This is a genomic window from Pseudoalteromonas sp. SG43-6, from assembly GCF_014164365.1.
GTDB lineage: Bacteria > Pseudomonadota > Gammaproteobacteria > Enterobacterales > Alteromonadaceae > Pseudoalteromonas > Pseudoalteromonas rhizosphaerae.
In genome coordinates this window covers 1-49,604 of the sequence record NZ_JACJEZ010000040.1, presented here as the reverse complement: position 1 = coordinate 49,604, position 49,604 = coordinate 1, and the positions used below count along the sequence as shown (strand labels likewise).

43 protein-coding genes and 1 pseudogene are annotated in these 49,604 nt (G+C 40.6%); 26 read left to right on the top strand and 18 right to left on the bottom strand.

From position 1 onward, the window contains the following. Positions 1-243: 243 nt before the first annotated feature. The 7 genes from H5201_RS16220 to yejK form a co-directional block, all read right to left on the bottom strand. Complete coding sequence (locus H5201_RS16220; protein ID WP_182718597.1) at positions 244-702, bottom strand: GFA family protein; 459 nt, start codon at positions 700-702, stop codon at positions 244-246. Next, on the bottom strand, positions 683-1,414 hold the full coding sequence (locus H5201_RS16215; RefSeq protein WP_182718596.1) for an alpha/beta fold hydrolase: 732 nt from the start codon (positions 1,412-1,414) through the stop codon (positions 683-685). Before H5201_RS16215 ends, H5201_RS16220 begins: the two co-directional genes overlap by 20 nt. A 118-nt stretch (positions 1,415-1,532) precedes the next feature. After that, positions 1,533-1,949 carry an SMI1/KNR4 family protein gene (locus tag H5201_RS16210; RefSeq protein ID WP_182718595.1) on the bottom strand — a complete coding sequence of 139 codons (417 nt, stop codon included), beginning with the start codon at positions 1,947-1,949 and terminating at the stop codon, positions 1,533-1,535. A gap of 97 nt (positions 1,950-2,046) precedes the next feature. After that, complete coding sequence (locus H5201_RS16205; protein ID WP_182785077.1) at positions 2,047-2,349, bottom strand: hypothetical protein; 303 nt, start codon at positions 2,347-2,349, stop codon at positions 2,047-2,049. 233 nt (positions 2,350-2,582) lie between these two features. Next, a complete protein-coding gene (locus H5201_RS16200; RefSeq protein WP_182740231.1) occupies positions 2,583-2,930 on the bottom strand; it encodes a hypothetical protein in 348 nt (115 codons plus the stop codon). A gap of 342 nt (positions 2,931-3,272) precedes the next feature. Next, on the bottom strand, positions 3,273-4,064 hold the full coding sequence (locus H5201_RS16195) for an alpha/beta fold hydrolase (RefSeq protein WP_182740232.1): 792 nt from the start codon (positions 4,062-4,064) through the stop codon (positions 3,273-3,275). Between the two features lie 298 nt (positions 4,065-4,362). Then, positions 4,363-5,376 carry a nucleoid-associated protein YejK gene (gene yejK / locus H5201_RS16190; RefSeq protein ID WP_149982371.1) on the bottom strand — a complete coding sequence of 338 codons (1,014 nt, stop codon included), beginning with the start codon at positions 5,374-5,376 and terminating at the stop codon, positions 4,363-4,365. Between the two features lie 62 nt (positions 5,377-5,438). Here yejK and H5201_RS16185 point away from each other — a divergent pair, with 62 nt between their 5' ends. From H5201_RS16185 to H5201_RS16155, 7 genes are all read left to right on the top strand, one after another. After that, positions 5,439-5,651, top strand: a complete 213-nt coding sequence (locus tag H5201_RS16185; protein WP_016707302.1) for a DUF1414 domain-containing protein — start codon at positions 5,439-5,441, stop codon at positions 5,649-5,651. 5 nt (positions 5,652-5,656) lie between these two features. After that, positions 5,657-7,153: a DUF3413 domain-containing protein gene (locus H5201_RS16180; protein WP_182718592.1), complete on the top strand. Its 1,497-nt coding sequence runs from the start codon at positions 5,657-5,659 to the stop codon at positions 7,151-7,153. A gap of 76 nt (positions 7,154-7,229) precedes the next feature. Then, positions 7,230-7,706 carry a DUF4124 domain-containing protein gene (locus H5201_RS16175; protein WP_182740233.1) on the top strand — a complete coding sequence of 159 codons (477 nt, stop codon included), beginning with the start codon at positions 7,230-7,232 and terminating at the stop codon, positions 7,704-7,706. Between the two features lie 82 nt (positions 7,707-7,788). Then, positions 7,789-9,507, top strand: a complete 1,719-nt coding sequence (aceK, locus tag H5201_RS16170; protein ID WP_145233564.1) for a bifunctional isocitrate dehydrogenase kinase/phosphatase — start codon at positions 7,789-7,791, stop codon at positions 9,505-9,507. A 15-nt stretch (positions 9,508-9,522) separates the two neighbouring features. Next, the gene (locus H5201_RS16165) at positions 9,523-10,461 is read left to right on the top strand and encodes a LysR family transcriptional regulator (RefSeq protein WP_182785076.1); all 939 of its coding nucleotides are present in this window, start codon (positions 9,523-9,525) and stop codon (positions 10,459-10,461) included. 167 nt (positions 10,462-10,628) lie between these two features. Continuing rightward, positions 10,629-11,072: a PA2169 family four-helix-bundle protein gene (locus H5201_RS16160; RefSeq protein WP_145233559.1), complete on the top strand. Its 444-nt coding sequence runs from the start codon at positions 10,629-10,631 to the stop codon at positions 11,070-11,072. A gap of 215 nt (positions 11,073-11,287) precedes the next feature. Continuing rightward, complete coding sequence (locus H5201_RS16155; RefSeq protein ID WP_145233557.1) at positions 11,288-11,683, top strand: biopolymer transporter ExbD; 396 nt, start codon at positions 11,288-11,290, stop codon at positions 11,681-11,683. A 57-nt stretch (positions 11,684-11,740) separates the two neighbouring features. Here H5201_RS16155 and H5201_RS16150 read toward each other — a convergent pair whose 3' ends face one another. The 3 genes from H5201_RS16150 to H5201_RS16140 are packed head-to-tail and all read right to left on the bottom strand — an operon-like array spanning position 11,741 to position 16,411. Further along, the gene (locus tag H5201_RS16150; protein WP_404699194.1) at positions 11,741-14,740 is read right to left on the bottom strand and encodes a TonB-dependent receptor plug domain-containing protein; all 3,000 of its coding nucleotides are present in this window, start codon (positions 14,738-14,740) and stop codon (positions 11,741-11,743) included. 40 nt (positions 14,741-14,780) lie between these two features. Next, a complete protein-coding gene (locus H5201_RS16145; protein WP_145233555.1) occupies positions 14,781-15,857 on the bottom strand; it encodes a FecR family protein in 1,077 nt (358 codons plus the stop codon). Further along, positions 15,854-16,411 carry an RNA polymerase sigma factor gene (locus H5201_RS16140; protein ID WP_145233553.1) on the bottom strand — a complete coding sequence of 186 codons (558 nt, stop codon included), beginning with the start codon at positions 16,409-16,411 and terminating at the stop codon, positions 15,854-15,856. Before H5201_RS16140 ends, H5201_RS16145 begins: the two co-directional genes overlap by 4 nt. 484 nt (positions 16,412-16,895) lie before the next feature. Here H5201_RS16140 and H5201_RS16135 point away from each other — a divergent pair, with 484 nt between their 5' ends. The 8 genes from H5201_RS16135 to H5201_RS16100 all read left to right on the top strand — a co-directional run bounded on the left by H5201_RS16135 (position 16,896) and on the right by H5201_RS16100 (position 28,693). Then, positions 16,896-18,092: an efflux RND transporter periplasmic adaptor subunit gene (locus tag H5201_RS16135; RefSeq protein ID WP_182718582.1), complete on the top strand. Its 1,197-nt coding sequence runs from the start codon at positions 16,896-16,898 to the stop codon at positions 18,090-18,092. 14 nt (positions 18,093-18,106) lie between these two features. After that, positions 18,107-21,280 carry an efflux RND transporter permease subunit gene (locus H5201_RS16130; protein WP_182740235.1) on the top strand — a complete coding sequence of 1,058 codons (3,174 nt, stop codon included), beginning with the start codon at positions 18,107-18,109 and terminating at the stop codon, positions 21,278-21,280. Between the two features lie 123 nt (positions 21,281-21,403). After that, positions 21,404-22,036, top strand: a complete 633-nt coding sequence (locus tag H5201_RS16125; protein WP_149982437.1) for a PilZ domain-containing protein — start codon at positions 21,404-21,406, stop codon at positions 22,034-22,036. Between the two features lie 87 nt (positions 22,037-22,123). Next, positions 22,124-23,179 carry an agmatine/peptidylarginine deiminase gene (locus tag H5201_RS16120; protein WP_182718580.1) on the top strand — a complete coding sequence of 352 codons (1,056 nt, stop codon included), beginning with the start codon at positions 22,124-22,126 and terminating at the stop codon, positions 23,177-23,179. After that, the gene (locus H5201_RS16115; RefSeq protein ID WP_145233544.1) at positions 23,176-24,069 is read left to right on the top strand and encodes a carbon-nitrogen hydrolase; all 894 of its coding nucleotides are present in this window, start codon (positions 23,176-23,178) and stop codon (positions 24,067-24,069) included. The genes H5201_RS16120 and H5201_RS16115 overlap by 4 nt, the downstream gene beginning before the upstream one ends. 44 nt (positions 24,070-24,113) lie before the next feature. After that, positions 24,114-27,587 (top strand): transcription-repair coupling factor, encoded by a 3,474-nt coding sequence (mfd, locus tag H5201_RS16110; RefSeq protein WP_182718579.1) that lies wholly within the window; start codon positions 24,114-24,116, stop codon positions 27,585-27,587. Beyond that, entirely contained in the window at positions 27,587-28,423 is an 837-nt protein-coding gene (locus tag H5201_RS16105; RefSeq protein ID WP_182767563.1) for a peptidoglycan binding protein CsiV, read from the top strand. The genes mfd and H5201_RS16105 overlap by 1 nt, the downstream gene beginning before the upstream one ends. Before the next feature lie 18 nt (positions 28,424-28,441). Further along, on the top strand, positions 28,442-28,693 hold the full coding sequence (locus tag H5201_RS16100) for a DUF3862 domain-containing protein (protein WP_149982381.1): 252 nt from the start codon (positions 28,442-28,444) through the stop codon (positions 28,691-28,693). Positions 28,694-28,742: 49 nt separating this feature from the next. Here H5201_RS16100 and H5201_RS16095 read toward each other — a convergent pair whose 3' ends face one another. The 4 genes from H5201_RS16095 to H5201_RS16080 form a co-directional block, all read right to left on the bottom strand. After that, complete coding sequence (locus H5201_RS16095; protein ID WP_182767564.1) at positions 28,743-29,291, bottom strand: HPP family protein; 549 nt, start codon at positions 29,289-29,291, stop codon at positions 28,743-28,745. 70 nt (positions 29,292-29,361) lie between these two features. Beyond that, entirely contained in the window at positions 29,362-30,717 is a 1,356-nt protein-coding gene (locus tag H5201_RS16090) for a hypothetical protein (protein ID WP_182740239.1), read from the bottom strand. Positions 30,718-30,833: 116 nt separating this feature from the next. Further along, positions 30,834-33,524, bottom strand: a complete 2,691-nt coding sequence (locus tag H5201_RS16085) for a TonB-dependent receptor (RefSeq protein WP_182718576.1) — start codon at positions 33,522-33,524, stop codon at positions 30,834-30,836. Between the two features lie 827 nt (positions 33,525-34,351). Continuing rightward, positions 34,352-34,774: a hypothetical protein gene (locus H5201_RS16080; protein ID WP_259398507.1), complete on the bottom strand. Its 423-nt coding sequence runs from the start codon at positions 34,772-34,774 to the stop codon at positions 34,352-34,354. A 339-nt stretch (positions 34,775-35,113) separates the two neighbouring features. Between H5201_RS16080 and ccoN the strand changes: the two genes are divergently transcribed. From ccoN to ttcA, 11 genes are all read left to right on the top strand, one after another. Beyond that, positions 35,114-36,547 carry a cytochrome-c oxidase, cbb3-type subunit I gene (ccoN, locus tag H5201_RS16075; RefSeq protein ID WP_149982386.1) on the top strand — a complete coding sequence of 478 codons (1,434 nt, stop codon included), beginning with the start codon at positions 35,114-35,116 and terminating at the stop codon, positions 36,545-36,547. 12 nt (positions 36,548-36,559) lie between these two features. Then, positions 36,560-37,234, top strand: coding sequence for a cytochrome-c oxidase, cbb3-type subunit II (gene ccoO, locus H5201_RS16070; RefSeq protein WP_149982438.1), 675 nt, complete (start codon positions 36,560-36,562; stop codon positions 37,232-37,234). Between the two features lie 6 nt (positions 37,235-37,240). Then, positions 37,241-37,426, top strand: a complete 186-nt coding sequence (locus H5201_RS16065; protein ID WP_064667100.1) for a cbb3-type cytochrome c oxidase subunit 3 — start codon at positions 37,241-37,243, stop codon at positions 37,424-37,426. Then, on the top strand, positions 37,423-38,388 hold the full coding sequence (gene ccoP / locus H5201_RS16060) for a cytochrome-c oxidase, cbb3-type subunit III (protein WP_182718575.1): 966 nt from the start codon (positions 37,423-37,425) through the stop codon (positions 38,386-38,388). The genes H5201_RS16065 and ccoP overlap by 4 nt, the downstream gene beginning before the upstream one ends. Positions 38,389-38,536: 148 nt before the next feature. Next, entirely contained in the window at positions 38,537-39,028 is a 492-nt protein-coding gene (locus H5201_RS16055; protein WP_182785075.1) for a FixH family protein, read from the top strand. A gap of 10 nt (positions 39,029-39,038) precedes the next feature. Continuing rightward, a complete protein-coding gene (locus H5201_RS16050; RefSeq protein ID WP_182718573.1) occupies positions 39,039-41,414 on the top strand; it encodes a heavy metal translocating P-type ATPase in 2,376 nt (791 codons plus the stop codon). Then, positions 41,411-41,578 carry a cbb3-type cytochrome oxidase assembly protein CcoS gene (gene ccoS, locus H5201_RS16045; RefSeq protein WP_145233504.1) on the top strand — a complete coding sequence of 56 codons (168 nt, stop codon included), beginning with the start codon at positions 41,411-41,413 and terminating at the stop codon, positions 41,576-41,578. The genes H5201_RS16050 and ccoS overlap by 4 nt, the downstream gene beginning before the upstream one ends. Continuing rightward, positions 41,571-42,242, top strand: a complete 672-nt coding sequence (locus H5201_RS16040; protein WP_182731415.1) for a sulfite exporter TauE/SafE family protein — start codon at positions 41,571-41,573, stop codon at positions 42,240-42,242. The genes ccoS and H5201_RS16040 overlap by 8 nt, the downstream gene beginning before the upstream one ends. A 41-nt stretch (positions 42,243-42,283) precedes the next feature. After that, positions 42,284-43,018 carry an FNR family transcription factor gene (locus H5201_RS16035; RefSeq protein WP_145233499.1) on the top strand — a complete coding sequence of 245 codons (735 nt, stop codon included), beginning with the start codon at positions 42,284-42,286 and terminating at the stop codon, positions 43,016-43,018. Between the two features lie 92 nt (positions 43,019-43,110). Continuing rightward, positions 43,111-44,037: a universal stress protein UspE gene (uspE, locus tag H5201_RS16030; RefSeq protein ID WP_145233497.1), complete on the top strand. Its 927-nt coding sequence runs from the start codon at positions 43,111-43,113 to the stop codon at positions 44,035-44,037. A 74-nt stretch (positions 44,038-44,111) separates the two neighbouring features. Continuing rightward, a complete protein-coding gene (gene ttcA / locus H5201_RS16025; RefSeq protein ID WP_145233494.1) occupies positions 44,112-45,017 on the top strand; it encodes a tRNA 2-thiocytidine(32) synthetase TtcA in 906 nt (301 codons plus the stop codon). A gap of 68 nt (positions 45,018-45,085) precedes the next feature. Here ttcA and secF read toward each other — a convergent pair whose 3' ends face one another. From secF to H5201_RS16005, 4 genes and pseudogenes are all read right to left on the bottom strand, one after another. Continuing rightward, entirely contained in the window at positions 45,086-46,012 is a 927-nt protein-coding gene (gene secF, locus H5201_RS16020; RefSeq protein ID WP_149982401.1) for a protein translocase subunit SecF, read from the bottom strand. Next, on the bottom strand, positions 46,009-47,862 hold the full coding sequence (secD, locus tag H5201_RS16015; RefSeq protein WP_182740243.1) for a protein translocase subunit SecD: 1,854 nt from the start codon (positions 47,860-47,862) through the stop codon (positions 46,009-46,011). Before secD ends, secF begins: the two co-directional genes overlap by 4 nt. 107 nt (positions 47,863-47,969) lie before the next feature. Then, on the bottom strand, positions 47,970-48,467 hold the full coding sequence (locus H5201_RS16010) for a hypothetical protein (protein WP_182718568.1): 498 nt from the start codon (positions 48,465-48,467) through the stop codon (positions 47,970-47,972). Positions 48,468-48,594: 127 nt separating this feature from the next. Then, a pseudogene (locus H5201_RS16005) lies at positions 48,595-49,485 on the bottom strand (NAD(P)-dependent alcohol dehydrogenase); the annotation flags it as partial. Between the last annotated feature and the right edge of the window lie 119 nt (positions 49,486-49,604).

Genomic DNA, 49,604 nt, shown 5'->3' with positions numbered 1-49,604 from the left:
ATGAAGAAATAGTCGAACAGGTTTCGCAAGCGTGGAATAAATTCATTTCTGTTCCTGATACGGTTAAAAGCATATGCTCTAGAGACTGGATAAAATTGACTTAATCTTTATGCAGATTGGTATTACTAGGTTCTAGCTAAAGCAGACTAGCCTAAGCAGAGATACTAGATAAATAGTGATGGAAAAACAAACATCACATTGCACTTGTTATTTATAAAAAGCGCATGAAGGGTAATGCTATATTTATCCTTGTTTTAGCATATACTCATGCAGCAATTCAGGAAACTTTTCCTGCGGTGGAAACTTACAAAAACTGTGCTTTGCCCCCGTACTAGCCCACTCAAGTTTTTCATCCGTGTAAGTTTCAATGAATGGTTTGTAGGTGCGAGAGTCATCTAGCATTGTTGAGCGAACATTTACAAAATCATCCAAACCTTCTAGGTGGGTAAATAACCAGCTCATACAATGTCCACAAAAAAAGTGCTGCGTACTACTGTCATGCAGCCCGCCAATAACAGGCGCTCCAGATGTAATAGAAAAGGCAGCTCGCTGAAATAATGAGCTTAAGCTAAATGCGCTAGACGTCATTTTCTGACAGCCAGTGCAATGACAAGCCATAGTGATCATTGGCTTTGCGCTAACTTCAAACTTTACCTGTCCACAACGACAATGGCCTTTTGTTTTATGAGATGTACTGTCCATTATAATCTTCCTTTAAGTTCAATTTTATCAACGCCGATGCTACGTTGAATGTATCACAAATAACCTTAGCACATGCTACAGGGTTTGATTGCGCTATAAAATGTCCGCCTTCAATCTCAACTTGGCTGAAGCTGGAACACATTGACGCTAAGTACTTCACCGCACTCACGCTTACCAGTAAATCTCTACTAGGGCGAATATAAGTCACTGGGCAATCTAACTCGCACTGTTGTTTTGAAAGGCCAGCTATGTTGCCTAATCTTAATTTGAGTTTACGTTTATTCGCTGTTTGCAGCGAAGCAAATACGGGATAAACCAACGTTTGGCTACCCGTTAAACTAAAACCAAACAGATAAAGTAGCTTTTTACTTAAATAATTTGCTGACAGTAAGCTAACGGGTAAAAAGCCTGCCAACTTAGATAACAAAGAAGGCGCTGAGATAAAGCTGGCCAAAAATACGATGCCTTTCACACGACTGCCAAGTAGCTTATAAAGCTCATAAGCCACCGGCCCAGAATAAGACTCCGCGACAATATAAATATCAGTATCTTTAAAACGCTTTGCTATTTCTGCCGCTTGTTTAGCATAAGTTACGCCTTCAAGTGATTCATATGAGATCACTTCAGTATTTATATTTTCAGGCAAGTTTTTTGTCAATTTAGCAAACAGACGGCCAGTCCCGTCAAGGCCAGGAAGCAGTATAATTTTCATATTTAAATTCAGCACCCAACGTTAGCATTCAAATACTTGAACTTTGATTTTGGCCAAGTGCTTTTGTGCACAAAAATCATGAGCAAAAAATATGAAACGCTAAAACGGCAGCAGGCACTTACTCTAACTCTAACCAATTTTCTATCACCCAATCTTTGAAATCACCATTGTGTAGATTGTGTGTAAGATCATCATGATCGTAGTATCCAATATTATCTTTTTCATTTATGGTGAAATAATTTCCATTCTCTTCGCAGAAAACAATAAAATCCTTAGGAACTCCAGATTGACGACCATCTTTTGTCATTCTTCTTAGGCAACAATACGGTTGTAAATCTGGTAGTACTAAACCTGGCTCTCTTACACCGAAAGTAACGCAACTAGCTTCAAGCATGAACTTGCGATATTGAGCTGGGAATTTAAAAGATAAGTCTTTTTCAGCACAAGACACTTCGTCTTCCGTTGGTAATAGTAAAGGCTTTGGGACCGGTTCATTCTTTTCTTTTAATAGTGCTATGACTTCTTCAATTTGCATTGTATTTTCCTGACTTATAAATGCCTATCAAACGCGGTAGCTTTAAACAACAAAACAGCACAAAAGTGGTTACCGCGATGTCGATTTTATGTAATCTTTAGTTTGATAACACATTTCGCACTTGTTCTTCATTCTCAGCATATTCGTCTACAAGATAATTAATCAGCTCGTCGACACTGCGGCCAATTTCTCTAACTGCACTTGGGCTATCGATATAATATACGATGAAAACAGGCGTCGCTCCCTCAAAATAAAAACCTGTTATCATGTCGTCTGATTCCCACAGCGGAATTACGTCTAAACCAGGTGATGAAAACCCGTCTGGTTCAAGATAATACTTTGGTTTATTGCACCTAAACTCAAGGTCTTCGTGCACAAAATCGCCTAGAGTGAGCTTCATTAAGCCACTCGTCAAATTGAGCTTAGCAATTTTTAGCACTCTAGCGTGCTCAGTGATCCTCATAGCATCCTACTCTTTGGTATAACAACCTTAGAAGGATTATACAGGGCCTTCTTAGGTATTAAAGTTACAATAGTTCTTATTTGAAGTATCATCTGAATTTAACACGCGCATTTCAAAATCGTTCGCTAGCGAGTATGTTGCCAACACTTCTTTGACTTCTCTAGATTTAACTACAGCAGCACATGCAGAAAGAATTCGTCTGCTTTAGCAGATGGCTCGCTTGCAGACTCATAACTTTGTTGCATTTCAATTGCCAGTTCAGTAGCTTGAGGCCACTTGGAGAGGTACGTAGATGTGAAATCGTATAGTCTCCACTGTGCCATAAAGTCTACGTCTCGTGAAAACATTTCCATCTCTGGTTCATCGTTCGTTAAAAAGCTCAATTCAAAATAGCCATGCCATGCAAAACATCCAAAATCGAAAACTAACATTGTTTGATTGCACAGCCGATGTCTCCACATTTTTAGTTCGTTTACAAGTATAGTTTGTAGTCGTTGACGAAATTCTAAAACTTCCATTTTAATACCCTATTTTTATCTGATCAGAACCCATGGCAAATCAGTCAGGTAATATGCGCTCATTAAGTGAATTTACAATAAATAGAGCCTATTACTCCCAAACTCTACCAAACTATGGCAAGACACTTCTGCCATTTCAATTCGAAACCCCTGAACCTCAATTATCCCTTCATTTTTATCAAAACTAACCGAATACACCTGGCCAGTTTTAGGTAAAACGAATTTATAGGCGTTAATTTTTCAAAGCTTTGCGCCAAATATAACTATGACCATTACATTGTCTGAAGTAACTCAATACTCATAATTCATTATTTTAAATTAATGTTTACTCATGGATCAAAGTTAGTCTTTAATTCTGCCTAACAGTTCAATTACTTCTTGCACCACCCTATCTGGTTCATCATTTTGAGGATAATGATAGCTCTTATCAGTTAATACAGCTTTACCTTGTGGAAAAGACTCAGCCCAAGCTGAATGCAATTCGCCCCACATTTTTCGGCCTTCATCGGTAAAAAAGAGTAATGGCGGATTTTTATACTTTTTCACGGATGCAATAACGGTTACTGGAATATCTGGGATCTGTGGATAATCTGGCAATGGTCTTTTCGCCCAAAAGTCCAGATACTGGTTGGACATACCATTGGCCATATCGTCTAATTTCACTTGTGCTATTTCTTTCTCAGCTTTTGCAAGATCAATTTGGCGCATGATATCAACATCACGCTCCGAAGCAGGCTCAATCAGCATGAGGGCTGAAACCCACTCAGGGTAAGTTGCAGCGAATCGTCTTGCGGTATAAGCACCATATGAATGAGCAATATAGACGATTGGTTTTTCAACGTGTAACGCTTCAAGTAACATGAGAGCTTCGTTTGCATACTCTTCCGAGCTGTAATTTTTTCTCAATTGCGTAGAACCGCCGTTACCAACTCTTGAATAACGAATGATGCGGGCTTCCTTTGCAAACTTTTCAAAAACCGGCTCCCAATCAGACAACCCCGCAGAGCCACCAGCCTCTAAAAATACAGTATGCTTGCCACTCCCCGCGATTTCGTACTCAACATCATAGCCATTAACCTTAATAAAACTAGGCTTGGCAAACACACTTGCCGTGACAAAAAAATAGCAAAGCATCAATCCAAATTTGACTTTTCCTCCTTAACGACTAAACCTGTAGATAAACTCATTTTAAATTCACTTTTATTAATGAACCATAGCCAAGTTACTATTTTGGTTCAATTATTTTTTGTATTAAAAGCTAGAGTAATAATCTTATTCGCGGTGGTTTTTTCAGACAGCTTAATTAATTTAGTATCGACTGTAACTATGCTTCGGCACACAGCAAAAACAAGAAAGCGCGGTGTAAACACCACGCTTTCAACTAACTCAAATCTGCTTAAAACTTACCGCTTATGGCTTATGGCTTAAAGCGCTAGTCTTCACTTTCCATAAACCGTTGCAATTGGTCTTTAAGGTTCGGCGGTATACCTTTAATAACTAACGTATCAGTGGCCTCATTGTACATTACCCGTTCGCCTAAGTGTTTGCGCTCAAAACTGATGCTCACGCCGCCGCCAAGGCCAGAGAATTTAACCATACTGGTAACAGTTTTTTTATCGACCGGGAATGACTCTTCTAGGTCATAGCTTTGCTCTTTGCAAAAGCTTTCAAATGGGTTGTCGTCACCTTTGGTGAGCGTTGCTGATAACTCGCTGACGTTAGCATCTTCACCAGTAGTAACGCAGTCATTACAGTAATCAAATACTTGTTTACGCAGATCGTCTTTTTCAGATTTATCAAATTGTTGCTCTGATAAATAATCTTCAACTGCATTGAGCATTACTTGGCTTTGCTGTTTAGGATCTATGCCTTCTTCGCAACCTAAAAAGTCTAAGAAAAAGTCGGCGACTTTGCGCCCTGCTCGGCCTTTAATAAATGAGATATAACGATTGTCTTCTGCTTGGGTGTCCCACGCAGTTAAATCGATGCGTGCAGCTAGTTGCATGCGGGAAATATCTAAATGGCGTGACGAGGCTAAATCAAGCTCAGAGGTAATAGAGTAATGCTCTTTGATGTTGATCATTGCAATCAGCATATAATCGGTTGCTACGTATTGATAATGACAAAATACTAAATAGCCAGTTTCGTTAAACGCGTACTTATCAAGTTCCTCTTTAAGTACAGCTGAAGCTTGCTCTGTCATGTGCCAAAAGCCAAGCTCGCTATTGCGGTAACTTTGCATGGCTGATGCAACTACAGAGTTTTTATCACCACTAAAAGCACAGTACCCTTTACCTGGTTTGCCGTTGTATGCGTGATGAAGTTGCTCGATGAATACAGCGACTTTATCATTCACTGCCATTTCGTCATTGCGCAAATGAATTTGCGTATCGTCGTCTTTTTTGTCTACATAATGAACGACTAACTTTTTAACATCTATTGCCATCTTTGTTTTTCACGCCTCTGGTGTTAAAATGTGAGAATATAACTCTTTTATTGAACCAACTGATGCCAATCTTATCAAAATATTCTAATGATGAAGTAGAACAAATCGTCGATCAGCTCATTGATGTGTTAACTAAGCACAATGCGCCGGTTGATTTAAGTCTTATGTGTTTAGGAAATTCTATCACGCATATCTTAAAAGAGCATGTACCAACAGGGAAAAGACAAGCGGTTGCAGACAATTTTGCCAAAGCACTTGCGCAATCGGTTAAATAGACTTTATGAATTTATCGCAGCACAATCAGTTTTCGTCTAAAGCGAGTCAATTATTAAGTTGGGGGCATTTGTTTACTTTTGCCAATATCGGCTTAGTGTTGCTTATAAGTTTAAGTTACTTATTTGCTGACTCTCCTCCCACCAGCTTTATGGGTATGCTTTATATGCTAGTGACATGGCTTAGCCACACTAGTTTTATTACCTTTATTGCCTTTGTGCTGACGGTATTTCCGCTAAGTTTAATATTTCCTTACCCACGTCATATCCGCGGTATGGCAGCAATACTTGCCACCTGTGGTGCATCACTACTGACGCTTGATGCCTATGTGTATTTTAATTTAGGCTACCATTTAAGTAGCTCTGCATTACCTGAAATTATTACCTTATTATGGCATCGTTTAACCAGCTCTCCAGCGCTGACAACCCTGCTCGCTGGCGGAATTGTGATGCTTATTTTTGCATTTCAATTATTAGCAAGTAACTATACATGGCACCATTTAGCCCGCTTAAAACAATATAAATTTGCTCGTTACGCCAGCTCATTGTTATTAGTCTGTTTTGCGATGAGTCACAGTATTCATATTTGGGCTGATGCAAATTTGAAGTTTGATATTACTAAGCAAGATAATGTCTTACCCTTGTCCTACCCAACGACAGCAAAAAGTTTATTGGCAAAAAATGATTTACTTGATATTGAAAGTTACGAGCAAGCGCATAACGTAAAGGTTAATACACAAAATGTAGATTACACGGCTCCAACACCAATTGCTCGCTGTGAAGAATTTACTGCTGCGACAGTCGATATTTTAGTGTTTAGCTCTGCGCCTGCGTTAACTAATTTTGCTAAACAGCACAAAAATTTAAATAAAACCGAGCAGCTTTTACAACCCGTTCATCATCAAGATGTGCTATTTAGCTTGATTTACGGTTTACCTGCATACTACAAGCCAGCCTTAATGACAGAGCAAACATTGCCGGTGTGGCAAAGTAATCGTCGTAGTATTAGTGTCAGTGGCTTTAATGATTTTAACTATATCAATAGTACAACAGCGGGTGATGCAGCAATTCGTATCATTAACGCCGATGAAAACACTGCGCTTCGTGAGGGAGTCAATCAAGTATTTGCATTTAGTTTAGCCGATGTTGATCACGGTATTGTGAGTGCTTCATCTTTATACAGCACGGATAGAAAAGTAACCCGTACTGAAGGCTTGATCCAACCAAGCGATTTAATTGCCACAAGCGTTGGCCAATATTTAAATTGTGCTGATATCGCAAAGCAAAGCATGCTAGGCGTTAATTTGTATAACAAAAAAGGCGATATGGGCGTTAATTATTCGCAAGGCGTATTTATTGCCTATAAGAAAGACCGTATTACATTAATTGATTCTGATGGTAATTATAAAAATATCTCTGCTGCACAAGGCTTTTCAATAGAGCAAGGTTTAGATATTCCGTTTTTAGCACAAAGCATTAAAAAGCTAAAAACCTTTACCGAATAACTGCTACTGGCAATTTACCCAAGTTAGGTTATAGTTTTCATATATGATTATGCCCTAACTAGGGAAGGCTAGCGTAATGAAACTGTGTACTCTTTTCGTTATTTTTATTAGTTTGCTATTTGTTGCTGATCAGGCGGCTTCCGCAGATCAATATTACAAGTGCGTAACCGACAGAGGCACTACATTTAGCCAATTCCCCTGTGGCGGGCAGGCAACGCAACATAAAATAGCAGTGTCGCCCAACGTCACTCCGGCTACTGTAAATCATGTCAAAGCGCTTAACTCCCTTGAGCGTGAACAAATTATTCGTAATCTCAACGCTGAGATACGCAGTGTTAAATATAAACTCGCCATTTTGAGTCGTGACCGTGATCGCGCTGAATACGAGCAACTGCAAAGGCTAAATCGTTTAATGAGTGATGATGATAAAAAAAAGCTGAGTAAAGAGATAAAAAAGCAGCTAAAAGTGATCAATAAAACGTTTGCCAAAAACACCAAAACGACCACCAAACAGCTCTCCGCACTCGAAAAAAAACTGAAACGTTATGAATAAACTATTGGGTTTTACCAATATATAGCATACTCTTAACATGTGTAGAGCATATACTCTACAGGTCATTTTGGAGTACCCGTTCATGCAACCACAAAACATTGCCGAGCTAATTTTAAATGGCTTTAAAAAGCATTATAAATTATTTCAGCAGATCACCGCACAAGCACCTCTGGCATTTGCAAATAAAAACTGGACAAAAATGCACGACATTAGTCGCTTGCGGATCACTTATTACGATGATCGGGTTAACGAAACCACCCAGCAACTACAAAATCAGCAATTAGCCAATCAATTGGATGAATCACTCTGGCTGCAAACAAAACAAATCTACCAGCACTTTTTAACGTTTCATCCACAAGCAGAATTAGCCGAAACATTTTATAACTCTGTGTTTTGCCGCTTATTTCATCGACGTTATTTTAATAATGATTTTATTTTTGTAAAAGCCACCTTGGCAGATGCTCCTGCGCTTCCTGTAGAAGCAGAATACCGCAGCTACTTTCCTGTTGTAGACGGCTTAAAGCCCACTATCCGTAAAATAATTAATCAATTTGATTTTAAAGCCGATTTTGTTAATTTAGAGCGCGATATACGACTTTTAGTAAAAGCGTTTTATAAACAAGCACCCGACACCCATCACCGTGCGTGGCAAATGCGCTTTGACATATTACAAACGCCGTTTTATCGCAACAAAGCAGCCTATATTGTCGGCCGTGTAGTATCACAAAGTGGTGTGCAGCCATTTATTATTGCGGTGTTACATCATCAAGAGCAAGGTCTGTATCTCGATGCTTTACTGACTAACTCATCGCAAATGCGGGTTATTTTTGGCTTTGCTCGTGCTTATTTTATGGTTGAAACCCACGCTCCTTCCGCATTAGTTCGGTTTTTAAACCAACTAATGCCCAACAAAACCTTAGCAGAGCTTTACAATGCCATTGGCTTTCATAAACAAGGTAAAACCGAGTTCTATCGCGAGTTTTTAACCCATTTACAACGCTCCAGTGATGATTTTGTGATTGCCCCTGGCACACCGGGCATGGTGATGATGGTATTTACCCTACCTTCATTTGATTATGTATTTAAAATAATTAAAGACAAATTTGGTGAAAGTAAACCATTTGGCCGCGATACCGTTCTCAAACGCTACCAATTAGTTAAAAGCCATGATCGGGTTGGTCGTATGGCAGATACCATAGAGTATTCTAACGTCGTATTCCCTGTTGCGCGTTTTAACGCTACATTGCTTGCACAGCTTAAACAAACTATTGGTTCATCAATGATCATCGAAGGCGACTTACTGATCATCAAACATATGTATATTGAGCGACGCATGACGCCACTGAATTTATATTTAGAAAAAGCTAATACTGAAGATGCCGCTGTTGCCATTGCAGAATATGGCCAAGCACTCAAGGAAATGATCGCCGTTAATATTTTCCCAGGCGATATGTTGCTTAAAAACTTTGGTGTCAGTAAACACAAACGCATTATTTTTTATGATTATGATGAAGTGCAATATTTAACAGACATGAACTTTAGAGCACTGCCTAAAGCCAAAAGTTATGATGACTACTTAACCAATGAGCAAAGTTACTCTGTGGCACCACAAGATGTATTTCCAGAGCAGTTATGCACTTTTGTAATGCCGAACCCGCAATACAAAGCAGTTTTCAGCCAAACACATCCAGAACTATTAGACGTCGCATTTTGGCAGCAAGCGCAACGAAATATAAAAGCAGGGGTCGTTAGCCATATCTACCCTTATCCAGCAGCGCAGCGTTTTATCCATCAATGGTAGACGAAAGGACACACAATGAATATCAGTAAAATAGATTTAAACTTACTCGTTTATCTCGACACATTATTACGCGAATGTAATGTTACTCGCGCCGCAAACCAGCTTAGCATTACACAGCCGGCAATGAGTAATGGTTTAAAACGTTTACGTAACCTGTTTAACGATCCGATCTTAGTACGCACCAGTGATGGTATGGTGCCCACTGAACGAGCTATTGAATTGCAGCCGGTGATCCGTGGCATCTTAATGACATTAGAAGAAACGCTTGCACCAAACCGTGAATTTGAGGCCAGCCAAAGCAAACGGGTATTTAGGATTATGGCCAGTGACTATGCTGCCAGCACCTTAGCACCTAAGCTACTGAGTAAATTACACGATGAAGCGCCGGATACCACACTCGATATTCTCACTCCAAGTGATGTTACTTTTCATGATGTAGAAAACGGTAAAGTTGATATGGCAATAAATCGTTTCGAAAACCTACCGCAGTCGTTTCATCACAAACGTATTTGGAAAGATAGCTTTTGTTGTTTAGTAAAAGCTGACAACCCGATCATTGAAAATTTTAGCCTCGATAGTTATTTAAAAGCTCGGCATATTTGGGTAAGTAAAACAGGTTTTGGTGTCGGGGTTGGTATGGATCCTAAAGACGTACAAAAACTTGGCTGGGTTGATGAAGCGCTCGCCCACTTTGGTAAACACCGAAATATTGCCACATTCACCCGTAATTACCACGTTGCAATACATCTAGCGAAAGAGAAGAACCTAATTGCGACACTCCCTTCAAAAGCCGCTAATATTTATTTAGATGATCATGGTTTGCAAATTCTGGAGCCTCCCTTCCCTATACCACCATTTGAGTTAGATATGATTTGGAGCCCATTACTTCACAGAGATGCCAGTCATATTTGGTTACGCCAAAAAGTAGCCGAAGTTGCAGATGAATTAAAGTAACGCTCTTACAAAAGCCCTGTAAAATTTGCTTACTGGTATTTTCAAGTAAGCAAACATCAATTTAAAAGTATTAATAATCATGATGTTAAAATAATTTAAAAATGGAATGGCAATTGCTTTAAGTTACTTGAACTTTAATATTCATTTAACTTAAAGAGGTCAATATTATGAATGCCCAGCAAGGAAACGAAGTAAATCATATCACTGACATTATCCAAGTAATGAACAGCGGCATCGACTTTTATGAAAAGGCGCAGGAAAAAGTACAAGATCCAGCCATTGGTGCGCTATTTCAGCGTATGATAGACGCACGTAAAGTCAGCGTTGAAAACTTACAGCCTTACGCTATTAATCAGCAAGGTGAACGAGAAGATGGTTCGTCTTTTGCTGTTGAAGCTCGCCGAGCATATACCGCACTGATCACAAAATTTAGTGCCAACAACGACCAAATTTATGTCAAAGAGCTTGAAGAAGTGGAAGATAAAACACTTGAAGAAATTAAAGCTGCCATGAAAAAACCACAACCGCACGATTGTGAAGCCGCCCTCGCTAAAGTATTACTGACCATGCAAAGCTGTCATACGGAGATGAGCCGTATGCAGAAGCATTAACCACAATGCTTAAATGAAAGCCCAGCCACGCGCTGGGCTTTTTTATGCTCATAATTATAGTTAAATGATTTTTATAACAAAATAATGCAAATAATTAATAAAAATAGCATATTTATTTAACCACAGCATGATTTTAATCGTCTAGGCTTATTAATAGGTACCTACTATCCCGCTGTGGCGCCGCAGCATTTTATCAAAAATAACAAGGTTCCATTATGAGAAATAAACAACATGTAAACCCACAAAACGCTGACGTTGATATGACGCCGATGCTTGATATTGTATTTATACTTTTAATATTTTTTATTGTTACAACTTCATTTGTAAAACCTGTGGCAATAGAGCTGCAACGGCCTGTAGATAAACCCAGTATTGATAAACAAACTAAAAGTGCTCATTTTAGTATTGACCAAAGCAATGCGGTGTATTTTGCGGGGCGATTAATTGACTTAAACCAAGTTGCCACTAACCTTGCGATGTTTGCTGCGAAGTATAATATCGCCACAGTACAAATAGCCGCTGACGAAAACAGTACGCATCAAACTTTAATGACAGTAATGAATAATATCAAAGAGTATGATAACTACCCCATTGCACTCACATCACACTAAAAGCAAAAAAAGGGCCAGACGGCCCTTCAAAACTAAATAACGTAGGAGAAGTTATTTTTAGAATCGGTATTCAGCACCTACATAGTAGTAAGCACCGTTAAAACCAAATGGTGCTGAACGGCGTGAGTACTCAAATACACCGGTTGAACTGATAATAGTATTACCAGAAGCATCAACAATTGTGCCTGAGCGAGAATTACCTATGGTATTTTTATCAGGGTAAACGTCAAATAAATTGTTTGCACCAATATTTAGTGACAAGTTGTCTGTGACAAAATAATTTACTTTTATATCGGTAAGAATTTCAGCGCCGTAAGTCTGGCGACCGCCATCTTCAACCGTGTATTCGCCATAACGATTGAGCGATAAGTTTACCGTCCAATCTTCAAGGCGATATAATGCACTTAAGTTTACTCTGTCTTGTGGTTGCCATTCTTCGATGATTGAGGTTTCTTGCGAAGAAAATACATCTTCGACAGGGATCGTTTCCAAACCACTGCCCGCAGGAGTAAATAAATCAACCACATCGGTTTCAGTAAAGTTAGCCGCTAATGTAAAATCTAGGGTACCACCTAAGCCTTCCGTGTTCCATGTCGCAACAAAATCCACACCTTGCGTTTCGGTATCTGCACCATTTAAGAAAAACTGCCCTGCACCTGCGCCAGAACTAACCAATGCAGCATCTAGCGTTGATGACAACCCTTTACCTAAACGGTTACTGATCACAATACGGTCGTCAATATCAATTGAATAATAATCAACGGTAACATTAATATTATCCGTCACGTTATACACAATACCTAAGCTCATGTTTTGTGACTTTTCTTCTTTAAGTTTTGGAATACCAATACTCTGTGCAAGTGTGCTGTCGTTTCTAAAAGTACCAACTTCTTCTGCAATTAGATCGCCATTAGGACCAACTACAAACTGGGTACTGATATTATTGAAATACAATTGCTGCATTGATGGTGCTCTAAAACCAGTACTCACCGCACCGCGCAGTGAAACGTCATCAGTCACCGACCAGTTACCCGCTAACTTAAAGTTAACCGTATCACCAAAGCCTTTGTAGTTATCGTAACGCAGTGCGCCAGAGATAATTACATCATCAATAATGTAAGTTTCAGCATCAAGGTAAAACGAAATCACATCACGTGATTCATCCACAGAAGATTCCGGCGATGAACCACCAAAACCTTGAGTACCACCTGCTGCATTTTCGCTGCCAATACCACCGCTCATACCATCGTAAATATTAACACCATTATTAGTATCATAATCACGGTAAGCGTATTCACTGCCTTCTAAAATACGATATTCATCGGTGCGAAGCTCGGCACCCATTGCCAGTGAAAAATTATCATAGTCTTGTGTAAAATCAAGATTGATTGTTTGCAGTGATAACTCCATGCCATACGCATACGCTTGGCGAGGAATAGTGGCACGAATATCATCAGCACTTAAACCTTGATCATAACGTAATAAATTAGCGTATGAACCATTGATAGTGTCACTAGTGGTATAATCGATGCTGTTTTCACCATAGGTGTATGACAGGTCAAGACTAGAGCTATTATCAAACTCTTTTTTAAAGCCAAAGTTATACGATATATCATCAATGGTGGTGTTGATCATTGGCAAGAAGCCCATCGGGATCACCGCATCACCATCTTGTAAAACAGGGTTGCCATCAGCATTGGCATTATGACGGAAGAACGCGGCTGATTCGTTATCTCGGGTTGAATAAGTAATAAAGCCATAGAGCTCACCACCAGCAAGTTCATAACCGGTATTCACCGTTAAAGCAAATTGTTGCGAGTCTGCATCACCAATTCTAAACGTATCACGTGGTGCAGTCAGCTCACGAGGATCGCCCGCTAACAGCGTGCCATCATCAAGCTCTGTGCAACCATAAAACTGGCAAGAGCCATGTAAACCGGCACGATTTGTAGGTGCACGGTCGCGGTAGTTGACAGTGGTATTTAAATAACCATCGTCGCCTAGCGCAAAGCCTTTATTAAAATCAACCGTAACGGTTTCGCCATCACCTTCAGAATACTGGCCATAGTTAACTGCGGCTTTACCGCCTTCATCAGCATCTTTTAATACGATGTTGATAACACCCGCAATCGCATCTGAACCATATTGTGCAGCCGCACCATCACGTAGCACTTCGATACGTTTAATTGCAGCAGCTGGGATCGCATTCATATCTGTACCTGCAGTACCACGACCTACAGATGTATTAATATGGATAATGCTGGCTTGGTGACGACGTTTACCATTGATAAGTACTAATGTTTGATCTGGCCCTAAGCCACGTAAAGTGGCAGGTCGTAGTGCATCAGTACCATCACTGATCGATGAACTTGAAAAGTTAAAAGACGGTGCGATAGCTTGTAACATACGGCCGACTTCTGTTTGTCCGGTATTTTCTAGCGCTTCAGCACTTAAAATATCAACAGGTACGGGTAAGTCTTCGACCGAACGCCCTGCTACACGGCTACCAACGATGGCGATTTTTTCAATATTTTCTTGAGCGGCTTGTTCTTGTGCATTAGCAACTTGGCTATTGGTTGCCATTAAAAGTGGTATTACAGCAGCACTGACCCCTGAAAGCTTTCTCATGTTGTTATCATTCCTATTGATTTGTTTGAGTTTTATACTCAGTAAACCATTTTGATCAACAACCGCATCGAGTTCAGTATTTTTCAGCATTGTACTAAGCGCTTCTAACTGAGTGTAATAACCATACACTGATTGAGCTTGGTATTGTTTTGCTAAGTCAAACGAAAAAACCACGGTTTGTTCTGTTTGTTTTGCAAACTCTATCAATGCTTGATCTGCTCGCTGCGCTTTTATATCAAATTGTACCATCTGTGGATTTGCAGCCTCAGCCTGAACATTTAGGCTAAATACTAAAGGTGCTAATACAATTAACCCACAAATTGGATACGTTTGGTTACTGCGCAACTTATACAAACAGTTGAGAAAGAATAATCCGCTATGCAATCCTATTTTTTTATTAATTATTTTTTTACTTTTTATATTTACCATTGTAACTTCTGACACTTTAAATCAAAGAGCAAGCATAAGCTTAGCTGTGATCACCGTGTTTTAGGCTTACGATATGTTCACCTAAACGTTCATGCTCAATGGCTAAATTGATGCGCAGGCTATCAAGTAAACCGATAATATCACCGGCTTTAAACACCCCAGCCACTTTTAAAGAAGCTAATGCAGGATCAGCAAGTTCAAAACGCGTTGCGGTATAGCGACTCACTTCTTGCAGTGCTTCGCTTAACGACTCGCCATTAAAAATTAGCATACCTTGTTGCCATGCCAGATCCCGTTGTACATCATCTTGTGTTAACCGTTTGATTGGCTTAGTAATGCTTTCTTTAATTAATGCTTTTTCGCCAGAGATAACAATACTAGCATTAATTTTTTTCACACTGTCGGTATCATTACTAGCACTTTGCAATTGAACAAAATCATCAGCATTTACTGCAACCGAAGGATCCGTGATCATCACTTTACCCTCAGTAACAACCAACTCAAGATCCGATGCTGCATTACGTTGCACATTAAAAACAGTCCCCAGTGCGGTAAATGACTTATCGCCCGCCATCACCGTAAATGGACGTGCGGCATCTTTAGCAACATTAAAACGCCCTTCGCCTCGACTTAAAATCAGTTGTCGGCGGTTTTTTGTATACGCAACTTCTAATAAGCTATTGGTATTTAATTGCACTATCGTACTATCTGGTAGCACAAACGTTGCTTGCTCACCGACTTTAGTACGGTAAATTTTACTGTACTTGGCTTGTTCTTGTGGTGTTGTTGGCCACTGTTCAATACCAACAAATATAAAGCTGGCAACTAGCAATGCGGCAAAGACACTTGCCGCAATCGAAAAATTAATTTCTCTGCGGGCAGGCTTATTGATGCTATTTTTATTGGGAAATAAGCTACTCAACTCATTTAATACGCTCAGTTCATCCCATAACTGGGCTAACTCAAATACCGCATCTTGATGAGCTTTATTTTGTTGCACCCAGTGCTGAAATTGCATACGTTCTTGCTTTGATAAGCCCCTATCCATAGCACTTATCCAACGACTGGCATCTGCTTGAATAGCATCTTTAGACGAAAATTGATGAATATTACTCATTTTCCCACCCTCCTGGCAGGTTCAATAGTGGCACTGCTGTGCTCACCTAACTGCTCATGTTGCTGCATGTAGCGCATAGATTGTAACAGACCTTTGGCAATATGTTTTTCAACCGTACTTTCACTTAACTTCATTTGCGCTGCGATTTCTTTTTGGCTCATGCCATATACTTTCTTTAAAATAAAACATTTTCGCACTGGCTGGCTTAGTTGCTCAGTAGCACGGCAAAACAGTAAAAAGCGCTCTTTTGAGGTCACTTCATCCTCAAGCTGCATAGATCGCAACGACTGCTGATAATCATCAGAGGTATCTAATGAATCGCAATGCTGATTATCCCATTTAGCAATATGGTTAAGCGCCAAATGCTTGGCAGTCTTTAGCATATAACTGCGCGTATATTTAATATCTTGTTTTAAATCAGCCTGATAGCTCTTAACAAAGGTTTCTTGTACTATATCTTCCACGTCATCTGGTTGTACAATCCGCGAAACAAAACGTCGCAACTGTGAAGACAGATCAATAAATGTTGTAGATAATGTCGGCTTGCGCGTCATTATTAACTTTACCCTTGCTATTATTATTACGCCTAGGGTACGAGTTTTAGCGCCAATTACAAGGCAATTTGTTAATTTTGTGGTTATTAAAGCAGTTTCGCTAACAAAGCACTTACAGCACGTCATAATTAAGCTATTGTCATACAAAACAATGACTTCATTATTTTATAAACAGCTTTATTGCGGGGCGCATAAAAGCGCTCAATTATTTAGTTATTAAACTAAATTACGCTTTAAAAACCACGGTTGCTGCGACTTGGTTCATATAGCCCTAATATGTTCTACACTCTTTAAAATGCAATGAAAAAAATAAACACCAGCATATACCTGTAAAAATTTAAGGTATACACTCGTATTTAACTAAGCTAAATGGATTAAGCACCACGTAAGTCAAGCTGATGATAAAATCAACAGAATGTCATGCTATTAGCTTATAAAATGTTACATATTATTTATACTTAACAATTGGAACTGTGGAGTAACCATGCGTCTGTCTTTCGCACCATCAAAATTATCTTTATTCTTATTTACCTCGGCTTCGTTGTTTCTACAAGGTTGTAGTGAAGCACCTAAAGCCGAACAAGCAGCAATGCATCCAGCAGCTGTGGCAACAACCATAGCAACCTATGAAGATGCCCCATTCACTATTGAACTACCGGCAACCTTATCAGGTTCTAAAGAAGTTCAAGTACGTGCCAGAGTAACGGGGATCCTAGAATCTCGTAACTTTGATGAAGGCCAGACAGTTAAGCAAGGTCAGTCACTTTTCACTGTGGATTTAGCCCCCTATCAATTGGCGGTTGAAAGCGCGCAAGCAGCTCTTAATGGTGCAAAAGCATCTTTAGTGCAAGCCGAACGTGAAGTGAAACGATTAGCCAAACTACGTGCTGAGAAATCAGTCTCACAACGGGATTATGATAACGCCAGCTCCACCCAAGATATTGCTAACACGACGTTAGAGGCCGCGAAAGTTGCATTAAAAGAAGCCCAACTGAATTTAGAATATGCGCAAGTAAAAGCACCTGTCGCTGGAGTGGTGGGCCGTGAATTTGTGTCGGTAGGTACTTTTGTATCAGGTCCCGATCTATTATTAACGCAAATTACCCAGTTTGATCCTATTCGTTTACGATTTGGTATTTCTGAGCGTGAACAATTACAAATGCGTCAAGATGTTGCAAATGGCTCATTATCGCTGCCAGAAAAAGGTCAGTGGCACACGAGCATTAAATTGCAAGACGGTTCACTCTCCAATAAAAGTGGCAAAGTTAACTTCTCCGATGTACGTATTAATCCAAATACCGGCACCAGCGAACTACAAGCAATTATCCCCAACACTGATTTTGAACTTCGCCCAGGTCAATTTGTGCGAGTGATGTTAAGTGGTGCGGTACGCAAAAATGCATTTGTAATACCACAACGTGCGGTACTTGATAATGGCACTGGTAAATTTGTTTATGTAGTCGCTAAAAATGAACAAGGCGGCACGATTGCGCGCCCAGCTCCCGTTGAAGTAGGTGAGTGGATCCAAAAGCCAGATAATCAAGGTGATAAAAACTTTTGGTTGATTAAATCAGGCATACAGCAAGGCGATGAAGTGATCATCGATGGTATGGCAAAGATTTTCTTTCCAGGCATGCCAGTGGCCGTTAACAATGCAACAAACAACGTAAGCGCAGAATAGGCGCAGGGAGTTTTATGTTTTCTCGTTATTTTATCGACAGACCTATTTTTGCGTTTGTGATCTCAATTGTTATTGTGCTGGCGGGCCTGGCTGCCATGCGCAGCTTGCCGATCGCCCAATACCCTGAAATTGCCCCACCCGTTGTGCAAGTGACAGCAGCCTATCCGGGTGCGTCGGCTGAAGTACTCGAACAAACCGTAGCCGCGCCGATTGAAAATGCGATTACCGGTGTTGAAGGCATGATGTATATGTCTTCAACCTCGACCAGCTCTGGTGCAACAACCATTGAAATAACGTTTGAAATTGGCACCGATATTGACCAAGCAGCAGTTAACGTCAATAACCGTGTAAAGCAAGTTGAAGCTCGTTTACCTGAAGAAACACGGCGCCAAGGCGTGGTGGTGCAAAAAGGTTCATCGAGTTTTTTGCAAGTTCATGCGTTTTATTCACCGGACGGCACTCGTGATAGTCTATGGACTTCAAACTATGTCACCCTGAATATTTTAGACCGTATTAAACGTGTTCCTGGTACAACGAGTGTACAAATTTTTGGTGCGAAAGATTACGCCATGCGTATTTGGCTGCGCCCTGATGTAATGAGTCAGCTCGGTGTTACTGTTGAAGAAGTCGCAGGGGCAGTTCGCAGCCAAAACTCTCAATATGCAGCCGGTTCGATTGGTGCAACCCCCACTTCACAATCAGCGCAAGAGCTGGTTTACAGTGTTACCGCTCAAGGGCGTTTATCAGAGCCTGAACAATTTGAAGAAATCATTATTCGTTCAAACCTTGATGGCAGTAGCTTACGTTTAAAAGACATTGCCCGTGTTGAACTTGGTGCAAAAGATTATAACTTCAGAGGCACTATCAACGGCAAAGAAGCTGTACTATTAGGTATTTTCCTACAACCTGGTGCCAATGCACTTGATGTAGCAGCAGAAGTTAATGGCGTATTAGCAGAGTTAACTCAGCAATTTCCCACTGGACTTGCTCACTTAAATTCGTACGATACCACCCGTTTTGTTGAAGTCTCGATCCGCGAAGTAGTGAAAACACTACTTGAAGCAATGGTACTGGTTTTCTTAGTGGTGTTCTTATTTTTACAAAATTGGCGCGCCACACTGATCCCAACTCTTGCCGTACCGGTGTCATTACTTGGTACGTTTGCTGGCATGTATATGCTTGGTTATTCTATTAACTCATTGACTTTATTTGGTATGGTACTGTCTATTGGTATCGTAGTGGATGACGCCATAGTGGTACTTGAAAACGTAGAGCGTATCATGCACGAAGAGCATGTGAGCGCCCATGAAGCCGCAATAAAAGCGATGAAAGAAGTATCAGGACCTGTTGTTGCTATTGTTCTAGTACTTTGCTCAGTGTTTGTGCCAATTGCATTTCTAGGTGGCTTAACTGGCGAACTATTCCGTCAGTTTGCGATCACCATTTCAATTGCTGTGAGCTTATCTGGCATAGTTGCACTAACAATGACCCCTGCTTTATGTGTGCTTATTTTAAAACAAGAGCATAAACAAACCGCAAGCTTCTTTTTATGGTTCAACCGTGTATTTACTAAAATAACCAGTAAGTATGTGGGTGCTGTTGGTTTTATGGTGCGCCGAGGAGCATTAGGTTTATTGCTGATGATTGGTATGGTGTCAATTACCATTGGCCTTTGGAAAAGCACTCCAGGTTCATTAGTGCCTGATGAAGACCAAGGCTACTATATTTCAGCTATTTTCTTACCTGACGGCTCATCCCTTGAGCGTACAGAAAAAGTAGTAGCTGAAGTTATTAGCGCCGTACAATCTAATCCTGCCAATGAAAATGTGGTGGCATTTACAGGCTTTGATTTTATTGGCGGCGGTTATAAAAACAGTGCAGCCACCTTATTCGTCACCCAAAAACATTGGGATGAACGAGAGGTTGATACTAAAAGTTTGGTTAATGAGCTGTTTATGAAAACTGCGCATATCAACGAAGCACTTGTTTTAGCGTTTAACCCCCCTGCTATTTTTGGTTTAGGGAGCACTGGCGGATTTGAATTTTATATTCAAAACAAAGGCGCAGGTGGCCCAGAAAAACTGCAACAAGCCATGGGTTTAATGATGGCTGAAGCACAAAAAAGCCCTATTTTAAGTGGCCTACAAACGTTGTGGCGACCAAATGCACCGCAACTTAAAGTTGATGTAGATCGTGAACAAGCCCGCGCAATGGGCATTGAAATTGACGATGCCTTTACAGCCCTTGCCGGCACACTGGGTACTTATTATGTGAACGACTTCAATAAGTTTGGCCGAGCTTGGCAAGTACTCATGTCAGCAGAAGCTGAATTTAGAATGAAGCCTGATGACATTGGACGAATTTATGTAAAAAACAGTCAAGGTACTATGGTCCCTATGTCTGCGTTTACTAATATTGAATATAGCCGCGGACCAGAAAATCTAAATCGTTATAATAACTTGCCTGCGGTAAAACTGCTCGGTAATGCTGCACCCGGTTACAGCTCTGGCCAAGCAATTGCTGAAGTTGAACGTATTGCAAAAGCAGTATTACCACCGGATATGACCTACGACTGGACCGGCTCTGCGTATCAAGAAAAACGCAGCTCAGGTACCACAGGAATTGCTTTAGGCCTTGCGGTGATCATGGTTTTCTTAATCCTTGCAGCACTATATGAGCGTTGGTCATTGCCACTATCGGTGATGCTAGCATTGCCATTTGGAACCTTTGGCGCATTGGTATCAATCTGGTTAGTAGGCATGACTAACGATGTGTACTTCCAAATCGGCTTAGTGACCTTACTTGGTTTAGCCAGTAAAAATGCCATTTTGATTGTTGAATATGCATTGATGAAACATCAACAAGGTTGGAGCGCAAGCGCTGCAGCACTTGAAGCTGCCCGCCTTCGATTTAGACCCATCATCATGACTTCGATGGCCTTTATTTTAGGTGTAGTGCCATTAGTATTGAGCTCAGGCGCCGGTGCAGGTGCACGTCATAGCGTTGGTACTGGCGTTATGGGCGGCATGATGGCAGCAACCTTCCTTGCCGTGTTCTTTGTACCACTGTTCTTTTATTGGTTAACTGAGCGCAAACTTACTGAAAAACGCTCGCGAGCAGATTTATCCGATGAAATTGCAAGCCACCACAAGCGTGAACATGTCGACACCCAAGAGGGTAATTTATGATTTAAGCTCAGCTACAAAAATATAAGGGCAAACAGTGGTTTGCCCTTTTTTATGGTAATTTGATAACTAGCAATTTTATACTGTCGGCGCTACTATTAAACTATTGCGTCGAGGAGCCTTATGATGAATAGTGAAAAATTAACCGAGTTTGAGCAGTACTTTCAGATTGATGAAAGTAATCGAGTAAATTTATTTGCTGTTGACGATAGCAAAGTGCCTACTACCTTAGCGCAACTAGAAGCAGATATCCCACCGTTATTTAAATTGGCCAATGAGGTTAGTGAATTAGAGCAAAGCTCGTTAAGACCATTGCGTAGCCTTGGTGATTTGGCACAAGAGCTTGCCGTATTTTTACAAGCACAATCGCGTAAAATCGACTTGATCATGAGCCATATATTAGCCTCAGAGCAGCCCGAAGATAACGCCATTTATTGTGATAGCTACGGCGGTGGCGGTGTCAAACTAACCGATACAAAAGTCTACTCTATTGGCCAAGCATTTCGCACTAAATTATTTTTACAGCATGAAGCCTCTGCTATTTATTGTTACACCGAGGTAGTTGCGGTTAATAAGATTGACGATGAACACTACCAATACACCCTACTTTTTAAAGCCATCCGCGATACTGATCAAGAACTTGTGGTACGTGCTAGTTTACATGCACAAACCAGACAACTGAAAAAGCGTCAGCTGCTGCAACATGAAAGCGATAACTTTGATAACCAAGACACAACAGAGCCAACAAAACCAGAATAATATAGATACTAGCAACCCTCATTTTGAAGTGGCTTGGCTATAGTTGAAATGCTAAACTAATAGCACCTTTGTTTGTTTATTAAATTCATGAACTTTAGACTTTTACCCGAATGGGCTGAGCAAGACGCCGTTATGCTCACTTGGCCACACCAAGCCACTGATTGGTGCGACAATTTAACCGCTGTAGAGCCTGTATACGTGCAATTATGTCAGCATATTTGTAATGCAGAGCAATTAGTGATCATCGCTCATGATGAAGCCTTAAAAACACACATTAGCCAATTATTGCGCAACAACGCTGTTGATTTGAGCCGCGTGCATTTTGTTGTTACTCCCTGTAACGATACGTGGGCACGTGATCATGGCCCATTAACCTGCGCCGCAGTTGCTGATAATAGCCAACTAAAAATTGTTGATTTTATCTTTAATGGCTGGGGTAATAAATTTACCAGTGAATTAGATAATAAAATTAATGCGGTACTGGTTAAACAACTTGCCGATACGCGCAATCAATACCAAGCGCTTGATTTAGTTCTTGAAGGTGGCGGTGTAGAGATTGATCAACACGGTGTACTATTGACCACCAGTGAATGTTTGCTTAATCCAAATCGTAATCCAAATCTAACCCAACAAGACATTGAACAGTGCTTGCGTGAACAACTTGGCGCCACCGACTTTTTATGGGTTGATCATGGCTATTTAGCCGGTGACGATACCGACAGTCATATCGACACTTTAGTGCGTTTTGCGCCTAATGATACCTTAGTGTATGTAAAGTGTGATGATAAAAATGACCAACACTTCAGCGCTCTTGATGCCATGGAAAAGCAGTTACAAGGTTTTAAAACAACAACAGGTAAACCTTATACCTTAATTGATTTACCATGGCCAAAAGCCGTATTTAATGATGATGGCGACAGGTTACCTGCCACCTACGCAAATTATTTAATCATTAATGGAGCTGTACTTGTGCCTATTTATGCTGATGCCAATGACGAATTAGCCTTAGCACAAATTCAAACGGCCTACCCTGAGCATCAAATAATAGGCGTAAACTGCTTACCAATTATTCATCAATTTGGTAGTTTACACTGCATTACTATGCAATTACCCCGTGGATTTTTAGCTGGAGCATCATTATGAGCAGCCCTGCAAATTTAACCGTTGCCTTAGTGCAGCAAAGTAACAGTGATAATGCCGCACAAAACATGGCAAAATCAATTGCCGGTATTCGCGATGCCGCAAGCCAAGGCGCACAACTGGTGGTGTTACAAGAATTACATCGCAGTCTGTACTTTTGTCAAACCGAAGATGTTGATGTATTTGATTTGGCAGAGACTATTCCTGGCCCAAGTAGCGACACTTTAGCTGAGCTTGCAAAAGAATTAAGCATTGTTATTGTTGCCTCTTTATTTGAAAAACGTGCCACAGGGCTTTATCACAATACTGCGGTAGTGCTTGAAAAAGACGGCACAATTGCGGGTAAATACCGTAAAATGCATATCCCTGACGATCCAGGCTTTTACGAAAAGTTTTATTTCACTCCGGGTGATTTAGGTTTCGAACCAATTCAAACTTCTGTCGGCAAACTTGGTGTCTTAGTGTGTTGGGATCAATGGTTTCCAGAGGCTGCGCGTTTAATGGCAATGGCCGGTGCTGAACTATTAATTTACCCAACCGCAATTGGCTGGGATCCACGTGATGACGAAGGCGAGAAAACACGTCAAAAAGATGCGTGGGTAATATCGCAACGCGCACATGCGGTTGCCAATGGCGTACCCGTGATTAGTTGTAATCGTGTCGGTCATGAAAGTGATCCAAGTGGTCAAAGTGAAGGTATTCAATTTTGGGGTAACTCGTTTATAGCGGGTCCTCAAGGTGAACTGCTAGCAGAAGCCAACAACACTGATGAGCAACTGTTACTTGTTGAACTTGATCAAAAGCGTTCTGAAAATGTAAGACGCATTTGGCCGTACCTACGCGACCGTCGTATAGATCATTACCACGATTTAACCAAAATATATCGCGATTAAGAATAAATTAGCGCCTCAGTTGAGGCGCATTAAAGGAGTAGTAAATGGCGTTTGCGCAATGGGCAGCCTTGCCTTGGGTAAAATCTCAAAAAGATAAAATTCAATGGGGGCAACTCACTGGCAGTGGTTTAAGTATTGCCATTGCACAAGGAGTTAAACAACAAGCTGGCTTAGTGCTTATTGTTACCCCTGATACACCCAGTGCATTGCGCCTTGAAACAGAGTTGGAGTGCTTGCTCCCCGAGCATCCAGTAATGATATTCCCTGATTGGGAAACGTTGCCTTACGATCATTTCTCACCCCATCAAGATATAATTTCATCGCGCTTAGCCACCTTAAATACTTTAAAAAAAGAACAACAAAGTGTATTAATTGTGCCTGTGTCTACCTTGATGCTACGTACCGCCCCTGCTTCGTTTATTTATGGTTCAACCATTAATTTTAAAGTCGGTGATATTCTCGATACCCACAAACTTCGCAGTAACTTAGAGCAAGCAGGCTATTTACATGTGCAACAAGTCATGGAGCATGGTGAATACGCCATTCGTGGCTCGATTGTTGATTTATACCCAATGGGCAGTCCGCATCCATTTAGACTCGATTTTCTTGATGACGAACTTGATACCATTCGTTTATTTGATGTTGAAAGCCAACGCTCGGATGAAAAAGTCGATAAAATTGAATTACTACCTGCTCATGAGTTCCCTACCAACGAAGCCGATGTTGAACGATTTAGAATAAACTACCGTGAAAAATTTGGTGCCAGCTCATCGCAAGATTCCGTGTATATGCAAGTGACCAAAGGCAATTGGCCTGCTGGTATCGAATATTATATGCCGCTGTTTTTTGAGCAATTAGCCACTATCTTTGATTACCTGCCAGATACTGCAACAGTGATGCAACTGGGAGATTTAGAAGATGCTGCGGAGCATTTTTGGCATGATATTAATGTGCGTTATGAAAACCGTCGAGTCGATCCACTGCGCCCGTTACTTGAGCCAGTTGCACTTTATCAACCCATTAATGAACTGTTTGAAAATTTAGGCAACTTTGCTCGCATTCGGTTATCGCAAGCAAAACTCGCGACAAAAGCAGGCAATAAAAATCTAGTCACCAGCGAGTTACCCGCAATACGCATTGATCATAAACTACATGAACCCTATCAAGCATTTATAAATTATGTAGCAGCGCAAAAGAAACAAAAAGGCCGTATCTTACTGTCAGTAGAATCCGATGGTCGCCGTGAATCTCTGCTCGCTATACTTAAACCCAGTGGCTTAAAGTTTAAAGAGTTTTCATCATTCGATGAATTTGTAAATAGTAGTAGCGATGTTGGCTTAATTGTCAGCCCACTAGAACAAAGTGTGGTACTTGGTACAAAGCCCGCATTATCCATTGTTACTGAACAAGAATTACTTGGCATTAAAGTATCGCAGCGTCGCCGTCGTAAACATAAATACGAAGCTAGCCAAGATGCGCTCATCCGTAACTTAGCTGAACTTAAAGTTGGCCAACCGATTGTACACTTGGATCATGGTGTAGGCCGCTACCAAGGTCTGCAAACGATTGATGCGGCGGGACTGATCACTGAGTTTGTAACCATTACCTATGCCAATGAAGCAAAGTTGTATGTGCCAGTGTCAGCCCTGCATATGCTCAGTCGTTATTCTGGTGGCGAAGAAGCCAGTGCACCGCTGCATAAACTGGGATCTGATGCTTGGGAAAAAGCGAAAAAACGCGCGGCGGAAAAGGTACGTGATGTGGCCGCTGAATTACTCGATATTTACGCCCAGCGCCAAGCAAAACCGGGGAATGCCTTTAAACTTGATGGTGCTGCTTATCGCGTCTTTAGCGATGGGTTTCCATTTGAGGAAACTGACGATCAGCGTAACGCTATCGAAGCTGTGCTAGGTGATATGCAAAGTAAACAAGCAATGGATAGGTTAGTCTGTGGTGATGTAGGTTTTGGCAAAACTGAAGTTGCGATGCGCGCCGCCTTTGTTGCTGTAAACGACAATAAACAAGTAGCCGTTTTAGTACCAACTACCTTGCTTGCACAACAACACTTTGAAAACTTTAAAGATCGATTTGCCGACTTACCCATTGAAGTCGGTGTGCTGTCTCGCTTTAATTCACCTAAAGAACAAAAAGACACCCTAGAAAAAATGGCTAAAGGTACCTTGGACATCGTCATTGGTACTCACAAATTGATCCAAGCCGATATTATATTTAAAGATCTTGGCTTGCTCATTGTCGATGAAGAACACCGGTTTGGGGTACGTCAAAAAGAGAAGATAAAATCACTGCGTGCCGATGTTGACATTTTAACACTCACTGCAACACCTATCCCACGTACATTAAATATGGCCATGAGTGGTATGCGTGATCTTTCAATCATCGCTACCCCTCCTGCAAAACGCTTAGCGGTTAAAACATTTGTTCGTCAACGCGATGCAGATTTGATCAGAGAGGCGGTATTGCGGGAAATAAAGCGTGGTGGCCAAGTATACTTTTTACATAATAACGTTGAAACTATTGACCGCGTGGCAGAAGAAATTAGTGAATGGGTACCTGAAGCAAGCGTCGCTTCTGCCCATGGCCAAATGCGCGAACGTGATTTAGAACAACTGATGAGCGAATTTTACCACCAGAAATACAACGTACTCGTATGTACTACCATCATTGAAACGGGAATTGATATCCCCACAGCAAACACAATTATTATGGATAGAGCCGATAAACTAGGCTTGGCGCAGTTACATCAGTTACGGGGTCGAGTTGGTCGCAGCCATCATCAAGCTTATGCTTACTTATTAACGGGTAATCCTAAAGGGCTGTCGAAAGATGCTGTAAAACGCCTTGAAGCCATCGAGTCACTGGAAGATTTAGGTGCCGGTTTTGCACTCGCAACCCACGATTTAGAGATCCGTGGTGCTGGTGAGTTGCTTGGTGATGATCAATCAGGACAAATGCAGACCATCGGCTTTAGCTTATATATGGAAATGCTTGAGCAAGCTGTGAAATCTCTTCGTGAAGGCAAAGAGCCTACCCTTGATAACTTGCTACAACAACAAAGTGAAGTGGACTTAAAATTAGCCGCTTTACTGCCTGAAGATTATATTCACGATGTGAATGCGCGACTAGGTATTTACAAACGGGTTGCCAGCTGCGCTAACCTAGATGATATGGACGAATTACAAGTTGAGCTGATTGATCGCTTCGGCCTGCTGCCTGATGCAACTAAAAACCTATTTAGTTTGCAACAACTGAAACTCAAAGCCAGCGAATTAGGCATTAAAAAAATTGAAGCAAATCCAAAAGGTGGCTATTTTGAGTTTAGTCAACATACTAAGGTTAACCCTAGCTTCATTATAGGTTTGATACAAAGTGCACCTAAGGTGTATAAAATGGATGGTGCAAATAAGTTGCGCTTTGCGATCGATGAGGCGAATGCCCGCGAACGCTTAAAAATGGTCACTGCAATGATTGCAGATTTCGAAAAAAAGGTTAGCCATTAATGTTGCTTAAAAAATCTCTTATCCTATTGTGTTGTGTATTTAGTAGCACAGCATTTGCAGAACGTTGGTTTGAAGTAGAAGTACTGATATTCAAACAGCGCCCTGCCCCTTATTTGCAAGAGGATTTTAGCTTAGACAAAGAGCAAATTAAGGCCAAGCGTAGCGTTGATTTACTGACACCACTTTATACTGCGCAAGCTAAACAGGAGTGTATCAACGGCGACACTCGCTTTAATTCACAGTCATTAACCGATTCTGTGATTGGTGCCAATCGCTCTAATTTATGTGATGGCAGTATTGACTACCTACACAGTTACTCAGCACTGCCACTTAGCCCAATAGCGCCTGTTAAAGACGATATGGAGCAAACCTACCTACTTGCTCCCGAACAGCTACAATTTATATCACAACAGCAAGAGCTGGCGCAAAAAGGACTCAAGCCTATACTTCATACCGGATGGCGTTTTGAAGGTGCGAGCCAATCTCGCTCTGAAAGTATTAAACTGTTTGGCGGTAAATTATTACGCGCACCTGTGATTGCACAAACGCCACAGTATACAAATAATGACTTTATTAGTTTAGTCAACACCAATCAGAGCATAGCCCCAGTAGTTGAACAAGCTGCGGATCAATGGGAGCTAGACGGTAGCTTTAATATTTACTTGCGCCATTATTTATTTATAAACGCCAGTTTTGATGTGAATGAAAGACAAGCCAACGGTGAAATCCAACACGCTCGGTTCGCACAATTCAAACGTGTTATAAGTGGCGACATTCATTATTTTGACCATCCTAAAATGGGCATGATTGTACAAATTAGAAAATTCAAACACTAAATAAAGGAAGATGACCGAATGAAAAAGCTTTTAATTATTGCTGCAGCATTAAGCCTAGCAGCTTGCTCAAAAGTAAGCTTAGAGAACTACGAAAAAATCGAAATTGGCATGGATAAAACTGCAGTAGAAGCTATTTTAGGCAGTGCTGATAATTGTGTTGAAAAAACCCTACACACAAATTGTACATGGGGCGATGACAGTAAAAACATTGAAATAACCTTAGTGTCAAACAAAGTATCTTTGTACAGTAAAACTGGTTTAGAAAAATAAACCATTGCAGTAGGTAGTAACAAACTTACTACCTACTGACTTAATGTTATTACCACCAATAAACAGGATAATGACGTTTAGGATTGCGTGATAAATTATTAACTAGCAACCCAACTAACAGAATAATTGTCGTACCAAACAACACAGGGCTAAGCACATAGTAATAACCAAGCTGTTGTATACCATTACCACCAATAACCGCAATCAATGCAGTAGCGCCACCGGGAGGATGCAAAGTACGTGTTAAGTGCATAACTGCAACTGATAATGATACAGCCAAAGCACTTGCCAACATTAAATCAGCAGTTAGCAGTTTTGCCACAGTCACACCTACCAACGCGCTGAGAGCATGACCGCCAATAAGATTGCGCGGCTGAGAAAACTCCGCTAATGGCGCACCGTAAACAAGCACTGCAGTTGCACCTAAAGAACCAATTAAAAATAAATTAGTTAACGGATCAAACTGTAAACTTTTACCAATTATAGCAACCAAATAAATGCCCAAAAATGACCCAAGTAAAGACCACATAATTTTACTCATTGGTTTACGTGGTGGACATTGACTGGTTGCGGCCATCCTGGAAATCAGAAAGCGCATATCACTTCCCCTCAAGCTGTGTAAAATGAGGGAGATAATACCTGATAGATAAGAAAATCGACGACAACTTTTATTCCATTTCGCTATAAATAAGCTCAATACTAACAATTTTACTTCTATTTAAAGTGATTTTATAACGCTGATACTTTATCTCTTCGTCATTTTGATATGAAAGCACTACATTTAGTTGATAGCGGCGCTCCACACTTTGTTTTGATATTTTATTACTATCAAGATGATACAGTTTACCTTCGCCTTTTTTTAAGTTCCGCGCAAACGCCGCTAAACTAAACTGCAAGGTCTGTTGCAAGCTATCATAACCAGGTAAAAACTCTTTTGCATTAACCCGAATTTCACTGGCAAAGTGCAGCCATTGCGCTGCTTGTTTATTTTGTTGACGTCGTTTTGAAAATATTTTTCGTACATCCTCTGGAATATGTTTAAAGCGTGTATATTCAAGCCAGATGTATTGTGTAGCTATTTTATCTTTGGTTACACTATTTCGAAATTGAAACCGCCATTTTGGCCGCCCTTTCACAATGGCTCGCCAAATAACTCGTGTTATGTCTTCTTTAAAAATTTCTCGCATCCCGTAAATAGCGCCCAAAATGATCACTAATGTCGCAGTCACTTCGGTAAATGAGATCCGCGCATTCAGAACCACAACCATAACAAGCGCCATTATAATCGCTGTAACGGTTCCTTTAACCAATCGTTTTAAATAACTATTAAGGTAACGAGTATTACGATTTAACACCACACCATGCTCAATCAAACGCTGTAAAAGACGCATCTTATTGGTGATCCGGTTTGCATCCTGAAGGGTTGATTCCGAGTTATATTGCAGCTCATGTCGATAATCTTGCTCGGCTTTACAAAAATTCATCAGATCATTACGCTCTTTCGCGAAATCACTGCTACGAGGCCCTTCGTCAAGTAATTTTAAAAACGACTGCTCAATATGCCAACTCAGATAGTTATCTGCATTGGTATAAAACGAGATCAGTTTTTCATCATCTGGTGTGTAACGCCTTAGTTTTTTAAGTAAGCTTTGACTTTGTTCACATAATTCAATAGCGCGCTGATAAAACTCATCAACTTCTTCAATCTTCAAGGTATCTTTGATATCGGTATCAATCGCTAGGCGGACTTGATAACAATACAAATTGAGGTTTTGCCGATAGTCTTGTTGTTCACCTTTATTTTTACTAACAAAGCGACTGCGCACTAAAGGTAAATGGATATTATTGGCGTTATACGCTAAATACGATTTGAAGTGGTTATTAAAATACGATTCTTCTGTTAACGTTTGCGGATTGATGCCCATTTCATTCGGAATAGAAAAATACATATCAATGCGCTGTTCAGAGCGCGGGCTCAATTCAGGTTCAATTATAAAGGATAAGTTTTCATCCTGTTTTAGCAATCAGCTCTCCTAATAAGTAAAAAGATGCCTCTAGTTTACTGCCACACTTTCATTTGTTCAATAAAAAAAGGCCTAGTAAAAACTAGGCCTTAGATAAAATCAAAGTTACTTACTGATTAAAGTTTAACATTCACACCAGCAAAGAAACGACGACCTAATACATCATATGTGAACGGATCAGTATTTGAATCGTAGTTACCTGAGTAATAAGGTGGTTGTTTATCAAATAAGTTATTTACACCAGCTGAAACACTCACGATATCATTTATCATATATGAGCCACTTATATCGTGGTATACAATAGATGGAGTCGTTGGTGCAATACATTTACCCGGTTCATTACGACATGTAAAGCTATCCATTCCGGCAATATAACGGGCTTCATACGTTGCATCCCAGCTATCACTGCTTGCTGTAAGGTGGAAGTTTGACTTAAGATCTGCAAAACCACCGCTACCATTTGTAACGTAGCCTTGGTAATCAATCACAGCACCAGTGTCTACTACATACTCGTCTAAATATGTTGTATCTAAGCCTGCTTTCCAAGCTACACCTAATGCATCAAATGAATACGCTAAGTTTAAATCAATACCTGATGTTTTTTCAGAACCGATATTACGTAACTGGTTATTAAATACTATACGACCATCTGGACGTATAAATGCACCGGTATTTTCACACAGTGTAGTACCTGTGCCGCTAGGATTAATACATTGATCAACAACGAATTGACTAGTGTAAGTACTGATCGCATTTTCAATTTCAATATCGTAGTAATCTACTGTCATTGAAAAGCCGCTAATCCACTCAGGCTCATACACAATACCGAATGTTAATGTATCAGCTTCTTCTGGAGTTAAAGCTGTATTACCACCAACAGTAACTTCAGCTTGATCGTCTGCGCCAGGGTAAGTTACACCATCATAAGATATTGCTTTACCAGAATACAATTCATCAACAGTAGGTGCACGGAAAGCTGTTGAACGCACAGCACGCATCATTAGCTCGTCTGTTGCTCTCCAAGTTAAACCTAACTTCCAAGTATTATCTGAACCAAAGGTGCTGTAATCAAAAGCACGAATTGCCGCACTTAATTCAACACTTTGCGCTAAAGGTGCATCTGCTAATAATGGAATTGCAAATTCGACATAAGCTTCATCAACATCAAAGCCGCCACTTGTTGGATCGATACGAGGATCATTACCTAGACCTTGTGCAGCAATTGAGTCAGGATCTTGCCATGCTTTTTCTTGACGATGCTCTACGCCAGCAGCAAATGCAGCATAACCTGCAGGTAGTTCAAACATCTCACCAGACAGTGAACCAGCAACGATAAATAACTGGCTGCCACCTGATTCTTGTTCTTTGTAAATATAAGGATTTACATTTGCTTGAGCCCAATCAGCTTCATTTAAAGGATTAAATGTGCCAGCATCTACGGCCGCTTTTAACGCCGAAACATTGTGAAGATTGCTGGTTTTACTTACTGAATCGTTACGACCAAAATTTGCAGAAAGATCCCAAGAGTAATCATTAATTACACCTTCAGCACCAACAACTATGCGCACAGTATCTACAGTTTGGGTGTAGTTACGAGTACCACTTTCGCTCATACGACGACGGTAGCTAATTGGGTCACCTGCAGCGTAGTTGGTTGGCGTTGTAACATAATCACCATTTGCATCTTCTACAAACGCATTATTAACAACTTGACGTTTATCATACGTTTGGCCTAATAAGCTATTGCCCATAGTGCTTGGATCGTAGTTAAATGCAAAGTTAATTGGTTGTGGAGCTAACTGCTGCTCTGACCAACGTTTAGTATAAGTGAATTCACTGAAGAAATTTGTATCGTCGGTAAGTTCATATGTACCAAGACCCGTAATATTTAAACGATTCATTGGTGTATATAAATAGCTACTTTTTGAGTAGTTGTATGCATCAGCTGCTGTTGTGTAGCGATGTAAAGTACCGCCTAGTCCACTTAAACCACTGTCGTCAGCAACACCCGTCTTCTCTAATTCACCATCTTTATTTAAGATATCAGCCGTCACATTACTTTGAATGTGTCCACCTTCGCTGAATGAAGAACCACCACAATATAGGCCATTTGCGCCTTCTAGTAGTGGGCAGCTTGAGAAGTCACGATCACTTTGGCTTGCTTGGCCACGATTAGTGTACTGAGCACCAAAAACAATGTTACCTTTATCAAAAGAAGTACCAACTGTAAAATCAATTGAATTTTCAGTTGCATCATGCTTTGAAGTCATTGCAGTGTTTACATTTAAGTCTAAACCTTCAAAGTCATTTTTAAGGATGATGTTTACAACACCTGCCACAGCATCAGTACCATAAACAGCAGAAGCACCATCTTTAAGTACTTCAATTTGCTTGATCATTGATACTGGAATAGTGTTTAAATCAACGGTAGACGCTGCACCAGTCCCTGAGTTGATCATACGACGACCGTTTACAAGCACTAAAGTACGTTGAGAACCTAAACCGCGAAGGTTAATCGATGCGTTACCGCCAGATCCATTATTAACACCAGGGTTTGTCATTGCGCCGCCTGTAGCGGTCATCTTTTGTAATACGCTATCGATGCTTGTTGCACCCATTGCTTTAATATCATCGGCGCCAATTAATGTAACTGGGCTAGCGGTTTCCATATCTGAACGCTTAATGCGAGAACCCGTTACTTGAATTTTTTCGATAGTTTGCGCCGCATTTTCAGCTGCTGCTACTTGCATTGTTGAAAACATAGGAATAGCTGTGACAACAGCTAAGCCAATCATAGATTTTTTCATGTGAAACCCTACTTGTTGGAGAAATACCTTGCTCAGGTAGCGCTCGTTTTATTTGAGAATATCGAGTCAGCGATGGCAACTTAGGCGGATTTAACTGAATGAAATCTGAATGAGTGGTCAATAATTATCTTTGCGATTATTGATAAACCTGCAACAGGTACGTTGGTTAATGAATGTTTCATTGTTAACTAGTTAATACACTTTAAGTTCATAAACTTAAGGACAAACAAAAACATTTTAAACATGTATGAAATCAAACTAATGGATTTTGTAATTATATGTAATTAACGTATAAAAAATACCTAAATCAGAAAATTTCACAAGTTAATCACATCATTTTATTAAAACTGCAAAACTGACCAACAACTGCTAACCATAGTTATGCAATAATTTTGCGTATTTAAGCTCTATGCAACTTTTTTGATAGCAATGTAGTGGTTTTTAGCTTTGTTCATTGCAGCTTAATGTCAAAATAAGGTGGTTTTATGCGCACTCTATAAATTTAACTGAAAATATAAAAACGAGGCGAGACTTAAACTGAAAACTCTGATTTACAAATAGATACTCAACTTAATGTTTAGCGTATTATTTCAGTAAATATTGCTTTGAAGTGTTTTGATGAGTTAAAGTTAAAGGTTCAATTAAAAAATGGGTCCAGTGCATTATTAATGCATGAAGTCAGCTAATACTTAGCTAATGAAGGTACCAAAAATTGCGTGTATGGATGGGTAGAATAATTGATAACGAACGTTCGTAACTCTATACTCTAAGCTTCGGGTAGCAAACTTCTTAACCAACAATCCGATTTAATATGAATTAAACTGATATCAATAAATCGCATCAAAGTAATAAAATATCTGCTTAAATTGGCCCTGTGGATTTTTAACTTCGAGTGTCAACTTCCAGGTCATATTACGCTCGGAACAAATGCCAACCATACCTTGCGCGACTAAAATATCATTACGCGGCTCAAACAACACTGGAATATATCCCATATACATAGTGATACCTTCAAGCTTAGCACTGTGAACTAACAATGTGCTTGGTAACGATAAATGTATTTCAAAAGGCGTCTCTGGTGTTATTTGTTGCTCACTCAACCAAATTTTCACCTGATTATCATACTCGCATAACTGATTTGGCCGACAACTTGCATCTTGGGTTTGCGCTTCTATACTTAGCGGTTGTGGGCCACACGCCATTAACATATGCAATGCGCTTAAAAACACAACTAAAAGCTTAATTGGCATAGTATTCCTTAGATAAATTAAAGGCCGATACTAATCAGCGTACTGTTAAAATACAACCACTGAACAAAATTCTTACACAAATGTACAAAAGTGTGTCAAAAAATAGCCAACTGCATGTGAAAAATTGATTGATGTCATAATTTTATGCAATTGACCTATCTTTTTTAGGCCAAAAATTTTATCATTTCCCCGCAAAAATAAGGGTTTCTCGAGTTTGTTTTCTGAAGCAGTCAAGGCATTGAGGGTTTTTTGATAACATACTTGAGAATAATAGTAGGCCCCACTTTATAAAGTGGGTAATTCATTTCTAAACGCATTTATTGCAGCGGAAGCCAGAAAATGAGCCAAACAGTAGCATCACAAACTGAGTACAACTATAAGGTTGTACGCCAATTCGCTATTATGACAGTGATTTGGGGCATCGTTGGCATGAGTATTGGGGTTCTGATTGCTGCCCAATTAGCTTGGCCAGCACTTAACTTTGATACACCATGGTTAACATACTCTCGACTACGTCCGTTACACACGAACGCAGTTATTTTCGCATTTGGTACCAGTGCACTTTTTGCAACATCTTATTATGTTGTTCAACGTACTTGTCAAACGCGCCTTCTTTCCGACAAATTAGCCGCCTTTACATTTTGGGGCTGGCAGTTAGTTATCGTACTTGCGGTTATCACTCTACCTCTAGGTATAACAAGTTCAAAAGAATATGCTGAGCTTGAGTGGCCAATCGATATTCTAATCGCTATTGTCTGGGTTACCTATGCAGTTGTATTTATGGGCACCATTGCTAAACGTAAAGTGTCTCATATCTATGTTGCTAACTGGTTCTATGCTGGCTTTATCATTACTGTTGCAGTACTTCATATTGTTAACAGCATGGCAGTACCAGTATCACTGACTAAGTCATACTCAATCTACGCCGGTGCAGTAGATGCTATGGTTCAGTGGTGGTACGGTCATAACGCTGTAGGTTTCCTATTAACAGCTGGTTTCTTGGGTATGATGTATTATTTCGTGCCTAAACAAGCTGGTCGTCCAGTTTATTCATACCGTTTATCAGTTGTTCACTTTTGGGCATTGATATCACTGTATATCTGGGCTGGTCCTCACCACTTACACTACACTGCACTTCCTGATTGGACACAAAGTTTAGGTATGGTGATGTCAATCATCTTATTCGTTCCATCTTGGGGTGGTATGATCAACGGTATCATGACGTTATCTGGTGCATGGCATAAACTACGTACTGATCCAGTACTACGTTTCTTAGTTGTATCGTTGTCTTTCTATGGTATGTCGACCTTCGAAGGCCCAATGATGGCAATTAAATCAGTTAATGCTCTTTCTCATTACACTGATTGGACTGTTGGCCACGTTCACTCTGGTGCGCTTGGTTGGGTTGCAATGATTTCTATCGGTGCTATTTACCACCTTATCCCTGCGTTATTTTCACAAGGTCGTATGTATAGCGTGAAACTTGTTAATACACACTTCTGGTTACACACTGTGGGTGTTGTACTTTACATTGTAGCAATGTGGATCTCAGGTGTTATGCAAGGTCTAATGTGGCGTGCAGTAAATGCCGACGGTACATTAATGTACAGCTTTGTACAGTCGCTACAAGCATCACATCCTTTCTATGTTATGCGCTTCTTAGGCGGTGTATTCATCGTCACAGGCATGCTGGTTATGGCTTATAACGTTTACCGTACAATTTCAGCGAAGAATGATTCGTTGAAATTAGATGCGCAAGCACAATTAGCATAACGGAGTGAGATGATGAGCAATAAAAATTCACAAAACAAACATGAAATAGTCGAAAAAAATATCGGCCTTATGGCTATCTTGACTGTTTTTGCTATCAGCTTCGGCGCATTAGTAGAGATCACTCCACTGATGTTCCAAGACGATACAACAAAGCCAGTGGATGGTTTACGTCCACTAAACGCGCTGGAAATGGAAGGCCGCGATATCTATGTACGTGAAGGTTGTTATAACTGTCACTCACAAATGATCCGCCCTTTCCGTGATGAAGTAGAACGTTACGGTCACTACTCTGTTGCTGGTGAATCAGTATGGGATCACCCATTTCAATGGGGTTCTAAACGTACTGGTCCTGACCTAGCACGCGTAGGTAAACGTTACTCGGATGACTGGCATTATGCTCACTTAGTGAATCCACGTGCTGTGGTTCCTGAGTCAAACATGCCAGGTTTCCCTTGGTTAGCAGAGGATCGTGTTGACACTAGCCTTACTCTGAAAAAGCTTAAAATTTTCCGTGATACATTTGCTATTAATCCACAAAACCCAGCTCACCCTGGTTTAGGATATGGTAGTGATGAAGAACTAATCGCTGATGTTGCTAAAGTTGATGCAATGAATGACGGTAAAGGTGCGACAGAAATACAAGCCCTTATCGCTTATTTGCAACAACTTGGCACGCACTTGAAGTAATTAATTATGGATTACGGAACATACAGAGGCATTTTAACTCTGGTAATTTTAGTACTATTTATTGTCATTGTTGTGTGGGCATATAGCAAGCGTAGTAAAACTCGTTTTAAAGACGCCGCTAATGTCATCTTTGAAGATGAGAAAAAACACAACGATACAATCTCTAACGAGGAAAAGGGGTCTGAGAAATGACTAGCTTTTGGAGTATATGGGTTATTGTATTAACCCTTGCATGCTTATTTATCATTTTTGGCTTACTAGTGTGGAATTTAACAAACTACACTGGTGTTAAAGAAGGTGAAAGCTGCGGGCACGAATTTGATGGTATTGAAGAACTAAATAATCCGCTACCTAAGTGGTGGACTTACATGTTCTTTGCAACATTTGTATGGTCAGTTTACTACTTAGCAGCATACCCAGGTTTAGGTAATTGGGAAGGTATTGCTAAATGGAGTAGCTCTAACCAAGGTATTACCTCTTTAGCTGAATCTAAAAAAGCAGTTGAAGAAGCCAAAGCGAATGGTGAATTTGTAAAGCTTGATAAAGAATATGAAGCTGCAGATGAGCGTTTTGGTCCTATTTTTGCCGCTTATGCTCAGCAAGATATCGAAACGCTTGTTACTGATGAAAAAGCACTGGAAATTGGCCAGCGTTTATTCGCACAAAACTGTTCGCAGTGTCATGGTTCTGATGCCCGTGGTGGTCAAGGCTTCCCTAACCTAACTGATAAAGATTGGTTGTACGGTGGCACGCCAGATAAAATCAAAGAAACACTGTTACATGGTCGTATTGCTGCAATGCCACCTTGGGGTGCTGCATTGGGTGAGCAAGGCGTTAAAGAAATGACTGCTCATGTACTAAGTTTATCAGGTCGTACCGTTAACCAAAAAGACGCAGCCGCAGGTGCAGCTAAGTTTGCAATGTGTGCCGCGTGTCATGGTGCTGATGGTAAAGGTTCAGTTGCACATAATTTACCGTTTGGTGCACCTAACTTAACTGATAACATCTGGCTATATGGTGGTTCTCAACGTGCTGTTGAAGAAACACTTAACAACGGTCGTGCCGGTGTTATGCCAGCTTGGAAAGACATTTTAGGTGAAGAAAAAATTCATCTATTAACTGCATACGTTTATAGTTTATCGCAAGATAAATAACTAAAACGTTAATAGAATGTTTATATTTTAATGTTTTAATTCAATAGATTAATTCAGATCAAAAAAGCCTCCATCTGGAGGCTTTTTTTTAGTTTTTTCAACTTAAATCCTATAAAATGCCCTTATCGTAAACTAATTAAGTGTATTTATGACCCCTACTCCTTGGTATAAAAATTTCTGGCCGTGGTTCTTAATCTTTTTTCCGCTAGTTGCCATCATTGGTTGTATTTCCCTTTTTATAACTGCGATCGGCAATGGTCCTGATATGGTGGTTGATGATTACTATAAAAAAGGCAAAGCAATTAACTTAGAACTGAGCAAATTCGAGAAAGCTAAAGCGTTATATTTACATGGTGACTTGCTAATCGAAGCTGATAAAGTCAGCTTTAAATTCAATAAGGGGGACACCAGTAATATCCACTCATTAAAACTATCGTTTTATCACCGAACGATTCAGGCTCATGACTTTAGTACTCATTTAGCCCCAAATGCGAATGGTGAATTTACAGCAATTGTCGAACCATATATTGATGGTGCTTATACTGTATTTATTGAGCCGATAGACGGTAGCTGGAAATTAAAAGAAAACATCACTTTGCCAAATGAGCAAAGTATTGCCATAAGTCCTGAATATAAGTAGTCACCCCATCATGTCTAATAACTGCTTTCATTGCCTTGAAAGTGTACCATCGGGTTTTAACGCTACTGTTGTTATAGACGGTAGCGCGCAACCGATGTGTTGCATAGGCTGTCAAACCGTTGCCGAGACGATTGTTGCTCAAGGCATGACCGATTATTATAAATTCAGAACCGTGCGCGCTGGTAAAGTAGAACAGCTAGTTCCTGAGCAATTAGCATTTATTAGTAGTTACGATAACCCAGATATTCAAGACGAGTTTATTTCTCAAACTAACGATATCAGTGAAGTGTTATTGACCGTTGAAGGGATCACTTGCGCTGCCTGTGCATGGTTGATTGAAAGGCAACTGTTAAACATACCCGCAATCAAACGCGTTGACGTAAATACATCAACAAACCGCGCGATGATCCAATGGCATAAAGATCAGACACCATTAAGCGACATTATCAAATCGTTATTAGAAATTGGCTACAAGGCCTACCCGTTTCAAGTCGATGTTGAAGCAAGTCAAAAGCAGCTAGTTGCCAAAGCGTATATACGCAGGCTCGGCGTAGCAGGCTTAATGACCATGCAGGTGATGATGTTTGCTTTCGCCATGTACTTTGGCATGTTTTCTGGTATGGAAGAAAACTTTGAACAGTATTTTCGATGGATCAGCTTAATACTCGCTTCACCGGTTATTTTATACAGTGCTATGCCCTTTTTAACCAATGCAATTAATGGCTTAAAAGCCAAGCAGTTAAACATGGATCTTCCTGTATCCCTTGCTATTTTTGGCGCATATGGCGCAAGTAGTTACGCCACAGTGATGGCCGTGGGCGAAGTGTATTTTGAATCAATTTGTATGTTCACCTTCTTATTATTGCTAGGTAAATATTTAGAGTTTAGGGCTCGACTGAAAGCCAGTGAGTTTACTGCTAACTTACAAAAGTTATTACCACTTACAGCCCGTACTTTGGATGAAAACGGCCACGAACATATTATTGCAGCTAAAAAATTAAAACTCGGTGACCGAGTCTTAATTAAAGCCGGAGAAACAATTCCTGCAGATGGTGTTATTTTCTCTGGCAGCACCACCGTTGATGAAGCAATGATGACAGGTGAGCATTTACCAGTTAGTAAGTACATTGATCATCAAGTTTTTGCCGGTACCGTGAATCATGATGGTGTAATTGAAATCCTTATCAATAAAATTGGTCAAAATACTCTTTTAAACCAAATAATTAAATTGCAGCACAGTGCGCTTGCCACCCGTCCTAAACTGGTGGAAATCACCGACAAAGTGGCACAGTGGTTTGTTGCCTGCTTGCTGGTATTTGCCTCACTTACCGCCATCGGCTGGTATCAAGTTGACCCTGAACATGCCTTTTGGATCACCATTGCGGTCCTTGTTGCAACTTGCCCATGTGCGCTAAGTTTAGCAATTCCAACCGCCTTAACCTGCGCGGTGGCTACCTTAACCCGCAAAGGAATACTCATTAAGCAGTCTCATGTGCTAGAAACACTACCACAATTAACGCGCGTTGCTTTTGATAAAACAGGCACGTTAACACAGGGGCGTTTTAGCCTAGATGCTGTGGACTTATTAGCAAATTCTTTATCTAAAAAACAGATTTTGGCTCTTGCAGCACAACTTGAAAGTTACTCCGAACACCCTATTGCGACTGCATTTAATGAGTTCACACCCACACAGCGCGACTTAACGAATATTAAAATTCATCCTGGCTGTGGCATCACCGGTGAAGATGACAATCATAACTATGCAATTGGTAAAAGTGGTTGGTTCAACAGTAAAAAAAGTAATGCTCAAGCAACGTTCTACATTGATCAACAACCGGTTGCTAATTTTTACTTTGTAGATGAAGTAAAAAGTAATGCTGCAAACTTAATTACCTCTTTACAACAGCAAGGCTTAACCTGCCACATGCTAACTGGGGACGCCTCAAATGCAGGGCAACAAATTGCTAAGAAGCTCAAACTTGATAGCTTTAAAGTAGGCTGTCTACCAGAGGATAAACAGAGCGAAGTGAAGCTGTGGTCAAGCCAAGGTGAAATCGTGGCAATGGTAGGAGATGGTGTCAACGACAGTCCAGTGTTTAATAGCGCGCATTTATCTATCGCAATGGAAACCGGCGCTGATATTTCCAAAAACACCGCCGATGTGGTATTACTCAATAGTGATTTAGCCGCTATCGAGCATTTATTGACGGTATCGAAAAAAACACGCCGAATAATAAAGCAAAATTTAGCGCTTTCATTGCTCTATAATGGTTCAATCTTACCGCTTGCGGCATTAGGCCTAGTTGCACCTTGGATGGCTGTGATTGGGATGTCTGCCAGTTCCATCATCGTGATCAGTAACTCACTAAGGTTATTAAAATTATGAGTATAATTTATATTCTAGTTCCAATTGCTATTTTATTTGTACTGATCGCGATTGGAGTGTTTTTTTGGGCCGTTCGCGGTGAACAATTTTCAGATTTAAACAAACAAGGTCATAGCATTTTGTTTGAAGATGATAAAGAGCAGCACAAAAAAAGTAATGATTGACCCCTTATTTGTCAGCGCTTTTATCATGGGCCTTATTGGCAGCGGACATTGCATAGCAATGTGTGGTGGTATTGCCAGCTCCTTACAATTAGCCACAGATAAAACCCGACCATTGCAGTACTCCATTGCGTATAACATCGGTCGTGCCGGCAGTTATATGCTCGCAGGGGCGCTCGTTGCTGGGATCAGCAGCCATTTTGCCACCCAAAGTCATTGGTTCGCGTTAATTTTAGCGTTTTTAAGTGGCCTGTTTATGATTTTGGTTGGCTTGTATATCATGCGGTTAGGCGCAAGCTTACAATGGCTGGAATCGCTAGGGAAAACCTTGGTGTGGCAGCACTTGGTAAAACTAAATCGTTTTATAATGCCAATCAACTCATTACCTAAAGCAATGGCTTATGGCGCATTATGGGGTTGGTTACCCTGTGGTTTAGTTTATTCAGCGCTAACCTGGGCGATGACCAGCAACACAGCCCTTGATGGCGCTCTAGTCATGCTATTTTTCGCGCTTGGTACGTTTCCCGCGATGTTAAGTATCGGCATGGGCGCACAAGTATTACATAAAGTATTAAATCACCCATGGGCACGAATAGCACTGGGCAGTGTACTTATTTGGTACGGGATTTATTTACTTATCATTGCAACTGACAAGCTGCTGCATTAATCTTAATAAATTAATGTGACAACATTTAATGGACTGAACTAATGGATTTATATCAAAACAAAGCCAAAAATAATTGCACAATCAGCTGCAATGACTGCAGCATAAGTCAACTGTGCTTACCTTTTACCCTCAATGGGCAAGAAATGGATAAACTTGATGAAATCATTGAGCGTAAAAAACCATTACATAAAGGTGATTTTCTTTTTGAATCAGGAGCGCCACTGAACGCTATTTTTGCTGTTCGTTCTGGTTCATTTAAGTCCTACACCCTTTCAGAGCAAGGTGACGAACAAATTACTGGCTTTCACCTCGCAGGAGATTTAATCGGCTTTGATGCAATAAATAAAATGGCACACCAAAGCTTTTCTCAAGCGCTCGAAACCTCAATGGTATGCGAAATTCCATTTGAAACACTCGATGATCTAGCGGGTAAATTACCAAAACTACGCCAGCAGATTATGCGCCTGATGAGCAGTGAAATTAACTACGACCAAGAAATGTTTTTGTCACTGAATAAAAAATCAGCCGAAGAGCGCTTAGCTAGTTTTATCTACAACTTGTCAAATCGCTTTGGCGAACGCGGGTTTTCTCGTAAAGAGTTTCGCTTTACCATGACCCGGGGTGAAATTGGTAATTACCTTGGTTTAACCGTTGAAACGATTAGTCGTTTACTGAGTCGTTTTCAAAAAGCTGCTTTAATAAAAGTGGAAGGTAAATTTATCACTATTCTAGATAGTGATGGGTTATCCGCAGCTGCAGCAATCCACCCAAAATAAACTTGATCTAGCGCAACAAGTTGTTAGCTGTTACTTTAACTACTCACGTTATACGTTACACTCTAGCTATAAAGTAGTTAAAGGAGCAGCTTATGAACACCATCAAACAAATACTCGCCATTATTGATCCAACCGCTGAGTCTCAGCATGGTTTATCTCGCTCTATCGAATTAGCCAAAAAGTCCGGTGCCAGTATCACCGCTTTTATGAGCATTTATGATTTTTCCTATGAAATGACGACCATGCTCTCTGGCGATGAGCGCGAGGCAATGCGCAATGCCGTCGTTAAAGACCGTCAGTTATGGCTGGATGAAATTTTGCAACACTACCCAGACGTCGATATTAAAAGCCAAGTGGTTTGGCATAATCGCACTTATGAAGCGATCATCGATACGGTAATAGATCAACAGTTTGATTTGGTTGTAAAAGGAACTCACCAGCACGATACACTTAAGTCAGTAATTTTTACTCCAACCGATTGGCATTTAATTCGTAAATGCCCAGCCCCGGTATTATTGGTAAAAGAGCACGCTTGGCCTTCGCAGGGTAATATTTTAGCTGCTGTTAACGCTGTAAGTGAAAACCAACAGCACCTTGATTTAAACCATCGTATTATTCAAGATGCGCAGTTTTTATGTGAACTGGCTAACGCAAGCCTTAGTATCGTTAACGCCTATCCTGCGACACCGGTAAACATTGCAATTGAAATCCCTGAGTTTAACCCCAGTATTTATAACGAGTCGGTTAAAAAACACCATATAGAATCGACCCATGAGTTAGCAGCTAGTCATCAAATCGCCCAGCAAAACTGTGTCATAGAAGAAGGTTTACCAGAGGACGTGATCCCTGATGTAGCAAAGCGCCTTAATAGTGAATTAGTGGTGATTGGTACGGTTGGCCGCACTGGATTAAGTGCAGCCTTAGTAGGTAACACCGCAGAGCATGTCATTGACAGCCTTGATTGTGACGTATTAGCCTTAAAACCCGACGGCTATGTGAGCCCGCTGGCAAAAGATTAAATAAATTTTGTTGATTGAAACTTTAGGCATATAATACGCCCCTTTATTTTACCCATAGTTCTAAAGGGGGCGTAATGTCGCATTCTGTTCAAGCCAAAGCTCAACATAGCTTATCTAAGTTACAAAAACGCTTACGTCGTCAAACCGGTCAAGCGGTGATGGACTTCAATATGATTGAAGAAGGCGACCGTATCATGGTGTGCCTCTCTGGTGGAAAAGACAGTTATACTCTACTTGACATGCTGCAGCATTTACAGCGTGTTGCACCTATTAAATTTGATTTGTTTGTTGTTAACCTTGATCAAAAGCAACCAGGCTTTCCTGAACATGTATTGCCAGCATATTTAGACACTCAGAATATTGAATACAAAATTGTTGAAGAAGACACCTACAGTATAGTGACTGATATTATTCCTGAAGGTAAAACAACCTGTTCGCTATGCTCACGCTTACGTCGCGGCATTTTATACCGTACCGCAAATGAAATGGGAGCCACTAAAATCGCCTTAGGTCATCATCGCGACGATATGATCGAAACCCTATTCTTAAATATGTTTTATGGTGGCAAACTGAAAAGCATGCCAGCTAAATTAATGAGCGATAACGGCGAGCACATGGTAATTCGTCCATTAGCCTACTGTAAAGAAACAGATATTGAACAATATGCTATCAGCCAAGCATATCCTATCATTCCATGTAATCTGTGTGGCTCACAAGAAAATCTGCAACGCAAACATACAAAAGCGATGCTTGCACAGTGGGATATTGAGCACCCTGGTCGTATTGAGAGTATTTTTACTGCAATGCAAAATGTTGTGCCTTCGCATCTAGCAGATAATGAGTTATTTGATTTCACCAACTTAAAAACCGGTGAAGTAATTGATGGCGGCGATATTGCGCTTGATAAACCAGACATACCAAAACAACCTGTACTTAACGATGATGAAACAGCTGATGTTGTGACAATTAATTTAAGTTAACAAATTAACTTAAAGAATAACAATGCCGCGTATATCGCGGCATTTTTGTTTTCCGTTGATAAAGTCAGTTACGGCATATCCATCAACGCTTGGCTTTGCTCATCGACCTTAACTTGATAGTTTTCATGCCTTAAACCAAGTAACTGTGGTAACGTTGCAGCAATACAAATTGACGATAATGTTCCCACAACAATTCCTACAAATAGTGCGATAGAAAACCCCTGTAACGGCGCACCAGCCAATAACCACACACTCGCCACTGTTGCAAGAGTAGTGCCTGAGGTGATTAAAGTACGGGTCAAAGTGCTCTTAATTGATTCATTTATCACCGTATTCACGCTAGCTTGTTGTGTTGTGGAATCTAAGCGCAGTAGCTCGCGTACCCTGTCACCGACAATAATTGAATCATTTAATGAATAACCAATGATTGCCAGTAAACTCGCTAATACGGTTAAGTTAAAATCAAGCTGTAACCATGCAAATAAACCAACTACCACCACCACGTCATGCATTAAAGCCACAACCGATCCCAACGCTAAACGCCACTCAAACCGTAGCGCTAAATAAATCATCACGGCAACCATTGCCGCAAATAATGCCAAACAGCCTTGTTCAAATAATTCATCGCCAACTTGTGAGCCTAAGTAAGAAGATGACAACACTTCAGCACCCAATGTCTCATCTTGCGTAAGCGTTGCTAACCAAGGCGATGTACTGGCTTGCTCTGCCTCTCTTAACTGAAAGTGCTGGCTAGATTGAGCGCTTAAGGTAAAGTCATCATGGTGATAATAACTAATTTTTTTCGCCAGCTCAGCCTCACTAATTGGCACTGCAGTGGTAAACTCAGTTAAATAGCCACCAGTAAAATCAAGGCCGAAATTCAATCCTTTTGTAGCAACCCCTATTACAGAGAGCAGCACTAGTAGGATAGATAAAACCAACCCCGATAAACGTAAGCGGGTTGTGGTGCTCATTTTTTCATTTGAATTGCTCATGCGCGAGCTCCTCGCTTATTTGCCAATTTTAAATACAAAGTCTGACTCAACGCCTTAGAAACATACACCCCGGTAAATACGCTAGTTATTAGCCCTAACGCCAGCGTAATTGCAAAGCCTTTGATTGGCCCATAGCCAATACCATATAAAATAATTGCCGTGATCATAGTGGTAATATTAGCATCAAAAATTGTCGCAAATGCTTGTTGGTAGCCCTGCTCTATCGCTTGATATGGTGCTCGGCCTTTACGGCGCTCTTCTTTGATCCGCTCAAAAATAATAACATTAGTATCAACAGCCATACCGATTGTCAGTACCAGCCCGGCGATGCCCGGTAAAGTTAGCACCACGCCAGGCAGCAGTGACATTAATCCTACTAAAGCTGTTAAATTCAATAATAAGGCAATATTTGCCACCAGCCCTAAACGGCGATACCACAGCGCCATAAAGGCTAATGTAATACCCATTCCCAACATTAAGGCCGCGAGCCCATTATGTATGTTATCTGCGCCCAAGCTTGGCCCAATGGTTTGTTCTTGTACGATTGTCACCGGCGCAGTTAATGAACCTGCACGTAATAGCAATGCTAAATCCTGCGCCGCTTGTGGACTTTGCATATTAGTAATACTAAATTGGCTACTCAAATGTTGAGCTATATTGGCAACATTAATCACTTCACTTTTTTTAACTACTTCACCTTTGACATTTTTATAATATTCAGAATACACCGTTGCCATTGGTTTACCGATATTACGTTTTGAAAATGCTGACATCGCCTCGCCACCTTGGCTATCAAGGCTAAGTTGCACTAGCGGCTTGCCCCATTCATCGCGCCCTGCATGGGCATTATTGATGTGTTGTCCCGAAAAAATAGCAATTGGGTCTAAATTGATCGAGCCACCATTTTGCAGGTTAAAGGTTTTTCCGCCGATTTCTTTAAGCTGATAAAAATCAAGCGACGCTGTTGCACCTATAATACGTTTTGCTTCACTTGGATCTTGTACACCGGGTAACTCAATACGAATACGTTGTTTACCTTGGCGCTGGGTAACTGCTTCAGTAATGCCTAATTCTTCAATACGGCCTCTTAAAGTGGTTAAGGTTTGACTCATTACTTCTTTATCAAACGCATTACTACCTTGTTCACTAAAACTAAATGCAACCGTTGTTAGATTACCCTGTGAATGCGCAGTTGCCATTAAACGCTCAAAACGCTTTAGAACATTCGCCTGTACTGCGGCTAAGTCACTTTTAGCAGCAGGCAACGCGTGTAATTCAAAACCATGGGCATTTTTTTGTACACGAACACCTCTGGCTTTTTCATCACGAATAATTGTTTTAGTTTGTTCATACGCACTATCAAGTTGCTCTTGTTGCGCTTTCACTAAATCAACATCTAATACAAATAACACACCACCATTAAGATCAAGACCTAATTTTATAGGTGCTAATCCTAAGCTTTGTAACCAATCGGGACTTGTTTGATGCGTGACTATTTTTGCATTCAACTGCGTAAATTCACTTTTTAACGCTTGTTGCGCTGCGGCACTTTTGGTTGGCTCTTGTAGTAACACATTTAATGAAAGGCTGTTTTGCGCCACTTGAATTGATTGCTCAACCAGAAACCCATGTTGATTTAAAAAATCAATAACAGATTTTTGCGAAGGAGTATTCGCTAGTAACTGCTGTGAATGTGGCTGGCTCTGCGTTGTACTCAGATGCAGCCACGATTTTGCTGGATATAAATTTGGTAAGGCACTGATAGCTAATAATACCAGCGCCAAAAACATCGCCATATAGCTTATTTTAAAACGCTGTAGCTGCGGTTTTTTTGATGAATTTTTTAACATATTGCTTCCTTTAAACCAATGCAAGCATCGGTTTCTCGCCTCATAGGCGCAGTAATTTATTTGCTTTAGTTGAATGACTAAAACATCGAAAAAATTAGTAGGAAGAGTTAACTGAAGTAAGTAAGTACTGCACGGTATTGTAAGTTGGCGTCTTTCCAACCACTAATCCGTGATTTTTTACCTTCGTAGGCTACAAACCAAGGTAATGTTATTGGCGGTTCAAGGGGTTGTAAGTAAAGTTGGCGCGCAAGGCTAGGTACAAAAAACTCAAATATTGCCACATAACTTGGCTCAACTTGGCTTTGATACAGAAATAACGATGAATTACTCGCTGAAAAGCGTGGCTGTAAAGACTCAAACCCCGCGCCTTCTGTTTGTTGATCAGCCGCCGCAATTGGTATCTTCTTGGTAAAAGGGGTGCTATCTGATACTGAAGTATCAAATACCTTAACCTCTAAAACACTCAAATCAGATAACATCGCCGACTGAAAAAAAGCGGTAGGCTGGCTCACATTAGTCTCAGCGTTGCTCACAGCATTAGCCTGCACACTAAAAAGTGCAGTAAACAGCAGTAATACAGTAAGGACTAAGCGAAAACGGATCATTTTATTATCTAAATAGTAAGCTGGTATTATAAATGGGGAGTAATTGCCCTATTTCAATAGCTAATTTGCAATTGAACAAAAAAAACCGCAAGTAAAACTACTTACGGCCAAAAATCACAGTCGATAATTAAGCGACTTCAAGTGAGGACATGTCAATGACATAACGATGAGACAAATCACCTTCTTTTAAGCGTTCAAAAGCCTGATTAATATCTGCCATATTGATCATCTCTACTTCCGGTAAAATATTATGCAGCGCACAGAAATTAAGAATTTCTTGAGTTTGTGCAATACCACCAATCAAAGAGCCAGCCACGCGGCGACGCCCCAATAATAATGGCACCGAGTTTGATTCAGCCATCTCACCCACTTGTCCGACTAATACTTGAGTACCATCAATATCTAATAGGGGCATATAAGGGGTAAAGTCATGCTTAACTGGAATAGTATTAATGATCACATCAAACTGATTAGCGTATGCTTTCATGGCTTGTTCGTCTTTAGATACCAGTAAACCTTCAGCGCCATATTCCAACGCTTGCTGTTTTTTATCATCTGATCGACTAATAGCTGTCACATGGGCACCCATTGCCGCTGCGATTTTAATTGCCATATGGCCTAACCCACCTAAGCCAATAACGCCAACTCGGCTACCAGGCCCGACATTAAAAGTACGTAGCGGCGAATACGTGGTAATACCCGCGCATAAAATTGGCGCACACTTAGCAAGATCAAGTGATTCTGGAACGTTTAAAACAAACTCTTCGCGCACTACAATGTGTTTGGCGTAACCACCTTTGGTTGATTCACCAGTGATACGATCTTTTCCTGAATAAGTTCCGACCATACCTTCGCGACAAAATTGCTCTTCGCCTTTGTGGCATTGGTCACACTCAAGGCAGCTATCAACCATACAACCAACTGCTACATTATCGCCAACTTTGTATTTAGTCACTTTGCTGCCAACCTCATCGACACGACCGACAATCTCATGTCCTGGTATAATTGGGTAACTAGTACTCGTTCACAGAAGTTCTGATCAGTTGCCTTACTTAAATTCAGGCAACTGATTTATTCCTATCAATAGCTTTATCGTTCGGCTTTTTCCAGCAGTTGAAGTGATGAACCCTTTCTTTT

Excerpts from the sequence above, each read along its gene's own strand:
- H5201_RS16160 (WP_145233559.1), top strand. The coding sequence starts at position 10,629 with ATGAATGCCCAGCAAGGAAACGAAGTAAATCATATCACTGACATTATC.
- H5201_RS16080 (WP_259398507.1), bottom strand. The coding sequence starts at position 34,774 with ATGCCAATTAAGCTTTTAGTTGTGTTTTTAAGCGCATTGCATATGTTA.
- mfd (WP_182718579.1), top strand. The coding sequence starts at position 24,114 with ATGGCGTTTGCGCAATGGGCAGCCTTGCCTTGGGTAAAATCTCAAAAA.
- H5201_RS16125 (WP_149982437.1), top strand. The coding sequence starts at position 21,404 with ATGAATAGTGAAAAATTAACCGAGTTTGAGCAGTACTTTCAGATTGAT.
- ccoO (WP_149982438.1), top strand. The coding sequence starts at position 36,560 with ATGAGCAATAAAAATTCACAAAACAAACATGAAATAGTCGAAAAAAAT.
- H5201_RS16220 (WP_182718597.1), bottom strand. The coding sequence starts at position 702 with ATGGACAGTACATCTCATAAAACAAAAGGCCATTGTCGTTGTGGACAG.
- H5201_RS16040 (WP_182731415.1), top strand. The coding sequence starts at position 41,571 with ATGATTGACCCCTTATTTGTCAGCGCTTTTATCATGGGCCTTATTGGC.
- H5201_RS16065 (WP_064667100.1), top strand. The coding sequence starts at position 37,241 with ATGGATTACGGAACATACAGAGGCATTTTAACTCTGGTAATTTTAGTA.
- H5201_RS16120 (WP_182718580.1), top strand. The coding sequence starts at position 22,124 with ATGAACTTTAGACTTTTACCCGAATGGGCTGAGCAAGACGCCGTTATG.
- ccoS (WP_145233504.1), top strand. The coding sequence starts at position 41,411 with ATGAGTATAATTTATATTCTAGTTCCAATTGCTATTTTATTTGTACTG.
- H5201_RS16140 (WP_145233553.1), bottom strand. The coding sequence starts at position 16,411 with ATGACGCGCAAGCCGACATTATCTACAACATTTATTGATCTGTCTTCA.
- H5201_RS16145 (WP_145233555.1), bottom strand. The coding sequence starts at position 15,857 with ATGAGTAATATTCATCAATTTTCGTCTAAAGATGCTATTCAAGCAGAT.
- H5201_RS16105 (WP_182767563.1), top strand. The coding sequence starts at position 27,587 with ATGTTGCTTAAAAAATCTCTTATCCTATTGTGTTGTGTATTTAGTAGC.
- yejK (WP_149982371.1), bottom strand. The coding sequence starts at position 5,376 with ATGGCAATAGATGTTAAAAAGTTAGTCGTTCATTATGTAGACAAAAAA.
- H5201_RS16180 (WP_182718592.1), top strand. The coding sequence starts at position 5,657 with ATGAATTTATCGCAGCACAATCAGTTTTCGTCTAAAGCGAGTCAATTA.
- H5201_RS16155 (WP_145233557.1), top strand. The coding sequence starts at position 11,288 with ATGAGAAATAAACAACATGTAAACCCACAAAACGCTGACGTTGATATG.
- secD (WP_182740243.1), bottom strand. The coding sequence starts at position 47,862 with ATGTTAAAAAATTCATCAAAAAAACCGCAGCTACAGCGTTTTAAAATA.
- H5201_RS16055 (WP_182785075.1), top strand. The coding sequence starts at position 38,537 with ATGACCCCTACTCCTTGGTATAAAAATTTCTGGCCGTGGTTCTTAATC.
- H5201_RS16205 (WP_182785077.1), bottom strand. The coding sequence starts at position 2,349 with ATGAAGCTCACTCTAGGCGATTTTGTGCACGAAGACCTTGAGTTTAGG.
- H5201_RS16215 (WP_182718596.1), bottom strand. The coding sequence starts at position 1,414 with ATGAAAATTATACTGCTTCCTGGCCTTGACGGGACTGGCCGTCTGTTT.
- H5201_RS16050 (WP_182718573.1), top strand. The coding sequence starts at position 39,039 with ATGTCTAATAACTGCTTTCATTGCCTTGAAAGTGTACCATCGGGTTTT.
- ttcA (WP_145233494.1), top strand. The coding sequence starts at position 44,112 with ATGTCGCATTCTGTTCAAGCCAAAGCTCAACATAGCTTATCTAAGTTA.
- H5201_RS16010 (WP_182718568.1), bottom strand. The coding sequence starts at position 48,467 with ATGATCCGTTTTCGCTTAGTCCTTACTGTATTACTGCTGTTTACTGCA.
- secF (WP_149982401.1), bottom strand. The coding sequence starts at position 46,012 with ATGAGCAATTCAAATGAAAAAATGAGCACCACAACCCGCTTACGTTTA.
- H5201_RS16035 (WP_145233499.1), top strand. The coding sequence starts at position 42,284 with ATGGATTTATATCAAAACAAAGCCAAAAATAATTGCACAATCAGCTGC.
- aceK (WP_145233564.1), top strand. The coding sequence starts at position 7,789 with ATGCAACCACAAAACATTGCCGAGCTAATTTTAAATGGCTTTAAAAAG.
- H5201_RS16210 (WP_182718595.1), bottom strand. The coding sequence starts at position 1,949 with ATGCAAATTGAAGAAGTCATAGCACTATTAAAAGAAAAGAATGAACCG.
- H5201_RS16165 (WP_182785076.1), top strand. The coding sequence starts at position 9,523 with ATGAATATCAGTAAAATAGATTTAAACTTACTCGTTTATCTCGACACA.
- H5201_RS16175 (WP_182740233.1), top strand. The coding sequence starts at position 7,230 with ATGAAACTGTGTACTCTTTTCGTTATTTTTATTAGTTTGCTATTTGTT.
- H5201_RS16195 (WP_182740232.1), bottom strand. The coding sequence starts at position 4,064 with ATGCTTTGCTATTTTTTTGTCACGGCAAGTGTGTTTGCCAAGCCTAGT.
- H5201_RS16100 (WP_149982381.1), top strand. The coding sequence starts at position 28,442 with ATGAAAAAGCTTTTAATTATTGCTGCAGCATTAAGCCTAGCAGCTTGC.
- H5201_RS16150 (WP_404699194.1), bottom strand. The coding sequence starts at position 14,740 with ATGGTAAATATAAAAAGTAAAAAAATAATTAATAAAAAAATAGGATTG.
- H5201_RS16115 (WP_145233544.1), top strand. The coding sequence starts at position 23,176 with ATGAGCAGCCCTGCAAATTTAACCGTTGCCTTAGTGCAGCAAAGTAAC.
- H5201_RS16135 (WP_182718582.1), top strand. The coding sequence starts at position 16,896 with ATGCGTCTGTCTTTCGCACCATCAAAATTATCTTTATTCTTATTTACC.
- H5201_RS16095 (WP_182767564.1), bottom strand. The coding sequence starts at position 29,291 with ATGCGCTTTCTGATTTCCAGGATGGCCGCAACCAGTCAATGTCCACCA.
- ccoN (WP_149982386.1), top strand. The coding sequence starts at position 35,114 with ATGAGCCAAACAGTAGCATCACAAACTGAGTACAACTATAAGGTTGTA.
- H5201_RS16130 (WP_182740235.1), top strand. The coding sequence starts at position 18,107 with ATGTTTTCTCGTTATTTTATCGACAGACCTATTTTTGCGTTTGTGATC.
- H5201_RS16200 (WP_182740231.1), bottom strand. The coding sequence starts at position 2,930 with ATGGAAGTTTTAGAATTTCGTCAACGACTACAAACTATACTTGTAAAC.
- H5201_RS16185 (WP_016707302.1), top strand. The coding sequence starts at position 5,439 with ATGCCAATCTTATCAAAATATTCTAATGATGAAGTAGAACAAATCGTC.
- uspE (WP_145233497.1), top strand. The coding sequence starts at position 43,111 with ATGAACACCATCAAACAAATACTCGCCATTATTGATCCAACCGCTGAG.
- ccoP (WP_182718575.1), top strand. The coding sequence starts at position 37,423 with ATGACTAGCTTTTGGAGTATATGGGTTATTGTATTAACCCTTGCATGC.
- H5201_RS16085 (WP_182718576.1), bottom strand. The coding sequence starts at position 33,524 with ATGAAAAAATCTATGATTGGCTTAGCTGTTGTCACAGCTATTCCTATG.